Here is a 56,651-nt window from a genome sequence, read left to right on the forward strand (position 1 = left end):
GTCGCGCGGGTCGATCAGGTCATCACCCAGGAGCACCGCGAAGGGCTCGTGGCCGACGTGCGGGGCGGCGCACAGCACGGCGTGGCCCAGACCCCGGGGATCGCCCTGGCGGACGTAGTGCATGGTCGCCAGGTCACTGGACTCCCGCACCTTCGCGAGCCGTTCGGCGTCGCCCTTCTTCTCGAGCGCCGACTCCAGCTCGTAGTTGCGGTCGAAGTGGTCCTCGAGGGGACGCTTGTTGCGCCCGGTGACCATGAGGACGTCGTCGAGCCCCGCCGAGACGGCCTCCTCGACCACGTACTGGATCGCGGGCTTGTCGACGACCGGCAGCATCTCCTTCGGAGTGGCCTTGGTCGCCGGCAGGAACCGGGTGCCGAGGCCCGCCGCGGGAATGACAGCCTTGCTGATCCTGGGGTGCGACTGAGTCATGCTCGCAACCTTATCCGGTGCCTTTGTCGGGAACCTGTGGCTCCGGTTTGTTTGCCCTTTAAGACTGCATTCAAGGAAGGGGGCGAGAACAACCCGTGGAACACGACGGAGGCACGAGCGAGCCTGACAAGCGAATGTTGCGGCGGGAGTTCCTGTCGGTGAGGAACAGGTTGACGGAAGCTGACGTCGACGAGACGGGCCGCGCGCTGGCGGAGCGCGCCCTGGAGCTGCCCGAACTGGCGCACGCGCGCACGGTGGCGGCGTACGTCTCCGTGGGGAGCGAGCCGGGCACGCGGGCCCTGCTGGACGCGCTGCGCGCGCGGGGCGTGCGGGTGCTGCTCCCCACGCTCCTGCCGGACAACGACCTCGACTGGGGCGCGTACGCCGGCCCGGGCTCCCTCACGCGGGTCCAACACGGCGGGAAAATGGCGCTTTTCGAACCCTCCGGCGCGCGTCTCGGCCCGGACGCCGTGACGGCCGCGGACGTCGTTCTCCTGCCCGGCCTCGCGGTCGACGCGCGCGGAATGCGCCTGGGGCGCGGCGGAGGGTCGTACGACCGCGTACTGGCCCGTCTGGAGCGCGCGGGCGCACGCCCCCGGCTCGTGGTGCTGCTGTACGACACGGAGGTCGTCGCACACGTCCCGGCGGAGGCGCACGACAAGCCCGTGCACGCCGTGGTGACGCCCTCCGGCGTGCGCCGCTTCCAGGGCACCTGACCCGGCATCCCCCGCTGCCGTACGACGAACGGCCCGACGACGAAACGGCCCTCCACGCGCGCGTGGAGGGCCGTTTTCCGTGCCGTCAGCCGGTCAGGGCTTCAGGACCAGTGTGTCGCTCGTGCTCGCGTCGACCGCCTTGCCCGAGTACGACCAGGGCAGCAGCTCGCCCTTGGCCCACAGGCTCGTCTGGTCCGTGTAGTGCGCGCTGAAGGCGTGCCCCGAGGCGCCGGTCAGGTTGATCCACCTGGACTTGTCGAAATCGGCGAGGTTGACGACCATCCGCATGGACGGCACCCAGACGACGTTGTAGCCGCCGGCGGCGTTCCAGCCGCTCGCGTTCACCGTGGCCTCGCCGCCGCTGAGCTTCCAGGGGCCGCGGTTGAGGACGTACTGCAGCGCCTTGGGGCCGTCGGTGCCGAGGGTCTGGTTCTTCAGGAACAGGCGGTGCAGCCGGCCCCAGCTCCAGGTGTCGATGTCCTTGCCGAGCTTGGCGGTCAGCTCCCAGCGGGCGTCGATCATGGCCCGGGCGAAGAGCTGGTCCATGTTGTTCGCCGCGGGGCGGGTGCCCGACCTGGGGGTCTTCCACCAGTCGCTGTCCGGCTTGTTCATCAGGGTGCGCACGACCTCGAACCAGCGGTCGCCGCCGTCCGGCTGCGCCTGGTCGGTGTCGCGCTCGCCGCACTCGCGCACCTTGGCGTCGTCGTCGACGGGGCCGGTGCTGTCGATCTTGTCGACCCACAGGCACTGTCCCTGAACGCGCAGTTCCTTGGGCAGCTTGTTCCCGAAGGAGAGCTTGAGGACATTGCGCCAGACCGCGTTGAAGTAGGCGGCCGCCGCGGAGTCGGACTCCTGGGTGTAGTCCCAGCCCTCCAGCAGCTTCTGCGCGTCGCGCACGTTCTTGTCGTCGAGGTTGATCTTCAGCAGCTTCGGCACCAGGAACTTGGCGATCTCGCTGCTGTTGTCCAGCTGCATCTGCCGCATGTCGTCGGTGGAGATCTTGCCGCCGTCCTTGATCTTGGACTCGATCAGGTCGGTGATGCGCTGGCTGCGGGTGCCGTATCCCCAGTCGGTGGTGAGGGTGTACGGGTACTTGTCCTTGTCGACCACGGCCTGGTTGGCGGTGACGATGTAGCCGCGCTTGGGGTTGTACTCGTAGGGGAGCTCGCCCTGCTTGATGAAGCCGGTCCAGCGGTACTTCGAGTTCCAGCCGGGCGCCGGGACGGAGCCGTCGTCGAGAGCCGACCGGGTGGGGATCTTGCCAGGCAGGGTGTAGCCGATGTTGTTGTTGGTGTCGGCGTAGACCAGGTTCTGCGAGGGCACGTCGAACAGAGCGGCGGCCTGGCGGAAGCCGCTCCAGTCCGCGGCCTTGTCGATGGCGAAGACGGCGTCCATGGAGGTGCCCGGGTCCAGCGCGGTCCACCTCAGGGCGATGCCGTAGCCGTCGCCGCGGTCGGGGGCGGCGGTGTTGACCGTGGCCCGCTTGCCGACCTGGACGAGTTCGTCGTCACGGTCGGACAGCAGTGGCATCCCGTCCTGGGTCTGGCGCACGACGATCGTCTTGGACGATCCTCCGGCGACCTTGATGGTCTCCTCGCGGGTGTTGAAGGGCCGGATCTTGCCGTCGTACTGGTAGCCGTTCGCGCTCACCTTCTCCAGGTAGAGGTCGGTGACGTCGACCCCGGAGTTCGTCATGCCCCAGGCGATGTTCGCGTTGTGGCCGATGATCACACCGGGCATGCCGGCAAAGGTGTAGCCGGTCACGTCGTACTGGCACGTGCTGGAGACGCTGCGGCAGTGCAGGCCCATCTGGTACCAGACCGACGGCAGTGACGCGGACAGGTGCGGGTCGTTGGCGAGCAGCGGCTTCTTGGTGATGGTGTACTTCCCGGACACCACCCATGAGTTGGAGCCGATGCCCTGGCCGTTCACTCCGACGGCGGTCGGAACGTTGTCCAGGACGTTGTAGAGGCCCGCCAGCTGGCTTGTGAGCGACGATCCCGACGTGGCCGAGGCGGAGGAGCCGGTCGCGCCCCTGGAGCCCGCAGAGGTGCCTGTGGCGCCGCCCGTGGTGCCGGACGTGCCCGTCGTGCCGGTGCCCTGCGAGGTTCCGGTGGCGCCGCTCTGCCGGAAGGACTTGGTCAGCGCGTTGTACTGGCCTTCCTGCACGATCGGCTTGTTACGGCTGTACGGGTACTCCGGGTACAGGTCGGCGATCTGCTGCGGACCGAGCCGGCTGCTCATCAGGGCGCGGTCGATCTCGTCCTGCATGTTGCCGCGCAGGTCCCAGGCCATCGCCTTCAGCCAGGAGACGGAGTCGACCGGGGTCCACTTCTGCGGCTTGTAGTCGTTGGTGAAGCCCAGGGCCGCGTACTCCAGGGAGATGTCCTTGCCGTCCTTGCCCTGAAGGTAGGCGTTGACGCCCGCGGCGTACGCCTGGAGGTACTTCTTCGTGGCGGCCGACAGCTTGGTGTCGTACTCCTGCTTGGCGATGCGGTCCCAGCCGAGGGTGCGCAGGAACTCGTCGTTCTTGACCTGGCTCTTGCCGAACATCTCCGACAGGCGCCCGGAGGTCATGTGCCGGCGCACGTCCATCTCCCAGAACCGGTCCTGCGCCTGGACGTAGCCCTGGGCCATGAACAGGTCCTCGTCGGAGGACGCGTAGATCTGCGGGATGCCGTTGCCGTCCCGTTTGACGTCGACCGGCCCCGACAGGCCCTGGAGCGTGATCGTGCCCTTGGTCTGCGGGAAGGAGGCGCGGACGGTGCTGATCGACCAGTACGCCCCGAAGGCGATGCCGCCGATGACGGCCAGGACCAGCACCAGCACGATCAGTCGGGCTCTGCGCCCCTTCTTCCTGCCGGGCTTGGCGGGCGCGGCACCGGTGGTGGCGGTGTCACCCGTTGTGGCGGTGGTGTTGGGGGGCATCGCTGTCCTTGCTGTCCTAACGCGAGCGGCAGGTCGGGCTGTGACTTTGAATGAGCGCTGGAGCAACCATAGGCGCAGGGCCCTGTGCCGCTTGACGCGGAGTCGGGAACCAGCGCGTACGAGCGTTCGATCTTCTCCCGGCAAGCGTCAAGAAAGCGTCAAGAGTTAGGTAAGGTAACGAAGTACTTGGGTGCGGTGCGCCGCAGCCTCGGATCTTGTGTACGCGAGCTCGCGCCCCCGGCGTGAGCCAAGGAAGGGAACCGCCGCTGACTGTTCACCACCTCAACCAGCTCCTGCTCGTCTGCTCCGTGGTCCTGCTCGTCGCCGTCGCGGCCGTCCGGATCTCCTCCCGCAGCGGGCTCCCCAGCCTGCTCGTCTACCTGGGGATCGGCGTCCTCATGGGCCAGGACGGCATCGGCGAAATCCACTTCAACAGCGCCGCGGTGACCCAGGTCATGGGGTACGCCGCACTGGTCGTGATCCTCGCCGAGGGCGGCCTCGGCACGAAGTGGAAGGAGATCAGGCCGGTCCTGTCCTCCGCCTCGGTCCTGGCCACCTTCGGCGTCGCCGTCAGCGTGGGCGTCACCGCGGCGGGCGCGCACTTTCTGGTCGGGCTGGAGTGGCGGCAGGCGCTCATCATCGGCGCGGTGGTGTCCTCCACGGACGCGGCGGCGGTCTTCTCGGTGCTGCGCAGAGTTCCCCTCCCCGCGCGCGTGACGGGCACGCTGGAGGCGGAGTCCGGCTTCAACGACGCCCCGGTGGTCATCCTGGTCGTCGCCTTCTGCACGGCCGGGCCGGTCGAGCACTGGTACGTGCTGCTGGGCGAGATAGCCCTGGAACTGGCCATCGGCGCGGCCATAGGGCTGGCGGTGGGCTGGTTCGGCTCCTGGGGACTCAAGCACGTGGCCCTGCCGGCCTCCGGCCTCTACCCGATCGCCGTCATGGCGATCGCCGTGACGGCGTACGCCGCCGGCGCCCTGGCGCACGGCAGCGGCTTCCTGGCCGTCTACCTGGCCGCGATGATGCTCGGCAACGCCAAGCTCCCCCACTGGCCGGCCACGCGGGGGTTCGCCGAGGGGCTCGGCTGGATCGCCCAGATCGGCATGTTCGTCGTACTCGGCCTGCTGGTCACTCCGCACGAGCTCGGGGACGACGTCGCACCGGCTCTGCTCATCGGGCTGGTCCTCACCATGGTGGCCCGCCCGCTGAGCGTGGTGCTCAGCCTGGCACCGTTCCGTGTGCCCTGGCAGGAGCAGACGCTGATGTCGTGGGCGGGACTGCGCGGCGCCGTGCCCATCATCCTGGCGACCATCCCCATGGTGAACGGCGTCACCGGCAGCCGCCGCATCTTCAACATCGTCTTCGTACTGGTCGTCGTCTACACCCTCGTCCAGGGGCCGACGCTGCCCTGGCTGGCGCGCACGCTGCGGCTCGGCGAGCAGGGCGAGGCCTCCGACCTCGGCATCGAGTCGGCGCCCCTGGAGCGGCTGCGCGGACACCTGCTGTCGATCTCGATCCCCGAGGGCTCCCGGATGCACGGCGTGGAGGTCAGCGAGCTGCGCCTGCCTCCCGGGGCTGCCGTCACCCTCGTCGTCCGCGAAGAAAAATCGTTCGTTCCGCTGCCCTCGACGGTGTTGCGCCGGGGGGACGAACTGCTCGTCGTCGCCACCGACCCGGTCCGCGACGCGGCGGAGCGACGTCTGCGCGCGGTCGCCCACGGCGGCAAGCTGGCGGGCTGGCTCGGCATGAACGGGGCGACCAGCTCGCGTTGAGGGCGCGTTCCGTGCGGTTCACGCCCCATTTCCGTGAAATCCCAGGTGTCCACATCCGTGGTGCTCGTTTTCACAGCTGCGGGACGCGCTGGTCCTTGTACCATGAGGGCGCACCCTGATCGAACCAACTCTGCCTGACGCAGAGCTGGCGCGACCGTATGGCGGCCGTTCGCCCCCCACCCCCCGTGGGCGCCGGTATCTACCGCAGTCCGCGCAAGAGGACAGCTCTCGGCCCCGGGCCCCACCAGGCCCGCGCTACCAGGCGGCAGAAAGGCACGGCCGTGGGATCCACGGTCACCACCACCGAACCGGAGAAGACCTCGCCGGCCCCGACCCGCCCGGGATACGGACAGCTGCTGCGCACCCGCGGCGCCTGGACCTTCCTGCTCCCCGGTTTCGCGGCGCGCCAGCCGTTCGCGATGCTCACCATCTCCATCGTGCTGCTCGTGCAGCACACCACCGGCTCGTACGGCGCCGCGGGCGCCGCCGCGGCCGCCACCGGTGTCTCCATGGCGCTGTTCGCGCCGTACAGCGGGCGCCTCGCCGACCGCTACGGCCAGCGCGCCGTGCTGGTCCCCGGTGTTGTGGTGCACACGCTGTCCGGCCTGTCGCTGACGGCGCTCGCGCTGGCGCACGCGCCCCTGTGGGCGCTGTTCCTGGCGGCCGTCCCCACCGGCGCCTCGGTGCCGCAGATCGGCCCCATGGTGCGTGCACGCTGGGGCGTGAAGCTGCAGGGTTCGCCGCTGATGGCCACCGCGGCGGCGTTCGAGTCGGTCACGGACGAGCTGACATTCGTCTTCGGACCGCTGCTGGCGACCGCGCTGTGCACCGCAGTGACACCGGCGGCCGGCCTGCTCACGGAGGGCGCGCTGACCCTCGTCGGCGGTCTGCTGTTCGCCGCGCAGAAGGGCACGCAGCCGCCGGTGACCGGCGAGAGCGGGCACGCACGCGTGCAACACGCCTCCGCGCTGCGCGTGCCGGGCGTGCGCGTGCTGGTCGTGACCTTCCTGGGCATCGGGTCCGTCTTCGGGGGCATGCAGGTGGCGCTGGCGGCGTTCACCGAGTCGATCGGCGAGCCCGGCCTGAACGGTGTCCTGTACGGCGTGTTCGCCGCGGGCAACATGCTGTCCGGCATCGTCTGCGGCGCGATCGCCTGGAAGACAGCCCCCCAGCGCCGCCTGGTCGTCGGCTACACGGCGCTCGCGATCGTCGCGTCCGCCCTGTGGACGGCGCACTCGGTGCTGCTGCTCGCCGGGCTCGGCCTGCTGGTGGGCATGTGCATCGCGCCGGCGCTGATCACCGGCTACACGCTGGTCGAGAGCCTGGTCCCGGCCGGCGCGCGCACGGAGGCCTTCACCTGGCTGACCGGCGCGGTCGCGCTCGGGCAGGCGGCCGCCGTCACGGTCGCCGGACAGCTGGAGGACCGGCTGTGGGACGGTGCGGGATTCCTGGTGCCGATGGCCGGCACCGTACTCGCGCTGGCGACCCTGCTGGCGCTGCGGTCGCGGCTGGTCGCGCGGCCGCAGAACCGTACCGTCGCACGTGGCGTCGGTCACCGCGTGCCGGTGACGGTGGACTGAATCCACGGAATAGGTCACTATGGATCGTCGTTAGCACTCATCGAGTGAGAGTGCCAGGAGGAAGACAGTGCCGACCTACCAGTACCAGTGCACCGAGTGCGGCGACGGCCTTGAGGCGGTGCAGAAGTTCACCGACGACGCCCTGACCGAGTGCCCCAGCTGCGGTGGCCGCCTGAAGAAGGTGTTCTCCGCGGTCGGCATCGTCTTCAAGGGTTCCGGCTTCTACCGCAACGACTCCCGCGGCTCCACGTCGAGCAGCAGCCCGGCGTCGAAGTCGTCGAGCACGTCGTCGTCCGGCACGTCCTCGTCCGACGCGAAGTCGTCCTCGTCTTCGTCCTCGTCCTCGTCGAGCTCCGCCGGCAGCTCCGCGGCCTGACGCCTTTCCCCGGACCCTGCCGTCGTACGACGGCAGGGCCTTCGGCGCCTCCCGGCGCCGCTCCCCCACGGTTTCACCGCCCGCTAGGGTGCTGGTCATGGCGAACGCAGAGATCGGCGTAATCGGTGGCTCGGGCTTCTACTCGTTCCTCGACGACGTGACCGAGGTCCAGGTGGACACCCCCTACGGGCCGCCCAGCGACTCCCTCTTCCTCGGTGAGATCGCCGGCCGGCGGGTGGCCTTCCTGCCCCGGCACGGCCGCGGCCACCACCTGCCGCCGCATCGCATCAACTACCGCGCCAACCTGTGGGCGCTGCGCTCGGTCGGCGTCCGGCAGGTGCTCGGCCCCTGCGCGGTGGGCGGCCTGCAGCCCGAGTACGGCCCCGGCACCCTGCTCGTGCCGGACCAGTTCGTGGACCGTACGAAGTCCCGGATGCAGTCGTACTTCGACGGGTTGCCGCTGCCCGACGGCACCGTGCCGAACGTCGTGCACGTCTCCATGGCCGACCCCTACTGCCCCACCGGGCGGGCTGCCGCGCTGAAGGCCGCCCGGGGACGGGACTGGGAGCCGGTGGACAGCGGAACGCTGGTCGTGGTCGAGGGGCCGCGCTTCTCGACGCGTGCCGAATCGTTGTGGCACCGGGCGCAGGGCTGGTCGGTCGTGGGCATGACCGGTCACCCCGAAGCGGCGCTCGCCCGGGAACTGGAGCTGTGCTACACGTCGCTGACCCTGGTCACCGACCTCGACGCCGGCGCCGAGACCGGTGAGGGCGTCTCGCACGAGGAGGTGCTGCAGGTGTTCGCGGCCAATGTGGACCGCCTGCGCGGAGTGCTGTTCGACGCGGTGGCGGCACTGCCGGAGACCGGGTCACGGGACTGCCTGTGCGTGAACGCGCTCGGCGGAATGGATCCTGGCTTCCGGCTGCCGTAGCGCCTTCGCAAGAAGAGCGGAATTCCCCGTTCGGGTGGGCGAGTTATCCACAACCCGTCCGTGATCCACCGGCTCCGGCGGGATTCGGCGCAAGGCCTCATCGTGGCATCGCAAGCCGAATTCCTCGTCGCAGGCGGTGATTTCCGTGCCTCGTTCCTCGTCCTTGAATCCGTCTCCGCATACGTCTCCCCTTCCGTCCCCGCCCTCTCCGCCCTCTCCGCCCTCTCCGCCTCCGCTCCGGCTTCCGCGCCCGCTGGGCACGGACGCCCCGGCGATCTGTGAGGTGCCGCAGTTCCCGCCGGTGCGGGTGCGCGGCGGGCGGTATCAGCTGCAGCGGCTCGTACGGCACCGCAGGCGGGCCATCGCGGCCGGCCTCGCGGTGACCGCGGCCGCGCTGGTCGCCGCGGGGCCGCGCACGGAGGCCAGGCCGCATCGCGTGGAACAGGCCCGGAAGCACCCGGTCACGGTGCCCGTACGCCGGCATGCGGCCGTGGACCTGGTGGCGGCACCCGTGCGGATCGCCGACGCGGCCACCGTCCGGCTCCTACGGCCCGGCGACCGCGTCGACGTCATCGCCGCCGGGGATCCGACGGCCGGGGGCGCCGCACAGGTGCTCGCGCGCGGCGTGCGGGTGACCGAGGTGCCCGAGCCGCTGGAGGACGGGGCCGAGAGCGGGGCACTGGTCGTGCTGTCGGTGCCGCGTGGCACGGCGGCGCGGCTCGTCGGCGCCGGCGCCACGGCCCGCCTGGCGGTGACGCTGTGCTGAAGCGCCTGGGACGCTTTCTCGGCGGATTGCTGTCAGGTCTCTCGATCCAACGACGGGACTGGACAGCATGGGCTCACCGTGCCGTAGGTTGCGGAGCGTTTCGTTCCACACCCTGCGCATGCGAGGAGAGTCCCCGAGGTGAGCGAGAAGAAGGAACCGAGCGTCTGGCAGGGCTTCAAGGCCTTTCTGATGCGCGGCAACGTCGTCGATCTGGCAGTCGCGGTGGTCATCGGCGCGGCCTTCACGAACATCGTGAACTCGGTGGTCAAGGGGGTGATCAGCCCACTGGTGGGAGCGATCGGCACGCAGAATCTGGATCACTACAGCTTCTGCCTGAAGGACCCGTGCGTGGTGGGCCCGGACGGCACGGTCAAGAGCGGTGTACCGATCCTGTGGGGCTCCGTCCTCGGCGCCACGCTGACGTTCGTGATCACGGCAGCGGTCGTGTACTTCCTGATGATCCTGCCGATGTCCAGGTACCTGGCGCGGCAGGCGGCCCGCAAGGCTGCGAGGGAGGGCGCCAAGGAGGTCGTCGAGGTGACCGAGCTGGAGGTGCTCAAGGAGATCCGCGACGCGCTGGTCGCGCAGCGTGGATCGGGACGCGACGAGCGCTAGCGGCGCTGTCGCGGACGGCTCAGAGGTGGTGGGGCGGCTTCTCGTCGAGGAAGCGCTTCAGGTCGGCGGCGCTGTCGCCGTCCGAGCGCTCGCCCCACCCGCGGTCGGTGTCGTCCGAGGACTGCTGGTCCAGCGGGTCGTCGAAAACCAGTGCGGGCTTCGGGTCGCGGGGCTCGGATGCGGGGGTGGTGCTCATGCCACAAGGGTACGGCCCCGGTCCACGCGCCCGCGCGCGTCCCGCGCCCCCGGCGGACGGCGCCGCTTGTGAATGCGTTCATTGTCTGCTGATGCCTTCACAAGGCCCTCTGGACGCTTTTCTGCTGTGCTGAGAGGCATGACCTCGAGTTCCGCTCCGGCACCCGCCTCCTCGGGCGCACCCCCGTCCTCCGGACCGCTGCGACGCCTCGTCGCGCGCGGGCGCGACGAGGCGCACCGGGTCTCCTCGCCGCTAGAGCTCTTCTTCGACCTGTGCTTCGTCGTGGCGATCGCGCAGGCCGGCGCGCAACTGGTGCACGCCGTCGCCCAGGGACACGCGGGCGACGGAATCCTCGACTACGCCATGCAGTTCTTCGCCATCTGGTGGGCCTGGATGAACTTCACCTGGTTCGCCTCGGCGTACGACAACGACGACGCGCTCTACCGGGTCGTCACCCTGGTGCAGATCGCCGGCGTCCTGGTGCTGGCCGCCGGCATCTCCCGGGCCTTCCAGCATCACGACTACCTGGTGGTCTGGCTCGGCTACGTGATCATGCGGCTGGCGATGGCCACGCAGTGGCTGAGAGCGGCGAGATCGGCCGAGGGCGCCGAGAGAACCGTCGCGCTGCGGTACGCGTGCGGCGTGCTCCTGTGCCAGGTGCGGGCCTGGAGGTGGCCGTGGAACACGCGGTCGGCAAGACCGACATCTCCGCGCTGTCCGCGGCGGCGGCCGTGACACTGCCCACGGCGCTGTATCTGCTCACCGTCTGGGCGCTCCACTCTCGGCACTTCAAGGTCGGCATCGCCCAGCAACTGGTGCTGCCGGCCGCGGCGCTGCTGGTGATCTGCTGCACTTTCCTGGGCGGCTGGGCGGTACTCGCGGCGGGGCTGGTGTGCTCGGCCGCGGTCGCGACCGGAGTGGCGCTGACGGCGCGCATGGTCCCCGGGCAGCACGCGGCGAGCGCCACCGCTCCGGCAGGCTGACTCCTCGCGGGCACTTCGGTGGGCGAGACTGGCCTCCATGACAGTTGACGCAATCACGGACGTCGCCGGGGTGCGGGTGGGGCACGCCACCCGCAGCGGGGGCGGCTGGCTCACCGGCACCACGGTCGTGCTCGCTCCGGAGGGCGGCGCGGTCGTCGCCGTGGACGTGCGCGGCGGCGGCCCCGGCACCAAGGAGACCGACGCGCTCGACCCGCGCAACGTGGTCCAGCGGGTCGACGCGGTCGTGCTCACCGGTGGCAGCGCGTACGGGCTCGACGCGGCGTCCGGGGTGATGGCCTGGCTGGAGGAGCAGCGGCGCGGAGTGCGGGTGGGGCCGGACCCGGCGCACATCGTGCCGGTCGTGCCGGCCGCGTGCGTCTTCGACCTGGGGCGCGGAGGGAACTTCGGCGCGCGCCCGGACGCGGCGACGGGGCGTGCGGCGGTGGAAGCCGCGGCGGCGAGTACGCCGGGCGCCCGGGTGGCGGAGGGGTGCGTCGGGGCCGGTACGGGCGCCGTTGCGGGGCGCGTCAAGGGTGGCGTGGGCACCGCGAGCACGGTGCTCGACTCCGGGATCACCGTGGCCGCACTGGTGGTGGTGAACGCCGCGGGGTCGGTGATCGAGCCCGAAACGGGGGCGTTGTACGGGGAGTTGTGTCAGGGGCGGGTGGAGTATCCCGAGGAGCGCGTGCACGTGGCCGCGCGCCGGCGCCTCGACGAATGCGCCGCCAAGAACGCACCGCCTCCGCTCAACACGACGCTGGCGGTCGTCGCGACCGACGCGAGCCTCTCCAAGGCGCAGGCGCACAAGCTGGCAGGCACGGCGCACGACGGGATCGCGCGCGCCGTACGGCCGGTGCACCTCATGAACGACGGCGACACGGTGTTCGCGCTGGCGACCGGCGCACGCTCTCTTTCCGAGCACCCGCTGGAGCTCAACGGCATCCTCGCTGCCGGTGCGGATGCGGTGACACGGGCGATCGTGCGGGGTGTGCGCGCCGCCGAGTCGGCCGAAGGGCCCGGTGGAGTGTGGCCGTCGTACGGGGAGTTGTACGGGGCGAGGTAGGGGTGGTGCGGGCTCGGGGGTGCGGCGTGCTGCGGCGGGCTGTGGCCGGGATGGAGCGACCGTCGGGCTTGAATTGTCGCGGTTCTGTCACGTGATGGCGTTCACGTGGATCTGGAGGGAACCTTCCCGGGCGCCGGTTCCCTCTTTCCTCACGCATGGGAGCGGATCACGCACATCACACGAACCTGGAGCAGCCTGTGACAACGCCGGACATTGCAGCGCGGCGCGTACTGGGGGCCTGTGCCGCCCTGGTGGTCGGCAGCCTCACTCTGACCGCCTGCGGTGGCAGCGCCAACGCCACCGGCGACGGCAAGAACTCTCCCAAGACGTCCACGGCGAAGATCGCGATCTCGGCCAAGGACGGTTCGACCGACGCGTCCATCAACGCGACCGGCGTGAAGGTCAGCGGCGGCAAGCTGACCGACGTGAAGATGACCGTGTCGGGGACGGGGCAGACCGTGGCCGGGACGATATCCGCGGACGGCGGCAGCTGGAAGCCGAAGCAGCAGCTGGAGCGCGGGACGAAGTACGAGATCGACGCGACCGCGAAGGACGCCGACGGGCGTACCGCGGCGGCCAACTCCATCTTCACCACCGTGACGACGGCGAACAGCTTCATCGGCACCTATACGCCCGACAACGGCAGCACGGTCGGGGTGGGCATGCCGGTGTCGTTCACCTTCGACAAGTCGATCTCCGACAAGAAGGCCGTGCAGTCGCACATCACGGTCAACTCCAGCAGTGGCCAGCAGGTGGTCGGGCACTGGTTCGGGGACCGGCGGCTGGACTTCCGGCCGCAGGACTACTGGAAGGCCGGCTCCAGGGTCACGATGCAGATCGATCTGGACGGGGTCCAGGGCGCGAAGGGCGTCTACGGGGTGCAGAAGAAGACCGTCTCCTTCACCATCGGGCGGTCGCAGGTCTCCACGGTCGACGCCAACACCCAGACCATGACCGTGGTACGGGACGGCAAGACGGTCAAGACCATTCCGATCTCCACCGGAAGCCCGCAGCACACCACCTACAACGGGCAGATGGTGATCTCCGAGAAGTTCACACAGACCCGCATGGACAGCCGGACGGTCGGCCTCGGCGGTGAGTACAACATCCCGGACGTGCCGCACGCGATGCGCCTGACGGACTCCGGCACCTTCATCCACGGCAACTACTGGTACAACCAGGGCAACCCGCCCTTCGGCCGCGAGGGCACCAGCCACGGCTGCGTCGGCTTGGCCGACGTGCAGGGCGCGCAGGGCGCCACGCCCGCCAAGTGGTTCTACGACAACACACTCATCGGGGACGTCGTCATCGTGAAGAACTCCCCGGACACGACGGTGGCCCCGGACAACGGGCTCAACGGCTGGAACATGTCGTGGAGTGCCTGGACCGCCGGAAGTGCCGCCTGAACGGCTGGTTTTGACACCATGTCGGGCCGCGCGGGAACTTTTCGCGCGGCCCGCGCGTTTTCCCGGCATACGTTTTCTCGGTTCCCGGACATGATGTCCGACCGAGGGGCTACGGTATGCACCCACAAGGTGACATGCAGCAACGCCGGGAGATGCCTTGAGCGTTCCGTACGAGACGGCAGCGTACGAACCAGCCGAGTCGCCCGAGTCTCCTGAGGAGCATCTCGAGCGACTCCTCGGCCGTGCCCTGAACTCCTTCGAGCTGCCCGACGAGGTCATACGGCAGCTCGACTGCGCGCTGGCGCACGACAGTTCGCTGCACTCCGCGTACCACAGCGCGGGACGGCACCGGGAGACGTACCGGCACACCTGGCTGCTCGCCGACGGCTCCGCGGTCACGCTGTGGGAGCTCGTGCACAACCCCACGCCGGGCGGCGCCCCGGAGAGCGAGGTGTACGTCGACGAGGAGGAGCTGCAGACGGCCACGGCTCGGCTCGGGATGCCGCCGGAGACGCCCGAGTTCGAGGTGCCCGCGCTGATGCGGCTGTGGGCGATTCCGGAGCCCCGCCACATGTTCGCCTCCGACGACTCGGCGGACCACGCGCGCCGGCTTCTGCGTCGCGCGGAGAATCCGGACCGGCCCGGTGCGGAGACGGCGGCGCTGCTGGCGACTGCGACGGCGCACGAGATCACGCAGGCGTTCGGGCGCCCGGGGCGCGCCGGGCGCGCGGGTCTGAGCTACGCGCTGTACCAGCACGCGTTCCTGCTGCCGGACGGCGGTGAGCTGTCCCTGTGGGAGGTCGAGCACACGGCGACGCCGGACGGGCGGCACATGTGCGAGGTGTACATGTCGGAGGACGCGGCGCGGGACGCCATGGAGCGGCGCGCGGCGCGGCAGGCATAGCACGCGCCGAGGGCGCGGGGGTGACGGCGCCTGTCCGGTCAGTGATCGCCGAGACGCCGTATCAGCCCGGCGAAGGCGTCCTGTTCCGCGGGGGTCAGCTCCACCTTCTCCAGCGCAGGTCCGGCCTGCCGTTGGGACGGCAGGAGCGGGAGACGAGCAGCCCGGAGCTCTCGCAGGGCCTCTGCACGGAAGCGGCGCAGCAGGCGTATGACGCCGATCGCCCACGCCGTGCCGGCCAGGGCGAGGACGGCCGCGCCGGCCAACTGGAGGGTCGAGACATGCTCTGGCATACGTCCCAGTACACACCACGGTCCGGGACTTTGGTCCCGGACCGTGACGTATCTCGCAGGTGCCGTGAACAACTCACAGCGCGCTAAAGGGACAAGGTGTGGCGGAGGGGGTGTGATGCTCAGGCTGCCACGGGCTGCTTGGTCTCCTTCGCCGTGGTGGCCGCGTTCGTGGCGGGGTCGGTGGCCGTGGTCTCCGGGGTCTGCTTGCGCATGCCCTTGAGGAGGACGACCAGGGCCGTGGTGGCGCAGACACCGGCCGCGATGGCGATGAGGTACAGGAACGGGTTGCCGATCAGCGGGACGACGAAGATACCGCCGTGCGGGGCGCGCAGGGTGGCGCCGAAGGCCATCGACAGGGCGCCGGTGAGCGCACCGCCGACCATCGACGCGGGGATCACGCGCAAGGGGTCGGCCGCCGCGAACGGGATCGCGCCCTCGGAGATGAAGGAGGCGCCCAGGACCCAGGCGGCCTTGCCGTTCTCGCGCTCGGTCTGCGTGAACAGCCTGCCGCGCACGGTGGTGGCGAGGGCCATCGCCAGCGGCGGGACCATGCCGGCCGCCATCACCGCGGCCATGATCTTCATCGCGGAGTCGCCGGGGTTGGACACCGCGATGCCGGCGGTGGCGAAGGTGTAGGCGACCTTGTTGACGGGGCCGCCCAGGTCGAAGCACATCATCAGGCCGAGGAGGGCGCCCAGCAGGATGGCGTTGGTGCCGGTGAGGCTGTTCAGCCAGCTGGTGAGGCCCTTCTGGGCGCCGGCGATGGGCTTGCCGACCACGACGAACATCAGGAATCCGACGATCGCCGAGGAGATCAGCGGGATCACCACCACCGGCATGATGCCGCGCAACGCAGGGGGGATCCGCACCTTCTGGATGGCCATCACCACGCCACCGGCGATCAGACCGGCCGCGAGGCCGCCGAGGAAGCCCGCGTTGATGGTCAGTGAGATCGCGCCGCCGACGAAGCCGGGGACCAGGCCCGGCCGGTCGGCCATGCCGTAGGCGATGTAACCGGCCAGGACCGGGACGAGGAAGCCGAAGGCCACCGCGCCGATCTGGAACAGCAGGGCGCCCCAGCTGTCGGCCTGGGTCCACACGAAGTGGTCCATCACCGACGGCGCCTTGTTGATCTTGTAGCCGCCGATCGCGAAGCCCACGGCGATGAGGAGACCGCCCGCGGCGACGAACGGAACCATGTAGCTCACGCCGCTCATCAGCCACTTGCGCAGCCTGGTGCCGTAGCCCTCGGTGGAGTCGCCGGCGCGCTCGACCGGCGTGCCGCCCGACGCCGGCGCCGGCGCACTCGTCTCGCCGCGCGCGGCCTTCGCACGCACCTCCGTGATGAGTTCCGCCGGGCGGTTGATGCCCGCCTTCACTCCGACGTCGACGGTCGGCTTGCCGGCGAAGCGGTCCTTGTCGCGTACGGGGACGTCGTGCGCGAAGATCACGGCGTCCGCCGCCGCGATCACCGCCGGATCCAGCCGGGTGAAGCCGGCCGAGCCCTGTGTCTCGACGACGAGTTCGACGCCCGCCTGGCGTCCCGCGTTCTCGAGGGACTCAGCCGCCATGTAGGTGTGCGCGATGCCGGTCGGGCAGGAGGTGACGGCGACGACACGGAAGGGGCGTCCGCCGGAGTCCGTGGCGGAGCCGGCGCCCGCGGGAGACGCCTGCGCCGGGGCTGATGTGCCCGGCGCCTGCGCCGTGGTGCCCGCCGCGGCGTCGGCGGAGGCCGCCACCGACGCCGCAGCGGTGTCTTCGGATGCGCCCGCGGCACTCGCAGCGCCCGCGGCGCTCTGAGCGGCGCCTGCAGCAGCGCTCGCGCCCGCGCTCGCCTCCGCACCCCCGGCGTCCGCCACACTGCCCGCGTCCTCGCTCGCGCCGGCACCCGCCTCGGAAGGCGTCGGCGCCTGCGCCGTGCTGGGCGTCTCGTCCCCGCGGATCAGCGCCGCGGCCGTCTGCACATCGGCCACCCCGCGCAGCGCCGAGGTGAAGTCGGTGTTCATCAGCTGGCGGGCCAGTGAGGAGAGGATCGTGAGGTGGGCGTCGTCGGCGCCGGCCGGGGCCGCGATCAGGAAGATCAGGTCGGCCGGGCCGTCCGCGGCGCCGAAGTCGATGCCCGCGCCGCTGCGGCCGAAGGCGAGGGTCGGCTCGGTGACGTGGGAGCTGCGGCAGTGCGGGATGCCGATGCCGCCGTCGAGGCCGGTCGGCATCTGCGCCTCGCGCGCGGCCACGTCGGCGAGGAAGCCCTCCAGGTCGGTCACCCGGCCCTGGGCCACCATGCGCTCGGCGAGGGCACGCGCCGCCGCTTCCTTGGTGTCGGCGGACAGGTCGAGATCGACCAGGTCCGCGGTGATCATGTTGCTCATCGCGGGCTCCTATGCACGCGTATCGCCCGGGGAGAGGGGTGGGCGGAGGTGGGGACGGGGGTGCGGTGGGGGGATGAGGCGGGCCGGGTGGGCGCCTCCTGGGGTGCGGACGCGATGCAGGCGCCCAGCCGCCGGGTGCCGGTGTGGGGGCCGCGGAGCGCGTGGGCGTTCATGACGCTGGCTCCGTCAGTTCGCGGTCGAGCGGGATCTCCGCCGTGACGGTCACCGCCGACGGGTCCAGGTCGGCGGGGGTCGGCATGACGCTGCCGGGGAGCTGGACGGCGGCGGCGCCGTGGGCGACGGCGGAGGCGAGGGCCGCGGGGCCGCTGCCTCCGGCGATCAGGAAACCGGCGAGGGAGGAGTCGCCGGCGCCGACGTTGCTGCGGAGGGTGTCCACGGGCGCGGTGGCGAACCAGGCGCCCGCGTCCTCCACGAGGAGCTGCCCGTCGGCGCCCAGGCTCGCGAGCACGGCGCGCGCGCCCATGCCGCGCACCTCCTCGGCCGCCTTCAGCGCGTCGCCCACGGTCGCCAGGGGGCGCCCGACGGCTTCCGCGAGCTCCTCGGCGTTCGGCTTCACCACGTCGGGCCGCGCGCGCAGCGCCTCCAGCAGCGCACGCCCCGAGGTGTCCAGCGCGATGCGCGCGCCCCCGGCGTGCGCCCGCGTGACGACATCGGCGTACCACGAGGGCGCGAGCCCCCGGGACAGGCTGCCGCAGCACGCGATCCAGTCGGCGTCGCGGGACTGCGCGCGCACGGTGTCCAGGAGGAGCTCCTGTTCGGCCCCCGACAGCTCCGGACCCGGCGCGTTGATCTTCGTGAGGGCCCCGTCGGACTCCGCGAGCGCGATGTTCGAGCGGGTGGCTCCGGCGATCGGCACCGGCGCGACCTCGATGCCCTGCGCGTCGAGCAGGTCGGCGATGAGCGCCCCCGGCGCACCGCCCAGGGGCAGAACGGCGACCGTGCGCCGGCCGGCGGCCGCGACGGCGCGCGAGACGTTCACGCCCTTGCCGCCGGGGTCCATGCGCTCCGTCTCGGCACGGATGACCTCGCCGCGCTTCAGGGCCTGGACCTCGTAGGTGCGGTCGAGGGACGGGTTGGGGGTGACGGTGAGGATCATGCGCGCACTACTTCCGTGCCGCCGCGCTCGATGGCGGTGGCGTCTTCCAGGCTCAGGCCGTTGTCGGTGATCAGCAGGTCCACGTCGCTCAGGTCACCGAAGCGGGCGAAGTGCTCCTGGCCGTGCTTGGCGGAGTCGGCCAGCAGCACCACGCGCCGGGCGGCGGCGACCGCGGCCCGCTTGACCGCGGCCTCGGCGAGGTCCGGGGTGGTCAGGCCGTGCTCGGCGGAGAAGCCGTTCGCCGCCACGAACAGCACGTCGGCGCGGATCTCGCTGTACGCGCGGAGCGCCCAGGCGTCCACGGCGGCGCGCGTGCGGTGTCGCACGCGCCCCCCGACCAGGTGGAGCTGGATGCCCGGGTGGTCGGCGAGGCGGGCGGCGATGGGCAGGCTGTGCGTGACGACGGTCAGGGTGGCCTCGAGCGGGATCGCGGCGGCGACCCGGGCGACCGTCGTACCGGCGTCGAGGATCATGGTGCCCTCGGTCGGCAGTTCGGCGAGGGCGGCCTTGGCGATGCGGTCCTTCTCGTCGGCGGCGGTGGACTCGCGCTCGGTGAGGTCCGGTTCGAAGTCGAGGCGGCCGACCGGGATGGCACCACCGTGCACGCGGCGGACAAGGCCGGCGCGGTCGAGGGCCTTCAGATCGCGGCGAATCGTTTCCGCGGTGACCTGGAACTCCTCGGCGAGCGACAGCACGTCCACCCGGCCGCCGTCACGTGCGAGCCGGAGGATCTCCTGCTGCCGTTCCGGTGCGTACATGTCGTTGGCCTCCGTCTGGGTGTCCGTTCACTTCCGAGTGATGCCCGAACGTGTGGTTTCGACCTGAGACTACGCCCGGATTTCCGGAAAGTAAACAAGTTCGGACTCCGATCGGGCGTGATCGGACTTCTCTGGGTGTCCGAACAACAGACGGGCCCGGCACCCTGCCGGTGCCGGGCCGCTGTCGTGCCTGCTCAGGGCACCAGTTCCGGTTCCCGTTCGAGCGCGGGCAGGTCCGGTTCGGCCGCTTCCTCGTGAGGGGCCGGCCGCTTCGGGAGGGCGGACATCAGCAGGAAGATCGCGCCCATGATCCCGGCGACCCACCACAGCGCGTGCTGGAAGGCGTGCACGAAGGCCGGGCCGACCTGGGCCGGGGCGAGCCGGTCGCCGATCTCGCCGAAGAACACCACCGACACGAGCCCCAGGCCGAGCGCGTTGCCCATCTGCTGCACCGTGTTGATCAGCCCGGATGCGGACCCGGCGTGCTCGCGCGGCACCTCCGACAGCACCGCGTCGGTCAGCGGGGCGACGATCAGCCCCATCCCGGCGCCCATCACCACCAGCGGCAGGGCCATCTGCCAGGAGGCGATGGCGAGGCCGTACCGGTGGGCCTCCCACAGGTAGAGCAGTACGCCGGCGGCCATGACCAGCGCGCCCGCCTGGAGCACCTTCCGCCCGAACCTCGGGACCAGCTTCTGCACCGACATTCCGGCCGCCGTCGACACCGCGAGCGAGAACGGCACACCGGTCAGCCCGGCCCGCAGCGGGCTCCAGCCCAGGCCGATCTGCATGTACAGCGTCCAGACCAGGAAGAAGATGCCGAGCGCGACCCCGAAAACGGTCTGTACGGCGATGCCCGCGGCGAAGCTCTTCACCCGGAAGAGGGACAGTTCGACGAGCGGGGAACCGTCCCTGGCCGCCTTCCGTTTTTCGTACGACACCAGCGCCGCGAAGACGACGAACGCGCCGGCCATGCAGAGGTACCCCCACAGCGGCCAGCCCAGCTCGCGGCCGCGGGTGAGCGGATACAGCAGCATCAGCAGGCCCAGCGAGACCAGGGCGACACCGACGAGGTCCAGCTTCAGCGCCTTGGGGGCCTTCGATTCGGTGATGAAGCGGCGGCCCAGGATCCAGGCCAGGACGCCGACAGGGAGGTTGATGAGGAAGATGGGCCGCCATTCGAGCCCGAAGAGGTTCCACTCCGTCAGGAGCGCGCCGAGCAGCGGTCCGGAGACCGCGCCCAGGCCGACAACTGCGCCGAACAGGCCGAACACCTTGCCGCGTTCGTGGGCCGGGAAGGTGGCGTGCACGATCGACAGCACCTGCGGCACCATCATCGCCGCCATACCGCCCTGCAGGATGCGGGAGGCGACCAGCATCTCCGGGTTCGCGGCGAAGCCGCACAGGGCGGAGGCGAGGGTGAAGCCGCCGACACCGATCAGGAACAGCCGTTTGCGGCCGTGGATGTCGCCCAGACGTCCGCCGGTGATGAGAGCTGCGGCGAAGGCCAGGGCGTAGCCGGCCGTTATCCACTGGATCTGGCTGACCGACGCGTGGGCGCTCCGCTGGATGGACGGGATGGCGATGTTGACGATCGTCACGTCGACCAGGTCCATGAAGGCCGCGGTCATGACGATGGCCAGGGCCAGCCAGCGGGCTCGGTCGGGTGACGGCTCGGGGAGCACCGTGGGAGTTGCTGTCGTGGTCGTCGTCCTGGGCTGGTCGCGCAGTTCCCCGCGCCGCTTGCCGGTGTTGCTGTCGTTCGGGGTCATGAGGGGAACGTAGAGCAGCAATAGGTCAGATCCAGTCCTAGTTGTGCGGCATTCTCGTCGGCATGACTACCGACACACCCGCCCGGCTGCTGCAGCTCCTCTCCCTGCTCCAGACCCCCCGCGAGTGGCCCGGCGGTGAGCTGGCCGAGCGGCTCAGGGTGTCGCGGCGTACCGTGCGGCGGGACATCGACCGGTTGCGCGAGCTGGGCTATCCCGTGCAGGCCAGCAAAGGGGCCGACGGCGGATATCGGCTGGTCGCCGGCAAGGCGCTGCCGCCGCTGGTGCTGGACGACGAGGAGGCGGTGGCGATCGCGGTGGGACTGCGGGCCGGTGCCGGGCATGCGGTGGAGGGCGTGGACGAGGCGTCCGTACGGGCCCTGGCCAAGCTGGAGCAGGTACTGCCGGCCCGGCTGCGCCACCGGGTGTCCACGCTCCAGGCCGCGACGACACCGCTGACCAGCGGGGACGGCCCGACCATCGCACCGGAGACGCTGACCGTGATGGCCTCGGCGGTGGCGGGGCACGAGCGGCTGCGGTTCGCCTACCGCGACAAGGACGGCAGCGAGTCACGGCGGCTGACCGAACCGCACCGGCTGGTGTCGACCGGGCGCCGGTGGTACCTCGTCGCCTACGACCTCGACCGCGCCGACTGGCGGACCTTCCGGGTGGACCGGGTGAGCGAGCCGTTCGCGACGGGAGTCCGCTTCGCACCGCGGGAGTTGCCGACCGGAAGCGCGGCGGAGTACCTGCGGCAGTCCATCCACCGGCGGCAGGAGACGTACGAGTTCGCGGTGCGGTTCGCCGCGCCGGCGGAGCAGGTCTCCGCGCGCCTGCCGGCATGGCTCGGGGTGCCGGAGGAGGACGGCGAGGGGGGTTGTGTGCTGCGGGGCACCTGCGGTGATCCGCTGGAGTGGCTGGCGGTGCGGCTGGCGATGGCGGGGTACGAGTTCACGGTAGGAGGGCCGAGTGAACTGATGGAGTGCATACGGGAGTTGGGTGGTCGGCTGAGTCGGGCCGGGGGCGGGTGAACTCGGGGAGGGTCGCCGAGGCCGGGCCCTTCGGGGACGGCCTAGCCCTCCCGGTCGCCCCACCCGAAGTCCCGCAGGGACGCGAGGTTGCGCAGCGCCAGGACCGCGGGGCCTTCCGGGCCGGTGGGCGGGGAGGAGGTGGCGGCCCAGGACTCCACGGCCACGCGGACGGCGGCGCCGGCGACGGCCGCGGCGAAGCGGAGGTCGGGGGTGACCGGTGCGGGGGATACGGGTCCCGGGGCAACACTGTCGCGCCCATCGCGGTGCCTCTCTCGCCCCTCGCGGCGCCCGTCCCGCCCCTCTCGCCCCTCTCGGCGCCCCTCTCGCCCCTCTCGCTCATTGCTCTCAACTGCAGTTGATGCGATCCGGTTCGCGAGGATCTCGGCCAGGGTCTGCTCCGACGCCTGGCAGACCTCTGCCCAGACCTTGCGCAGGGCGGGACTGGCGTCGGCCAGGCGGATCAGGGTGCGGACCCACTCCCAGGACGCAGCAGAGACACCGACGCCCGGGGTGAGGGTGTGCTGTACGGCGTGCTCCAGGGCCTCGGGAACGCCGAGGTGGGCCGGGGCCGAGCGGACCGCTTCCGTCCAGCGCTGGGCGCCCGTCGCGTAGAGGGGGGCGACCGCTTCCTCCTTGGTGGCGAAGTAACGGTAGAAGGTGCGCGGTGCGATGCCGGCGGCCTGTGCGATGTCCTCGGCGCGGGTCGCCCGCAGGCCCTGGCGGACGAACAGGGCGGCCGCCGCCCGGGCGATCTCCGTCCGGGTCTCGGCCTTCCGGCGTTCGGTCAGCGAGACCGGCGCGGAGCTGGAAAGCGGCTGGTGGGGGCTGGTGCCGGGAGGGGTACCGCGGGTGGTGCCGGGGGTGGTGCCAGGGGTGGTGCTCACCCCGGCAGGCTATGCCCATGTGGCAGAATCTGCCATCCGACGGTCCACCCCGGGGTTCAGGTACGGGGTGGGCCGTCGTCCCAGGATGTCCGCCCCCCACCGGCCCGCCGCCCTTGCGGACTTGAGTCTCCCGCGAGGGGAGACCGGAAGGTGGGCTCATGCACGGCGGCATCTCGTACTCGATCGGTGAGCTGGCCCGGCGTACCGGGCTGTCGGTCAAGACCATCCGCTTCTATTCGGATCAGGGTCTCGTGGTGCCGGCGAGCCGTACCCCGGCCGGTTACCGCCGCTACGGCCCCGAGGCGGTCCCCCGGCTGGCGCTCGTACGGACGCTGCGCGAACTCGGCCTCGGCCTGGAGGTGATCCGGCGGATCGTGGACCGGCCGCTCTCCCTCGGCCGGGTCGCGGCGGAGCAGGCTGCCGCGCTGGACGTGCAGATCAGTGTGCTGCGCCTGCGCCGGGCGGTGCTGTCCGCCGTAGCGGCCAGGCGTGACCCGACCTTCGAGGAGATGGAGCTCATGCACCGGTTGGCGACCCTGTCCGAAGCGGAACGGCGACGCCTGGTCGACGGTTTCCTCGACGCCGTCTTCGAGGCACCCCGGCCCGCCTCGCCCGACGCACTCCAGTCCGCCCGCGCCGACGCACCCCGCCCCTCCCCGGCCGACGCACCCCAGCCCTCCCCGGCCGAGGCCGGGCTTCGGCGTTCTCTCACCCCCGAGTTGCCCGACAACCCGACCGAGGAGCAGGTGGCGGCGTGGGTGGAGCTGGCCGAGCTGTCGCTCGACGACGGGTTCCGTGGAGCCGTACGACGCCTGGTCCAGGAGCAGGCCAGGAACGGGCGCGGGGCCGGGGGTGGCGTCGGCATGCCGCCCGCGCCGGATGTCGTCGCTGTGGCCCGGGATGTCGTGGACACGGCCCTGGCGTCCGGCATCAGGCCCGAAGCGCCGGAAGCGGATCCCGTGGTCGCGGCCCTCGTCACCCGGTGCGCCCGCGCCTGCGGGCACGTCGGCCACGCCGCGCCGCACGAATGGCTGCTCCAACGCCTCGAAGCCGCGCGCGAACCCCGTAGGGACAACTATCTCCGCCTGCTGGCCCTCGTCAACGGCTGGCCGGCTCCCCAGCCGGTGACTCCGGTGATCGACTGGGCGGCCGCGGCGCTGCGCGCTCGAGCGGTGGCCTGATGTCAACGTCCGGACAGGAATGGTCCGTTGAGGAGCACGGCCCGACGGGCTCTCAGCTCGCTTGAGAACAGGCGGATACGGACGCAGGCACACCCGGACACAGAGGAAGCCGGGCCCCGGCACCCGGGGGGGATAGGTGCCGAAGCCCGGCTGGGAAGGTCCCGGCGCCGGGGGGGATGTGCGTCGGGACCTGGCTGTGTGGCTCGGGTCGTGCGGGTGGGCGCGTGGGGTCGGCCCGTCCGTGCGGTGCGTGGGGAGTGCGGTTCCGGGGCCTGGCTGCTGTGGGGCCCGGAAGGGTTGTTCCCGCGGGCCCGGGAGTTGAAGCGATGGGACCGCGCCATGTTTGCGCCGTCCTCCGCCACCGGCGTGCGCTCCCCCCAGGCACCATACGCCCACAGGAACCACAGGTTTCCGACCGCCGCGCCGCGGCACCTCGCCCCCGCGTCACCCGACAGGCACCGCCTCACAGCACCCACGGCACCGGCACCGGGCCGCGCGGGGACCGGCACCGGCACCGGCGTGCCGTAACTCCCTTACGCCGCCGCGTCGAAGCCGGTCTGGCGGGCCAGCTTCTTCAGTTCGAGCAGTGCGTGCTTCTCGATCTGGCGGATGCGTTCGCGCGTCAGACCGTGCTCCTTGCCGACCTCGGTCAGGGTGCGCTCGCGGCCGTCCTCGATGCCGTACCGCATCTTGATGATGGAGGCGGTGCGCTGGTCCAGGCGGCCGATCAGGTCGTCCAGTTCCTCGCTGCGGAGCAGGGTGAGGACCGACTGCTCGGGCGAGATCGCGGACGTGTCCTCCAGCAGGTCGCCGAACTGGGTCTCGCCCTCGTCGTCCACCGACATGTTCAGCGAGACCGGGTCGCGGGCCCAGTCGAGGACGTCGATGACGCGCTCCGGGCTGGCGCCCAGCTCCGCTGCGATCTCCGCGGGCTCCGGGTCGCGGCCGTGCTCACGGTTGAACTCGCGCTGCACGCGGCGGATACGGCCCAGCTCCTCAACCAGGTGGACGGGGAGCCGGATGGTGCGGGACTGGTCGGCGATGGACCGGGTGATGGCCTGTCGGATCCACCAGGTGGCGTACGTCGAGAACTTGAAGCCCTTGCGGTAGTCGAACTTCTCGACCGCGCGCACCAGGCCGGCGTTGCCCTCCTGGATCAGGTCGAGCAGGGGCAGGCCGCTGCGCGGGTAGCGCCGGGCCACCGCCACGACCAGGCGGAGGTTGGAACGGATGAAGATGTCCTTCGCCCGCTCACCGGCGGCCACCAGCGCTTCCAGTTCCTCGCGGGAGGCGTCCGCGGCGGACTCCTCCTCACCGTCGAGGATCTGCTGCGCGAAGACACCCGCCTCGATGGTCTGGGACAGCTCGACCTCCTTGGCGGCGTCGAGCAGCGGCGTACGCGCGATCTCGTCGAGGTACATGCCGACCAGGTCGCGGTCCGCGATCTCGCCGCCATGGGCGCGAACACTGCTTGCCGAGTCGACCGTCTCGCCGGTGGCGGACTGACGACGGGCGACGGCACGGGTTGCCATGCGTGCTCCCTTGCGATGGTGGGCTGGCGGGTGGTCCTGCTGAACGCTCGGCATCGGGGGGAGTGTCTCTGGCGACTCTCTCCGAGTGCCCTGCATCCGTGGGAAACAACGACTGGAATCCGGACAGAATTCCCAACCCGCCCCCCAATTTTTCTGATCATGCAGTACCCTGTCCGCCACGCGGGGAGGCGGGATGCCGACGGAACGTACAGAAGTGCAGGTCAGGCCGGGAGTCGAGGGGGATCTGGATTCCCTCACGGCGATCTACAACCACTACGTACGTGAGACGGCCATCACTTTCGATACCGCGATCTTCACTCCGGAGGAGCGCCGCCCTTGGCTGCTCTCCCACCCGGAAGACGGCCCGTACCGCCTGTTGGTTGCCACGGACGCGGAGTCACAGGAGATTCTGGGGTACGCCACATCCAGCCCTTACCGGCCGAAGGCCGCGTACGTCACATCCGTGGAGGTCTCGGTCTACGTCTCCCCGGACGCCGGCCGTCGCGGAATCGGGTCGCTTCTCTACGACGCCCTGTTCAAGGCCCTGGCCGACGAGGACGTGCACCGCGCCTACGCCGGGATCGCCCAGCCCAACGAGGCTTCCGAGCGGCTGCACGCCCGCTTCGGCTTCCGGTATGTCGGCACGTACCGCGAGGTCGGCCGCAAGTTCGGCCGCTACTGGGACGTGGCCTGGTACGAGAAGGAGCTGTAGCCCGGCGAAAGAGCTGCGGCCCGGCCCCCGCGAAAGGGGCCGTCGCTCACCCGAACTGCACGGACCGCTTCGCCATTCCCATCCAGAACCCGTCGATCACCGACTTCTGCGCGTCCAGTTCGCCCCCGGCCTCCGCCGCGCCCATGGTGACGAAGAGCGGGGCGAAGTGTTCGGTGCGCGGGTGGGCGTAGCGGCCGGCCGGGGCCTTGTCCAGGAAGTCCAGCAGGGCGTCCCAGTCGCGGGCCTGGAGGGCGCGGCGGCCCCAGTCGTCGAACTCGGAGGACCAGCTGGGCACGCCGTGGCCCGCGTACCGCAGGGCGGCGAGGTTGTGGGTGAAGAAGCCGGAGCCGACGATCAGCACACCTTCGTCGCGCAGCGGCGCGAGCCTGCGGCCGATGTCCATCAGGCGCACCGGGTCCAGCGTGGGCATGGATATCTGCAGGACGGGGATGTCGGCGGCGGGGAACATCTCGACGAGGGGGACGTAGGCGCCGTGGTCGAGGCCGCGGTCGGGGATGTCCTGGACGGGGGTGCCGGGGGCGCGCAGCAGCTTGCGGACGGACTCGGCGAGCCCGGGGGCGCCGGGGGCGGCGTACCGGACCCGGTAGTAGTGCTCGGGGAAGCCCCAGAAGTCGTGGACGAGCGGGACGGTCTCGACCGCACCCAGCGCGAGCGGGGCCTCCTCCCAGTGGGCGGAGACCATCAGGATCGCCTGCGGCCGGGGCAGGTCCGCGGACCAGGCGGCGAGCTGGCCGGGCCAGACGGGGTCGTCGGCGAGCGGCGGGGCGCCATGACTGAGGTACAGGGCGGGCATGCGCTCCGGGCTACTGGTGGACATGGCGGCGGCTCCGATGGACTGCTTTGCTTTAACTCTCAAGTTCTATGGCCACCGTACGCCCGACTTGTTCAAGTTTCAAGGAGCTGCCTCGTACAGTGGGACACATGAACACGGCATCCGACTCCGCCGCACAGCCCCGCTGGCTCACCGACGAGGAACAGCGCGTCTGGCGGGCCTACCTGCACGCCACCACCCTGCTGGAGGACCACCTCGACCGGCAGCTGCAGCGCGACGCGGGCATGCCGCACATCTACTACGGCCTGCTCGTCGGCCTCGCGGAGGCCCCGCGCCGCCGGCTGCGGATGACCGAGCTGGCGATGCAGGCGAAGATCACGCGCTCCCGGCTGTCGCACGCGATCGCACGGCTGGAGAAGAACGGCTGGGTCCGCCGCGAGGACTGCCCCTCCGACAAGCGCGGCCAGTTCGCGGTGCTCACCGACGAGGGCGCCGAGGTGCTGGCGCGCACCGCGCCCGGCCATGTGGCGGCGGTACGGCAGGCGCTGTTCGAGCGGCTCAGCCCTGAACAGCAGAAGACCCTCGGCGCGATCATGGAGATCGTCGCCGAGGGCCTCCAGCCCGATGAAGCGGGTGCGGACCTGCCCTGGCTCCGCTAGATCAGCGCACGGCCACGCGCCGTACGGCCGGTCAGTGGGCCACCACCGGCACCGGCACCTCGTCCTCGACACCCTCGCCGGAGATCACCTCGGTGGTACCGGGGCGGCCGGCGTTGACGAAGGTGAAAGCGATCAGGGCGGCGAGTCCGAGGATGCCGACGGCGAACCAGATCGCCGAGGTGTAGCCGTGCACCATGCCCTGGAGCCCGACCAGCTGCTGCTGCGGCTTGGTGGCCGCACCGGCGATGTGGTCCTTGATGTACGACGTCTTCGCCGACGCGGCGATGGTGTTCAGCAGGGCGGTGCCGATCGCGCCGCCCACCTGCTGCGAGGTGTTGACCATCGCGGAGGCCACACCGGCGTCCCGGGGCTCGACGCCCTGGGTGGCCAGGGACATCGCCGGCATGAACGCCGTACCCATGCCGAGGCCCAGCAGCAGCATCGCGGGCAGCAGCAGCATGCCGTACGAGGAGTCGATCTTCAGCTGGGTCAGCAGCAGCATGCCGACGCCGGCGACCAGGAAGCCGGGGCCCATCAGCAGCCGGGGCGCGATCCGGGTCATCAGGCGGGTGCCGATCTGGGTGGACCCCGTGATCATGCCCGCGATCATCGGCAGGAAGGCGAAGCCGGTCTTGACCGGCGAGTAGCCCTTCACGACCTGCAGGTAGTAGGTCAGGAAGAGGAACAGGCCGAACATGCCGATGATGGCGAGACCGAGGGAGAGGTAGATGCCGCCCCGGTTGCGGTTGCTGACCACGCGCAGCGGCAGCAGCGGCGCCTTGACCCGGGACTCGACGGCCACGAACGCGAGCAGCAGCACCGCGGCCGCGATGAACATGGACACGGTCACCGCGTCGCCCCAGCCGTCGGACTCGGCACGGGTGAAGCCGTACACGAGCGCGACCAGGCCGAGCGTGGACAGCAGGACGCCCGGGATGTCGAGCGGGTTGCGGTTGCGGCCGCCCTCGGGCTCACGGATGACGAAGTAGGCGCCGGCCGCGGCGACGATGGCGAACGGGATGTTCACGAAGAAGGTCCAGCGCCAGTTCAGGTACTCGGTGAGGAAACCGCCGAGGATCAGGCCCACGGCACCGCCGCCGCCCGCGATGGCGCCGTAGATGCCGAACGCCTTGGCGCGTTCCCTGGCGTCGGTGAACATCACGGCGAGAAGCGACAGCGCGGCCGGGGCGAGCAGGGCGCCGAAGACACCCTGGAGGGCGCGGGCGCCGAACATCATCGCGCCGGAGGTGGCGGCACCGCCGAGCGCGGACGCGGCGGCGAAGCCGGCCAGACCGGTGACGAAGGCGCGCTTGCGGCCCCACAGGTCGGCGATCCGGCCGCCGAAGAGCAGCAGACCGCCGAAGGCGAGCGCGTAGGCCGTGACGACCCACTGCCGGTTGCCATCGGATATGCCGAGGTCACTCTGGGCGGAGGGCAGGGCGATGTTCACGATGGTGGCGTCGAGGACGACCATCAGCTGGGCGAGCGCGATGAAGACGAGCGCCTTCCAGCGGTTGGCGTCGCCGGCACGTGCGGCGAAGCCGGTCGGCGCGGTGGCGCCGGGAGCCTTGCGGGCTGTTTCGGACATGGGGGTACCCACTTCGGGACTTCGTGACGGAAAACTGGCGGAGGTGACGGAAAAGTGACGAAAAACTGGCGTAAAGGCGACGGAGAAGGTGGCGGAGAAGACGACGGAGAAGGTGGCGGAGAAGATGACGGACAAGTGCAGGAGAACGGCTGTGCCGTACGCAGCCGCAGGAATGGACCGGGATCGGGAGCCGAACTAATCGGTCAGCACTCGCGCAGCTCCTTCATGGTCATGGCCGTGCCCGGCAGGGCGGAGCGGGCGGGCGCCCGCAGGCCGTCGAGGAACACCTGAAGGTGGCGGTGGACGAAACGGTCGCCGCGCAGGCAGTCCGTGCCGGCCGGAGGCCGGCTCAGCTGGGCCACGACGATCATCAGGTCGCCGACGCCGACGTCGGGCCGGAGCTGTCCGGCCGCCTTGGCCCGGCCCATGACCTCCTCGATGAGCTGCTCGACGCGCTCACGGGAGGCCACCAGGTCGCGGTGGTGCTGGTCGAACGTGCTGGAGATCATCGGGCACAGCGCGCTGATCCGCTCGTCGGCGGCGGCGTGCACGAAGTGCTCCAGCGCGGCGAAGGCGTCCCCGGTCTCTGCAAGGGCCACCTCGGCCGCCTCGGCCGTACGGTCCATGACGGAGCAGACGACCTCGCGGACGAGGGCCTCGCGGTCGGGGAAGTTGCGGTACACCGTGGCGTTGCCGACGCCGGCCCGGCGGGCGATCTCGTCGAGCGGCACGTCCGGGCCGTGCTCGACGAACATCTCGCGGGCGGCGGTGACGATCCGCTCCCGGTTGCGCAGGGCGTCGGCACGGGGCCGGGGCACCTTGCGCGCTACGGGGGTGGTCGCGGTCGGCACGGTGGACTCCTCGGGGTGTTCGGGTCGGGGCCGTTCGACTCGGGGCCGTTCGGCTCGGGGCCGTTCGGGGGCGATCCGGGGAAGCAGTCCCCGTTTCGCTCGGACACAGGACTAAACGGGGAGAGGTTCCCCGGTTATTTCCCGACCGCGAAAAGAACCTCTGTGACCTGAGACACACTCATCTCCCGCCGGGATTCACCCTTGTGCGGACCGGCATTCCCACGATCGGTCTCCCCCAGCGCGCGCCCCGCACCCCACCGGCACAGGGTGAGCGCAAGGGTGCAGCCGGAGACTGGCGGCTGCCGTGGAGCGAAGGGTCCATGCATGCAGCCGCAGCCGCCCCGCCGCATACCCCTTCCCCAGGAACACCCCGCAACGGAAGCACCTCCCCGCGGACGCCACGCCACCGGAGCGCTCCAGGGGCGCTCCGCCCGCGCAGACCGACCGCGCGCGCGCCGGTCGCGCGCAGGCCGTTCGAGCGCCGGCCGGTCCCGCGTACGCCGTCGCATACGCCCGCGCCGGGCGGCCGCTCTCGCCGCGGTGACCGCGCTGACCCTGGCGGTCGGCACCTCGGCCGGGACCGGACGCCTGTCGGCGCCCACCACCGCCGGGCCCGTCGGCACGGCCCGCTCCGCCCTCGTCCCCTGCGCGGTCCAGGGCAGTGTCGAGGTCCAGATGACCGAGGGCATCCCCACCCCGCACGGCTACGCCCGCTCCACGGGCACGCTCCACGCCCTGACCCTGATGGTCGACTTCTCCGACGCCCCCGGGCAGGGCAGCGCCATGGACCGCTTCCACGAGTTCTTCCCGCAGACCCAGGACTGGTTCCGCACCGCGTCGTACGGCCGCCTCGACTACCGGCCGGAGACTCCGATCACCACGTGGCTGCGGATGCCCAAGCCCTTCAAGGAGTACGGCATAGAACGCGGCGCGCCCTTCGACCCCGGCTACCGGCGGCTGGTGCAGGACATCGCGGCCGCCGCCGACCCGGTGGTGGACTTCCGCGCGTACGACATCCTCAACGTCCTGATCACCCCCAACGCCGGCCCCTCCGCCCTGGACACGGTCCTGTCCGTGACCTTCGCCGGCAACGGTGACGCCCCGGTCGCCGACGGCGTCCCCATCGCCAACGCCTCCTTCATCTACTCCCGGCAGGACGACGGCTCCGGCTCCCTCGCCCACACCGGCTACCGGGTGCTGCCGCACGAGAACGGCCACACCTTCGGCCTGCCCGACCTGTACACGCAGGAGGGCGGGGGCGCGGTGGGGCACTGGGACATCATGAGCGAGGACTGGGGGGCCAACAACGATCTGCTCGGCTGGCACAAGTGGAAACTGGGCTGGCTGGACGGCTCACAGGTGGGCTGCGTGGCGGCGCGGGGCAGCGTGGAGTACGACCTGACACCGCTGTACAAGCCGGGCGGCGGGAAGCTGGTCCTGGTCCCCGTCGACGCGCGCAGCTCGTACGTCCTGGAGGTGCGGGCGCAGGGCGGCAACGACGAGGTGGTGTGCCGGCCGGGTGTGCTGATCTACAAGGTGGACGGCGCGATCGACACCGGACGCGGACCGGTCACGGTCTACGACAGCCACCGGGGCAGCGGCGGCTGCACCCGCAGCCCCAACGTCCACGCGGAACTCTCCGACGCCCCCTTCTCCCCCGGCGAGACCTTCAAGGACCCCGGCCACGGCATCACGGTCCGGGTGGTCGGCAGGGACGAGAACGGGAACTGCCGGGTGCGGGTGACACGGAAGTAGGGGTGTCGGGCGGCTCCCCGGGCACTGTTCGGGAAACGGGCGCCGGGCGGCGGTCTACCGTAGGCGTGCCCGTATGCCGTACCGGAGAGCCGATGCCCGCGCCGATGCCCGCGAAGACCGCACTGGAAGCCGACGCCGCCCGTGGCGAAGCGGGGCCGCCGGACGAGGCGGTCGGTCCGTTGGTGCGCGGGGTCGGGGTGCTGCGGCGGCTGACCGAGGCGGGCGGCACGCTGAGCCCGAGCGCGCTGGAGCGGGCCACCGGTCTCGCCCGCGCCACGGTCGACCGCATCACCGCGACCCTTTCCCTCATGGACTACGTCCGCCTGGACGGCCGGGACGTCGTGCTGGCTCCCCGCGTGATGGAACTGGGCAACGCCTACCTGGCCGCCCTGCGGCTGCCCGCGCTGCTCGGCGCCCACGCCGACGCCCTGGCCGACGAGCTGGACGAGTCGGTGTCACTCGCGGTCGCCGACCTCGACGGCATCCGCTTCATCCACCAGGCCACCCGCCGCCGCGCGATGTCCGTCAGCTTCCGCATCGGCGACCTGCTCCCGGCCGAACGCACCGCGCCCGGCCCGCTGTTCGCGGCCGAGTGGACCGAGCCGGACTGGACCCGCTGGCGCGCCCGCCGCGCGGCGGACCCGACGGACACGACGTTCCCCGCCGTACCACCCCTCCACCCGCCCGCGGACGCCTCCGCTTTCCCGGCACGGGTGGAGCGGGCGCGCCGGGACGGCTGGGCGGTGGACGACCAGCTGATCGAACCGGGCCTGGTCGCGGTCTCCGTGCCGGTACGGCACCCGGACACCGGCCGCGTGGCCTGCGTGGCGAGCGTGGTCAGCCACACCAGCCGCCACTCGGCGACCGACCTGCGCACCACTCTCCTCCCCCGCCTTCGTACGGCGGTGACGGCGATGGAGTCCGCCCTGCGCACGGCACCGCCGCCCGAGCCGGGACCACCCCCCGCGGGCCTCGCGACCTGGACGACGGCGTCCAAGCACCAGCTGGGCCGGGACTTCGTGGAGTCCCTGGCGCGCGGCCTGAGCGTGCCGGCCGCCTTCGGCGAGGGCCGCTCGGCGCTGTCCCTGAGCGAGGTGGCACGCGCAACCGGCCTGGCCCGGGCCACGGCCCGCCGCGCGCTGCTCACCCACGAACACCTGGGCCTGGTGCGTGCGCACCCCGACCGCACCTTCGCCCTCACCCCCCGCGTCCTCGACCTCGGCTTCCCGCCCCTGTCCCGCACCACACTCCCCCGCCTGGCCGAACCTCACCTCCGCCGGCTCGCGGACCGGTTGCACGAGCCGACGGCGCTGGCGGTGCTGACGCCCGGCGGCACGGAGATCCAGTACACGGCCGGGGCGAGCGCGAGCCGCGTCCTCACGGTCCACATCACGGTCGGGGCTCGCCTGCCCGCCGCCGAGACCTCCCTCGGCCGCGTCCTCCTGGCGGACACCACGGCCCCCCTCCCCCCGGCCCTCGCCGAGGTCCGCGCCCAGGGGCACGCCCTGGTCGACGAGGAACTGGAGTCGGGCCTGCGATCCATCGCCGTACCGGTACGGGACCGGACCGGCCGTGCGGTGGCCGCCGTCGACGTCGCCACCCACGCGGCCCGCCGCACCCTCGAGGCCTGCGTCCACGAGGTCCTCCCCGCCCTGCGCACCACCGCCGACCACATCGAGTCAGACCTCCACACAGCCTCCCGCTTCACCCACATCCCCACGTCCTGACCCCCCCCACCTCCCCAGCCCGCCGTACGGCACCGCCCCACCCGCTACACTGTCGGCGGTGGCTCCGTCACCACCGATCGCAATGCCTTCGTAGCTCAGGGGATAGAGCACCGCTCTCCTAAAGCGGGTGTCGCAGGTTCGAATCCTGCCGGGGGCACAAGGGAAACGGCCCGGACCGATCATGGTCCGGGCCGTTGTAGCGGGAGCATTGGACGGCAGCCGCCTCTCAGGCGGCAGGCAGACGGGGTGTGAGCAGCCGGTCCAGGTGGCTGATCGCCTCCCGCTGGGTGTCGTGCACGACGTGCTGAGCGCATGACGTCACAGGGGGCAGATGCCGCATAGGCCGCCGAGCGGGCTGTGGGTCAGGCAGAGCCGGATCTTCGAAGCCGCCGTGCGGTCAGCAGGCACGGTTTGAGGCGGCGGGGACGGGAAGCGGAGCGGCAGCCACGCGCCAGCCCCTGCTCAGGCCCGACCTCGACGTCGCCGGAGGGAAGTTCGCCCGAGGCGGCAAGATTTCTGCTTCTCCGGGTGGGACGTAATCCTGCAGCCACAGCATCTTCAGAGTGTGGACGATGAACAGGATCTCGGATGAAGCGCCGGTACGAAGAGGAGTTCATGGCATTCGCCGCTGCGCGATCCGCACCTCTGTTCCGCTCTGCGTGCATGCTCACCAGCGGTGATGTGCACCTCGCGGAGGACCTGGTGCAGGACACGCTGGGCCGCATGTATGCCAACTGGCGCAAGATCGGGCAGATAGACGACCCGGCGGCCTACACCCACACCGTCCTCGTACGGACCTACCTGTCCTACCGCCGCCGGCGCAGCAGCTCTGAGCAGCCCACCGGCACCCTGCCGGACTCCGGTGCCGCCACCGAGCACGACGCCACGCTGCGGGTCACGTTGCTCGACGCTCTCGCCCGGCTCTCCGCCCGGGACCGGGCCGTGCTGCTCCTGCGCTACTGGGAGGACCGCAGCGTCGAGCAGACCGCCGCGATCCTTCAGGTCCGGCCGGGCGCGGTACGCAACCAGAGCATGCGCGCGCTCGCCCGGATCCGGGACCTTCTGGGCCACGACCTGTCCGAGCTCGTCAGCCCCTGACCCCGGTGCCGCGGCACCTACCTCACCCTCTTCACCGACCCCGAAACACGGTGACCAGCCATGCCCATCGAAGAAGACTTCACCGAAGCCCTGCGCACCACCCTCCTGACCTTCGAGCCGCCCAACACCCCGTCGCTTCTGCAGGCCGGTGTCCGCAACGGCCGGCGCAGGAGCCGCCGTCGCGCCACGGCCGTCGGCGTGAGCGGAGCAGCCGTACTCGCGCTCGTCGGGCTCGGCGCGGCGGTCGTCCCCGGAATGCTGTCCGACGGCCGAACAGCCGGCCACACGCTCGCCGGTCCGGCGGCCTCGGCCACAACCGGCTCGCCCACGGCATCCGCCGCCCCGAAGCCGACCTTCACCGGCACACTGCCCGCCGACCGCGCCCTTGCCACCCTGACCGCGCTGCTGCCGGCCGGCCTGAGCCATTCGAGCCCGCCCGGCGGCCGGCAGTCCGGGCAGCTGTGGGTGGACGACGGCCACGGCACGTCGCTGCTCGAGGTGCACGTCTCCCGGCAGACCTCCACCACCGCGATCCGCAGCCACGTCTTCGCCGGGACGAAACCCCTGGCCGACGGCACGCTGATCGAGTCCCGGCAGGCACCACCCGGAGCGGGCCCCGGGCACCAGGCGGTGAACGTACTGCATCCTGACGGGCTCTACGTCACCCTCATGGAGTGGCAGGCACCGAGCCAGAACGCCCCCTCGACCCGTACCGCGCCGATCCTGACACCGGCCCAGCTGCGGGCCATCGCCACCAGCTCGCAGTGGCAGTGACGCCCGCAGCGTCCGTGCGGCGGGCCGGCACGATCACGGCCGAACCTGGCACCTTGCCCCGGTTGGCACATGGCCGGAAGGGGCTGTCCACTGTCGGCGCCCGACGCAGCCGGCCAGGGACGTCTTGTAGCCGAAACCCGCGGCGCTCCCCTCCACGCTCCTGGGCGTGCGCCCGCGCTCGTCAGATCCCTGGCCGCAGGCGGCCTCGCGGCTTGGCGCGCTTTGATCGCCGTAGTATCGCCGTAGTGCGGAGCAGGCAGCCGGGTCAAGGCCGACCGAAAACACCACGGGCCGGTGAGAACTACAGAACGTAGTTTTCACAGCCGCTCCGTCACGCCCCGAGCCCGGAGACGAAGGTGTCGCGCAGCAGGGCCGCCGCGAAGTCAGGATCGGCTGCTGCTGCGGTAGAACAGAGCGTGCGGCCTGGGCCGGTCGACTGTGACCAGATTCCTTCAACCCGCAGGACCTGGACCGCCCCGGTGACGTCCGCATGTGGAACACCGTACGTCGTGGCCACATTTTCGGCGACGCTCTTGACGAGAGTCCATGAGAACGCCGAACGGCCGGGCGGCCTTCCTGATGGATTCCGACGCCTCATTTCCCCGGCCCACAGCAGGGACTCGCGAAAATTCTTCCGAACCAGGGCCTGGAGCTGTGGCGTGGCGCGGAGCGAGTCGAAGTCGGGAGGATCGAAGACAGCCTCCCGTCGCTGCAGGATCCGTTCTACGGGCAATGCAGTGTCGTCGCTGTCCTCACCCTGGCTTCGATGGTGTTCGCTCATCTCGCACCTGACCAGCTCGCCCCACCACTCCAGCCACTGGGCGGCCAGCCCTTCCCGATCCAGGGACTCCGAGGCATCCACGGCCACTGGCGGGTGGCCGAGAAGTGGCGGCACCGGCTCGTCCGCCGGAACCGGCAGAGCAGCGGCGTCGCGAATGAACAGCGCGGCGTGAAGCATCTGGGAGCTGCCCTCGGAGAACCGCCACGAGGACGAGTGGGCGTAATGCACTGGGTGTACCTCCCCGGATCACGGTAGTGCTACGCGCTCTGCGCCACCAGGCAGCGAACGAGCCACGCCGGCAAGGGACTTCGGGTATGAATCGGTGGCACGCATGCGGCGCATATGAGGCCGGAAGAGGCCGTGACCACGCGCGAACCACGGCAGCTCTCGGCGCACAGCAGCCGAGGCAGGGGTCGGTCCGGCGGGTGCAGGCAGGACCAGGTGTCTTGACGGATTCGGCCCGAACGGATTCGGCCCGAACGGATTCGGCCCGAACGGATTCGGCCCGAGAGTCACGCCAGCAGCCCGCTGCCAGGGCCTCCGATGCCCCGTGCAACACTCATGACTGTGATCCCAACTCCCTTACCGCATACCGGGTTTCCAAGCAGCGGCACATGTGACGGTGCGCGGCGGTGTGCCCGCTGGTCCGGAGATTCGAGCCGTGCCGTCGAAGGGGTCGCAACGTCGTTCCCCGCTCCCTTGAGCTGGAAGGAGTAGACGGTGGTCCTCGCTGCTGCGGCGGTCGACATCAACTTGGCCAACATCTCGAACTACCTCATCTACTCGGCGATCGCCGTGTATCTGCTGGCGATGTTCGCCTATTGCGCCGAGTGGGCCTTCGGCAGCCGGGGCACGGTTGCTCGCCTCTCCGCTGCGTACGCCTCGCCCGCCGGAGCGGGGTCCAGGAAGACGGCGCCGCAGGGGCAGCACGTCGGGGGGACCGACGGTGCCGTGTCCACGCTCGTCCGCACAGCGCCTGTCGTCGTCACCAACGGCGGCCGTGGTGGCCACGACCGTGCGCCGGCGGACGGCCCCGGGGCCGCGGGGACGGACGAACAGGCGGACCTCCTGGGGAGGATCGCGGTCTCGCTGACCGCCCTGGGCTTCCTCCTGCACGCCGGGGGTGTGCTCACCCGAGGATTGTCGGTGATGCGGTTGCCCTGGGGGAACATGTACGAGTTCTCCTGTGTCTTCGCCCTGACCGTGGTGGGGGCCCACCTCGCCCTGCTGGCTGCCGGCAAGAACGTGCGCTGGCTCGGACTGCCGATCCTCATCGCGGCGCTGCTGATCCTCGGCCTGGCCGTCACGGTGCTGTACACCGCCTCCGAGCAGCTCGTTCCGGCCCTTCACTCGTACTGGCTGGGCATCCACGTCTCCGCCATGATCATCTGTGCGGGTGTCTTCTGTGCCGGCTTCGCGGTCACCGTCTCCTATCTGGCGCAGGAGTCCCGGGAACGCCGTCTTGCCGCAGGAGAAGAGCGGGGAAGCCGTCTCGACGGCATCCTGGAACGGCTGCCCGCCGCCGCCAACCTCGACAGGCTCTCCTACCGCCTCAACGCCCTGGTCTTCCCGCTGTGGACGTTCGCCGTCATCGCGGGCTCCATATGGGCCGAAAAGGCCTGGGGGCGCTACTGGAACTGGGACCCCAAGGAGACCTGGTCCTTCATCACCTGGATCGCCTACGCCGGCTACCTGCACGCCCGGTCCACTGCCGGCTGGAAGGGACGCAAGGCGGCGTACCTTGCCCTGGTGGGCTTCGCCTGCGTCCTCTTCAATTTCTACGGCGTGAACATCTTCGTGACCGGCAAGCACTCCTACGCGGGTGTCTGACACCCCGAATACAGGACTCGCCCCTGGTCGCGCGGCAGGCCGCCGCCAGGTCGGTGGTGTTCACGCGGGTGGTGTGCATCCCTGTCGGCTTCCCTGACCGGGCGGCTGCCGTAGGTACGACGCGAACCTGGCCAGGACCGGGTTCGGGTCGTCCGCGCGGTGGACGAAGGAGACGGCGTAGCGGGGCGAGCCCCCGGACTCGTCCTCGGCGAAGCGGCGGACGGCCACCTCCGGCGGGCAGAGTTTGCGGGCGCGTCCCAGGTCCATCACGGAGACGCCCGCACCCTCGGCGACCGAGGCGACGACCTGCTCGAAGTCGGGTTCCTCGGCGACGAGTTGGGGCGGGCCGTCCCGCCAGACGTCGGCGACCAGTTCCTCGTACAGCGTGGGTCCCGCCTCGCGTGGCCACAGGACGACCGGCAGGCCGCGCAGGTCGCGGCGGGTGAGGCGGTCACGGGCGGCAAGGGGGTGGTCGGCGGGGAGGATCACCGCGGCCTCCTCCTCGGCCACGACGGCGGCAGCGATGCCCGGTTCGCGGATCACCCCGCGCACGAAGGCGGCGTCCAGGCCGCCGTCCTGCAGCAGGCGCAGGCACCAGGACGACATGCCGGTGGTCACCGACACCTGGACGTCCTCGTGGTCCTTGCGGAAGCGGCGGATCACATCGGTGATGCGGTCGTCGGCGCCCGAGCGGGAGTAGGCGAGGCGCAGCCTGCCGTACGTGCCCTCGGCCACCGCCCGTACCCGCTCGCCCAGTTCGCCGGCCGCCGTCAGCAGCGGCTCGGCGCCCTCCAGCAGCGCCCGGCCGGCCGGGGTGAGGGTGACGCCCTGCGGGCCCCGGTCGAGCAGGGACACCTTCAGCTCCTGCTCCAGCACCTTGATCTGCTGGCTCAGGCCGGGCTGCGCGATGCTCAGCTCCGCGGCGGCCCGCCCGAAGTGCCGGTGTCGGGCGAGCACCACGAAGTACTTCAGACGGCGCAGTTCCATACGGGCATCGTAGGCAGCCCCGGCCGACGGCCCGGCCCGGCTCGTGGACACTTCATGTCTCGTACACACACCGGCGGTCCCGCACCCGATAAACGATCCTGATGGGCGGCAAGAAAACCTGTATTGGACCCGCGCCGCGGCGACCCGCAGGCTGGAACGACATGAGTGATCGGGGGAAGGACCGGCAGGTGCATGCCATGACAGGGGCCGAGCGCCAGGCGTTTCTGGCCGAGCCGCACATCGCCGTCGTCAGCGTCGCGTCGGACAACGGCCGGGGGCCCCTGTCCGTACCGCTCTGGTACGCCTACACGCCGGGCGGCGACATCACACTGATCACCGCACTGGACAGCCGCAAGGCCGCGCTGGTGCGCCGGCACGGCCGGGTCTCCCTGTGTGTGCAGCGGACCGAACCGCCGCGCACCTACGTCAGCGTCGAGGGCCCGGTGGTGGAGTTCCGCGCCCCGGCCACGCTCGACGAGCGGCGGGCGCTGGCCCACCGCTATCTGGGGGCCGCGGCGGGTGACGCCTTCGTGGAGGCCACTGCCGAGCGGACTGCCGGGTCGGTGCTGATCCGGGTCCGGCCCGAGCACTGGCTCTCCCGCGGTGCGTCCTGAAGCCCCCTCTCCCCGGCCACTCCCCAACACCCGTCACAACCCCACCCAGAGGGGAACCACCGGTGGCCCACCTCGTCTTTGTCGAGATCACCGCGCTGGGCGTCCAGTCCATCGCGCACGCCAAGCGGCTCGGTCACGAAGTGACCCTGCTGCGTTCACCGCTGTACGACTTCGTCACCCCGCCCGCCGAGCGCGCCCGTGCCGAGGAGCTCGCCGACCGGACGCTGCGCTCGGACGACCTCCAGGACGTCGGCCTGCTGATCGGCCTGCTGCGCGAGCACGGCATCCGGCCCGGGGACGTGGACGCCGTTCTGTCCACGCTGTCCCTGTGCGTGCTGAGCGCCGCACGGCTCGCCGAGCGGTTCGGCGCGCGCGGCACTCCGTACGAGGCCGTGGCCGCCGCCCGCGACAAGGGCCGATGCCGGGAGATCCTGCGGGAGACGGGGGTGCCGAGCCTGGGGTTCGCGGTGGTGACCACGCTGCCACAGGCCCTTCGGGCCGCGGCGGACATCGGCTACCCCGTGGTGATCAAGCCGGTGTCGGGCGTCGGCAAGGCCGTCACCAGCATCGTCGAGAACCCGGAGGGGCTGCGCGCCCATTTCGCCGCCGCCGCCGAGGAGTTGCGGTCGATGCAGCCGGGGCTGGCGGCCGAGCTGGACGAACGGTACATCGTCGAGGAGCTGGCGGTCGGCGAGCTGTACTCGGTCGAAGTGGCCGCCGACGGAGAGCGGTTCACCCCGCTGGTGGCGGTCGGCCGCAAGATGGGCCGCGACAACCCGGTGCTGGAGCTGGGGTGCACGGTGCCGTCGGGGCTGCCCGCGGCCGACGAGGCGGAACTCGGCGCCTACGCCGTCCGAGTCTGCCGGGTCCTCGGACTCGACCTCGGCATCTTCCACGTCGAAGTCATGCGTACGGCGAAGGGGTTCCGGCTCGTGGAGGCCAACCCGCGCATCTCCGGTGGCTCGTTGCCGGACTCGGTGCGGATGGCCACGGACCACAACGTCTTCGAGATCCTGGTCGACCTGTTCCTCGGCGTGCCCGCGCCCGCGCACCCGCTGCCGTGGCGCCGGGCGGCCAGCCACACCTTCCTGGCCGCCGCGCAGGACTCGGTCGTTCCACAGGACCTGCCGGCCGACTGGTTCGAGGAGTTCCGGCCGCGCCTGCACTCGGGCTGGAGCCGCGCCGAGCCGGGGGACCGACTCCGGGCGATGAACGGCAACTTCGACACTTTCGGCATGATCCGGGTCGTCGGCGACGACGCCGACCGGGCCGCCGAGGAGGTCGCGGTGGTGCGGCGGGACATCGAGAAACGGCTCGGGTTCGCGCTGACGGCGGTGGCGGAGTCACGGGGCGGCGGCTGACATGGGCGACTCTCGCGACGGCACCGGCTCCCCTCGTACGACGCCCACGTCCGTCACTTCCGTACGTTCCCCCCGTACGGCCGACACCCTCGTCCGCTACCTCCTCACCGCCTCCCTCGTCCGCACCGCGAGCGGCGGCGCGGCCGTCGGCCTGTTCACCCTGACCGTCCGTACGGGCGGCCCCGGTGGCGCGGCTCCCGGCGGGCTGCTCGCCGCGCTGCTGACCGCGCCGTACGTGGCAGGCCCCTGGCTGGCCGGCGTGCTCGACCGGGCCCGCGACGGCCGCCGGGTCCTGGCCGTGTCCTTCCTCGTGTTCGGCGTCGCGCTCGCCGCGGCCGCGCTGCTGCTCGGGCGCGTCCCGTTCCTCGTGGTGGCCGGGCTCGTCACGGTCGCCGGGCTGTGCGGGCCGCTGGTGACGGGCGGACTGAGCAGCCGGCTCGCCACCGTGGACGGCTGGGACGAACGCGGTCGGCGCCGGGCGGAGGGCTGGGACTCGGCCACGTACGGCATCGGCAACACGTTCGGGCCCGCGGTCGTGGGCGCGGTGGGTGCCGTGCTGGGTGCGCGCACCGGGGTGCTGTGTCTCGGCACGGCGGCGGCCGTGGCCGCGCTCACCGTACGGACGCTGCCCGCCGGGGCGCCGCCCGCGAAGGGCCCGGCAGGCCCTCTCCGGGTCCGGCAGACCTTCCGGATCATCGCGACCGTCGGCCAACTGCGCCGCGTGATGCTGGCGATGGCGCTGACCGCGCTGGTCGCCGGCGGCATCACGGTCGTGGCGACCACGCTCGGCCGGCAGCTCACCGGCAGTCCCGAGGCGGGCGCCGCGCTGGCCGCCGTCTACGGCTTCGGTTATCTCGCGGGATCGGTCGTGGCCGGCATCGTTCCGCTGCGGGGCGAGCCCGAGCGGACGTCGACCGTGCTGGTCGCGGTGAGCGCGGCGGCGGTGGCCTGCTGTGCCGTGGCGCCCGGATACGCCGTGGCCGTGGTGACGTTCGCCGCCACCGGGGCGGCCAGTGCCCTGCTGTTCACGGCGACGCTCGCGGTGCGCGCCGTGTACGCGCCGCCGGAGGCCCGCGCCCAGGTGTACGTGTCCATGGGCGCCCTGAAGATGGCCGTCTCCTCGGCCGGCACCGCCCTAGCGGGCACGCTGATGGGCCTGGGCCCGCGGACGCTGCTGGGCGCCGGATGTGCCGTGACGCTTTTCGCCCTGACGGGTGTGCTGGGTGACCGGCGCATCAGCAGGAAGTGGAATTCCGCTGCAGAATCCCAGCAGAATTCATCGGCGCGCAACAATAGCGGCACATTGCACCCAGAAATTTCTTGACGGACAGCAGTGAAATCGCAAATAATCATGTCCATGCGCAACTCCTGTCGCACTTCTCGCTGATCCTGCCGCGCCGGCGCACTCTTGCGCCCACCCCGCCTGCGGCAGTTGACAGGCACCTTCACCACCAGCTTCATCACCGGCTTCCCCACCAGGCGAAACCGGTATTCCCTGCTGCACCTGCACACGTGAATCCCGACCAGAGGACAAACATGGCAGCCTTGGCCGCACCCGCAGTGAATCCGGCCATCTCTTCCCCCACGCCTTGCCCGTGCCACGCGTTCGGCATCCACACCCAGCACGCCCTGCACAGCCTGCGAAAAGTATTGGAAAATCCCGGGGACACCGTCCGGAATGTATTCGAGGACATTCTCGACCAGTGCGCGGACACGGAGTTCGGCCGCGCCCACGCCCTGCACCGCGTCCGCACCGTCGCCGAGTGGCGACGGGCGGTGCCGATCCAGCAGTACGAGGACGTCGAGCCGTACATCCGCCGCGCCCGTCAGGGCCTGCCCGCGGTCCTGACCCGCAGCCGGCCGTACGCCTTCCTGAAGACCTCCGGCTCCAGCGGTACGCCCAAGCACATCCCCACCACCCGGCACTGGCGCGACCACTACCGCGGGCCCGCCCTGTACGCGCAGTGGGGCCTGTACTTCGAGGCGCTCGCGGAGGCGGACGCGCCCTCGGCGCCCGCCACGCACATCCCGCAGGTCCTCGACCTGTCCTGGGAGCGCACCCCGGCCCGCCCCGGACCGGGCGGCGAGCGGCCCGTCTACAGCATCTCCAACCGCCCCGCGGCGGTCAGTTCCCGCGACTGGCTGCCGCCCTGGTACGACGAGCCGTGGCTGCTCGCCGAACCGGGCGAGGGCTGGGAGGCGGCCCTGTACCGCAAGGTGCGCCTGCTCGCGGGCAGCGACGTACGGGCCGTGGTGGCCCTCAACCCGTCGAAGATCATCAGCCTGGCCGAGACCCTGGCCGCGTCCGGCGAACGCCTGGTCACGGACCTGCGCGACGGCACCCTCGACGGCCGCCGCCACCCCGCCGTGACCCCGGACCGGGAGACCGCCGACCGCCTGGCCGCCGTCCTCGACGCGACCGGCGGCGCCCCCGCCCTGACGGACCTGTGGCCGCGCCTGGATCTCGCGGTCGCCTGGAACTCCGCGTCCGCCGCCCTGTACCGAGACTGGCTGGCGGAGGCCCTGCCCGGTGTACGGCGCCTGCCCTTCAGTACGACCGGCACCGAGGGCATCGTCACCCTCCCCGTGGACGGCCACGCCTCCGCCGGCCCGCTCGCCGTCGGCCAAGGCGTCTACGAGTTCGTCCCCGTCGACGGCCCCTGGGCAGCCGACGGCCGTGACTCGCTCGCCCCGGACGCGCCGACCGTGCTCTTCGACGAGCTGGAGACCGGCCGGGAGTACCGCCTGGTGATGAGCCAGGCCAACGGCCTGCTCCGCTACGACGTCGGCGACGTCTACCGCGTCGTCGGCCGCTACGGCGCGACCCCGCGCCTGGAATTCACCGGCCGGGCCGGCTTCCGCGCCTCCTTCACCGGCGAGAAGCTCACCGAGACACAGGTGCACGAGGCCGTCGTGGCCTCCCTTCCGGAAGGCCTGGGCGGGCGCCCGCTGTTCACCTGCGTGCCCGTGTGGGGCGCACCGCCGCGCTACCACGTGGTCGTCGAGGGTGCCGCCGACCTGGGCTCGGCCGCCCTGGAATCCTTCGCCCGGGACGTCGACGCCGCGCTGCGCCGCATCAACATCGAGTACGGCGAGAAACGCGCTTCCCGCCGCCTGGGCCGGATCGAGATCACCGCCGCCGAGTGGGGCGCCTTCGCCCGCGCCTCGGAGCAACGACTGCGCGCCCGCGGCACCTCCTCGAACCAGGTCAAGCACCACTGGCTGCAACGTGACCGGAAGGTGCTGGACGACCTGGCCGAGGGGGGCCTGCTCAGGACCACCACGGAACCAGGGCTCCAGCTCACCCCCGCGTCCGCAGAGGCCGGTGCCGCCCGATGAGCGCGCTGACGGCACGTTCCCAGGACCGTACGACGCTCTCGCTCACCGCCTCCGACGGCACCGAACTCGCCCTGCACCACTGGGCTCCCGACCGCCCGCCCACCGCCGCCGTGTTCTACGTCCACGGCATCCAGAGCCACGCGGGCTGGCTCTTCGAGACCGGCCCGGCACTCGCCACGCGCGGCCTCTCCGTCCACGCCCTGGACCGGCGCGGCAGCGGCACCAGCGGCGGCCCGCGCGGCCACCTCCCCTCGGCCGCACAGGTCCTCGACGACTACGCGAACGCCCTGACGGCGGTGCGCACGCAGGCGCCGGACGTGCCGCTGACGCTCGTCGGCCAGAGCTTCGGCGGCAGCATCCTCGCGGCCCTGGTCACCGAGGGGCACACCGCCGGCGCCCGCCTCGTCTTCTGCGCCCCCGCACTGGGCCAGCAGCGCGCCCGCCACGGCGGCGGCGAGGCCCTGGCGGCCCTGCGCTCGGCGGGCGGTCTGAGCACCGCGCCGCTGGCCCTGGCCGACGCGGACTACACGGACGTCACGGCCTACCTGGACTTCATGGCCAACGACATCCTGATGATCCGGCAGGTCACCGCGTCCACCCGGTCGGTGATGGTGCAGCTGGAGGACGTGTACATGCGCGGGGGCACCTGGGACGCGGCGCTGTCCGGGCACCCCGTACGCCTCGCGCACCCCGTGCACTTCGTGCGCCCGGGGCAGGACGCGATCATCGACCTGGACACCTCCTGGCAGGTCCTCACCGGCCTGACCCGGCGCGCGAGCGCCGTCGACTTCCCGGACTCGGGTCACTACGTCGAGTTCTCGGCGGCCCGCCACCGCTACTGGGACTGGCTGGCCGCGACGGCCACCGGGAGTACGCGATGAACGGTCTGCCGTTGCCGGTGGAGGTCTTCACCTCCGAGGTCCCCATGGCCCGGCCCTTCACGCATGCCGCGCACTCCCGCCGTACGTCCCGTTCGGTCCTGGTCCGCTGCACACTCGCGGGCGCGACCGGCTGGGGCGAGGGGGCACCGCGGACGTACGTCACCGGGGAGAGCCTGGACTCGGCAGTGCGTGCCCTCACGCGAGCGCACCCTTCGCTGCTGGAAGGGGTGTTCACGGGTTCCTTTCACTCCGGTGTCCGCGCCCTCGCCGCCCTCGACCTGCCCACCGCCCTCGGCACCCGCGAACACCCGGCCCCGGCTGCCGCCGCCGCCCTGGAGACGGCCCTGCTGGACGCCTGGTGCCGTGCCCACGACCGGGACGCGGCGGACGCCCTGGCCGTCGTGGGCGGGGAGGTGCTGCGTCCCGAGCCGCGGGTCCCCGCCTCCGCACTGGTCGTCGACGCCAGCCGCACGCCCGGGGAGCTGCTCGGCGCCCTGTCGGCCGAGGCGCGTTCCCGCCTGACCCACGTCAAGGTCAAGGGCCTGCCCGACCCGCGGGCGACGCGCGACCTCGTGCTGGCCGCACGGGAGTTCACCGACCCGGCGCGCACCACGGTGTCCGTCGACGCCAACGGCGCCTGGTCGCCCGCGCAGGCCCTGCGAGCGGCCGCCCTCCTCGCGGACACGGTCGACTGGCTGGAGGAACCCACCCGCCCCCGCGACTGGGCCACCCTGCACCGCATCCAGCGGGAGGCCGGCTGTCCCGTGATGCTGGACGAGTCGGCGGTCGTCCCCGCCGACCTCGACGACGCGATCAGGCACGCCGCGGCGACCTACGTCAACGTCCGCGTGTCCAAGTGCGGCGGCCCGCTGGCAAGTCTGCGGATGCTGCGCCGCGCCCGCACCCTCGGCCTGCGCGCCCAGCTCGGCGTCCAGGTGGCCGAGGTGGGCCCGCTGTGGGCGGCGGGCCGGCTGCTCGCGGCCCATGTCGACGGGCTGGTCGCCGTCGAGTCCGGCCGCCAGGACGAGTGGTTCGCCCCCGGCCTGACCGTGCCGCCGTACACCATCGACCGCATCCGTCACCGAGCCGAACCACTCCCCGGACCGGGCTTCGGCCTGGTCCCCTCACCCCGCCTCCTGCACAGCCACACCCGCAGGGCGGGCCGTACCGTACGCACTCACGGCAAGGACCCCGGCATGACCACTGCGCTCACCACCCCCGCCCCCGACACCCTGATCTCCTCCCGCATCTCCGCGCTCTCCCTCTCCTCCCCCTACGCCGTCCCCGCCCGCAGGCCGGGCCTCGACTTCGTGAACCTCGTCAGCGGCGCACCCGCCGTCGAGGCGCTGCCGCTGGCCGAGATCAGGGAGGTGACGAACGACCTGCTGGCCGGGCCGGACACCGGTGGGCCCGCGCTCGCGTACGGCCCCAACGCGGGTGATCCGGCCTTGCGTTCGCTCATTGCCGCCCGGGAGGGCGTGGACCCCTCCCGCGTGCTGATCACCAACGGCGGACTGCACGGCACCGCGCTCGCGCTGCAGGCCGTGGCCGAGCCGGGTGACGTGATCGTCGTGGACGACCCCGTCTTCCCCGACACGATCCGCATCATCGAGAACACCGGCGCCGACATCCGCCCCGTCCCGGTGGGCCCGCACGGCCTCGACGTCGACGTCCTCGCCGAGCGGCTGCGCGGCGGGCTGCGCCCCAAGGCCGTCTACACGGTGCCGGACTTCCACAACCCGGCCGGCGGCCTGCTGCCGTACCAGAAGCGTCTGCAGCTGGTCGAACTGGCCGAGCGGTACGGATTCTTCGTGCTGTCCGACAACCCGTACCGCCACTTCTCGCCCGACGGCCGGGGCGAGCCCGACTTCCCGCTGGGCAGCGACCGGGTGGTGGTCGTGCAGACCTTCGCCAAGACGCTCGGCCCGGGCCTGCGCCTGGGCTGGCTGATCGCCCCCGAGTGGCTGGCCCCGCACGTCATCAACCTGCGGCGCCGCTACGACTTCCAGAGCTCGACCCTCTCCCAGGCCATCGCCCGCACCCTGCTCGCCCGCGACGGCTGGTTCGAGCAACTCCTCGCGCGGGGCAGGGACATCTACCGCGAGCGCGCCGAACTCACCGTGCGCAGCCTGCGCGAGGCGGGCGACCGGCTGGAGTTCGACGACCCCGCGGGCGGCTTCTTCGTCTGGGCGAAGGTGAGCGGCGGCCCGACCAGCGCCGAGTCGCTCGCCGAACGGGCGCGGGAGGCCGGGATCGTCTACTCCGTCGGCACCTTCTACGACCCGCTCCAGCAGGGTCGTTACGCCGACCACGTGCGGATCGCGTACTCGGCCGCCCGGCACGACCACCTGGTGGCCGGCCTGGACCGCCTGACGGCCGTCCTGAAGTCCCTGTGACCGCGTCCGCGTTCCTGCGCGTCGCGCTCGGCCAGATCAGCAGCACCGCGGACCCGGGGGCGAACCTCCTCCTCGTCGAGCAGGAGGTCGCCCGGGCCGCGGCCGCGCGGGCGAAGCTCCTGGTGCTGCCCGAGGCGACGATGTGCCGCTTCGGAGTACCGCTGCGAGCGGTCGCCGAGCCGTTGGACGGCCCGTGGGCCACCCGGGTGCGGGAGCTCGCGGCCGCCGCCGGACTCACCGTCGTGGCCGGGATGTTCACCCCTGCCGCCGACGGCCGTGTCCACAACACGGTGATCGTGGCCGGCCCCGGCGGGCTCCTCGGGCGCTACGACAAGATCCATCTGTACGACGCCTTCGGGCACCGGGAGTCCGACACGGTCGCGCCCGGCACCGAGCCGCTGACCGTGGACGTCGGCGGCGTCCGGATCGGCGTCGCCACCTGCTACGACATCCGCTTTCCCGGCCTGTTCACCGAACTCGCCACACGTGGCGCCCTGGTGACGGTCGTGCCCGCCTCGTGGGGCGCGGGCCCGGGCAAGCTCGACCAGTGGACGCTGCTGGCCCGCGCCCGGGCGCTGGATTCGACGAGTTTCGTCGTCGCCTGCGGCCAGGCCGATCCGGGCGGGACCGACGGCGTCGGCGCCGCGTCCGGTGCGGCACCCACGGGGGTCGGCGGCAGCCTGGTCGTCTCGCCGCTCGGCGAGGTCCGCGCAACGCTGGGCCCGGCTGCGGACTTCACGTCCGTGGACCTCGACCTGCGGGAGGTGAGCCGGGCCAGGGAGACGGTGCCGGTACTGGTGGACTGACGCCCGGTCTCCGGGCCGTTCACGGCGGGCGGCCCTCGGGCCGGTGCTGTCAGTGGACCTCCACCGCGCCGGTACGGCGGTTCACTCACTCATCGCGGCAGCCTCACAAGACCTGCATCGGCACGGCCTTGACCAGCGTAAGAGGGCGACCGCATGGTGAACCAACCGGCCCGCAGCTGACCTCACAGCCTTCTGTCAATGCTGCTTTTCGCCAGGTCCGGCCCTTTCGAACCGCCTGAAACCGCCTCAAACCGCACGGAGGCTTGATGCACCGACGCGAGATACCCTCCGGATCCCTGGTGATCCACCACCACCGACCGGGACGGCGGGTGCGGCGGATGGCAGCTGCCCTCACCGCCGTGCTCACCTTCGCCGTCACCGCCCTCACCATCGGCCTGGCCACCGGTGCCCAGGCCGCCGCCGTCTCATCCGCCCCGCGCGCGTCCGCCTCCGCGGGGACGACGGGCTTCGGCTGCTTCCATCCCTCGCAAGCGGGACAGGTCCGCTGTTTCGGCGTCATGAAGGCCCACCGCACCGCCTCGGGCCGCATGTCGCCGTTCGTCACCGGATCCCCGACCTCGGTGGGGTATACGCCGTCCGATCTGCGTTCCGCCTACAAACTGGGCGGTACCTCGGGATCCGGTCGAACGGTGGCCATCGTCGACGCCATGGACGACCCGAACGCCGAGTCCGACCTGGCCGCCTACCGCAGCGCCTACGGTCTGCCGTCGTGCACCACCGCCAACGGCTGCTTCCGCAAGGTGAATCAGCGGGGCCAGGCATCGCCGCTGCCCTCGGGTGACCACGGATGGGCCGAGGAGATCAGCCTCGACCTCGACATGGTCTCGGCGGCCTGCCCCGGCTGCCACATCCTCCTGGTCGAGGCGAACTCGGCGAACGTCGCGGATCTCATGACGGCCGAGGACACCGCCGCCACCACTTCGGGCGTCGTCTCGCTCTCCAACAGCTGGGGCGGGTCCGAGGACAACACCATCACCTCCTTCGACTCGCACTTCAACCACCCCGGCGTCGCGATCACAGCGAGTTCGGGTGACTCCGGTTACGGCGTCTCCTGGCCGGCCTCCTCCCCGCACGTCACCGCCGTGGGCGGCACCTCGCTGAGCAAGGCGTCCAACTCGCGTGGCTGGACCGAGACCGCCTGGAGCGGCGCGGGCTCGGGCTGCTCGGCGTACGAGGCCAAGCCGTCCTGGCAGCATGACTCCGGATGCTCCAGGCGTGCCGTCGCCGATGTGGCCGCGGTCGCCGATCCCTCCACCGGGGTGGCGGTCTACGACACGTACAACAGCTGCGGCGGCGCGTTGCTGTGCGACACCGAGCTTCAACTCGGTCTCGCGCAGGGGGCCGACGGATGGGTCGAGGTCGGTGGCACCAGTGTCGCGTCGCCGATCATCGCGAGCGTCTACGCCCTGGCCGGAAACACCTCTCAGGTCGTTGACGGCTCGTATCCGTACAGCCACAGGTCGGCGCTCAACGACGTCACCTCGGGCAGCAACGGCTCCTGCGGCGGCGGTTACCTGTGCACCGGGGGTCCGGGATACGACGGGCCGACCGGTCTCGGCACACCCGACGGCACCGGCGCCTTCTGACGGCGTCGCCCTCCGACCGGCAAGGGCTGGGCTCGCGTCGCACCACTGCGGCGCGGGCCCAGCCCTTTTCTTGACGGCCGCCTGCGGTATCGCTCATCTCCGCGTGTCCTCCGTATGGGTGAAGGGGATCCCCCGTTTGCCGCCGGGGGGAACACCAACGCGCCGCAGCCCTCGGCGAGTTGACGCTCGGGTGATTTGACAGCACCCGGCCGCCCCTTCAGCCTATGCTTATGACATCCATTTTCAATAGAGGGGGTGGCTAGCCATGCGCGTTGCCTTCGTCGGCAAGGGCGGCAGCGGCAAGACGACCCTGTCGGCCCTCTTCTCCCGTCACCTGGCGCACTCGGGCGCGCCGGTCGTCGCGATCGACGGCGACATCAACCAGCACCTGGCCTACGCGCTCGGTCTCGGCGAGGACGAGGTCTTCGCCGCGCCGCCGCTCAGCGCGCGCACGAACGAGATCAAGGAGTACCTGCGGGGCAGCAACCCGCGGATCCCGTCTCTCGAGGCCATGGCCAAGACGACCCCGCCCGGACGCGGCTCCCGGCTGCTGCGGCTGCTCGGCGACGACGAGATCCACGGGCACCACGTCCAGGAGGTCGGCGCCGTACCGCTCATGGTCACCGGCGCCTTCGCGGAGAGCGACCTGGGAGTGGCCTGTTACCACTCCAAGCTCGGTGCGGTCGAGCTGTACCTCAACCACCTCGTGGACGGCCCCGGCGAGTACGTCGTCGTCGACATGACCGCCGGCGCCGACGCCTTCGCCTCCGGCCTGTTCACCCGCTTCGACATGACCTTCCTGGTCGTCGAGCCGACCCGCAAGAGCCTCTCCGTGTACCGCCAGTACCGCGACCACGCGGCCGAGTTCGGCATCCCGGTCGCCGTGGTCGGCAACAAGGTCACCGGCGAGGACGACCTGCTCTTCCTCGAGGAGCACGTCGGCGGGGACCTGCTCGCCCACTGCGAGCTGTCCTCCCATGTCCGCGCCCAGGAACAGGGCCGCGGCCACGGCGGGCTGGAGCCGCACAACATCCGCACCCTGGACCTGCTGCGCGCGGCCGTGGACAGCCGTCACAAGGACTGGGCGGCCTTCCAGAAGCACGCCGTGGAGTTCCACCTGCGCAACGCCGCCGCCTGGGCCAACAAGGCGACCGGCACGGACCTCGCCACCCAGGTCGACCCTGACTTCCAGCACGGCCCGGCGGCCCTCGGCGCCCTCGCCTGACCCCCCACCGCCTCAAGAACAGAACCACAGAACAGGACAGCCCTTCATGTCACTCGACGTCTCCCCGCAGCTGCTCGCCGAGGCCGAGAACGGCGAGGTGCGGGAGCAGGACTTCGTGGAAACGGTCCGCACCTCCCTGCCGTACGCCTACGACCTCATCGCCCGCCTGGCGGACGAACTGCACTCCGGCACCACCGAGTTCGCCGACAACCAGACCCCGCCGCCCTCCGAGAAGGAGCGCGGACAGCTCCTGCGCGCCCTGTCCAGCGACGCCATCCGCGGCAGCCTGGAACGGCACTTCGGCATCGCTCTCGCCTTCCAGAACTGCCACCGCGTCGCCGCCTTCCGCCCCGAGGCGCGCGGCCGCGAGACCCACACCCGCTTCACCTCCCTGCGCGCGCAGATCCTCAACCAGTCGCCGGAGTTCCGCGACTGCTGAACGCGCCTTCCGCCACTCTGAACGGCGTGTCCCGCACGCGGACGGCTTCCGCGTGCGGGACCCGGGGCCGTGCCGGAAGGTCAGCCGGTCGTCAGGGCGGTGTCGTCCACGACGAAGCTGGTCTGCAGCGAGGAGTCCTCCACGCCGTTGAACTTCAGGGTGACCGTCTGGCCCGCCAGCGAGGACAGGTCGAAGGTCTTCTGCGCGTACCCGGAGTTGTGGTTGAGGTTCGAGTACGTCGCCAGGGTGGTCGAACCGGCGGTCACCGTCAGCTTGTCGTACGCGGTGCTGGTGGTGGTCTCCGAGGTGTCGATGTGCAGGTAGAAGGTGAGCGTGGCCTTGCAGCCGGCCGGGATCGTCACCGACTGGGACAGGGTGTCGGTGTGGCTGGAGCCGTAGCCGTCGAGCCAGGCGTAGTAGGAGCCGCCGTGGGCCGCCTCACCGGTGTCGTTGGTGATGACGCCGCTGGTGGCGGTCCAGCCGGTGTTGCCGGACTCGAAGCCGGGGTTGGCCAGCAGCTGGGAGGAGGTGCAGCCGCCACCGCCGGAGCCGACGGTCCAGGTGAAGGAGGTCGAGCCGGAGGCGCCGGTGGAGTCCTTGGCGGTGACCGTGACCTGGTAGGTGCCCGCGGTGGACGCCGTACCGGAGATCAGGCCGGTGGAGCTGTTGATGGACAGCCCGGTCGGCAGTCCGGAGGCGCTGTAGGTGAGGGAGGCGCCGCCGCTGTCGGTGGCCTTGATCTGCAGGCTGACCGAGCTTCCGGTGGTGGTGGACTGGCTGCCGGGGTTGGTGACGGTCACCGTGTTGCCACCGGTGGAGCCGGCGGTGAAGGCGGTGGTGCCGTTCGGGGTGCCCCAGCCGGTCGGGCCGTCGTAGCCGGTGCCCGCGGTGCAGAAGTACGACGGGGAGCAGCTGCCGTTGTTGCCGCTGGTGACGTCGTACAGGTTGCCGGTGTGCTGGTAGGGGTACTTCGCCGGGTAGTCGCTCGCGCCCGGGGTGCCCGCGAGGGCGTAGACGGAGGCGATGATCGGCGAGCTGGCGCTGGTGCCGCCGTAGACCGCCCAGCCGGAGCCGCCGTAGGTGTCGTAGACCGCCACGCCGGTGGCCGGGTCGGCGACCGCGGAGACGTCGGCCTCGCTCGTCGGCACTGGACGTCGCCGCAATGAGCACCAGGACCGCGCACGCTGTCTAAAGCGAGGCGTTTGCCCACCCGGCAGCCACGAGGTGTCGCGGTCCGCACTCGAACATCCCGAGATCCAACCGCTCCTTCGGAACGCCCTTGGCAACGGATTAGGGCCTCTTGGTAGCTCGGAGGTTGTTGAAGCCACGAGCAGCCCCAGGAGGCCCTACTGTTGCAGTGTTTCGCGTTCGCGGCCACGGAGTCCACCTCGTGTCGACGACGCGTGAGGCCTGACCCTGTGACGGCGGATATCAGCTCGTCAGCTGTGAGACGCCGATGATCTGGTCCTTCGGCGGAGCCTGGACGGTGACGGGGTCGTCGTAGCGGGAAAAGAGCACCGTGCCGGCGTCCTTGCCCGTAGGCCTTGCGATCTTCAGCGGATACGGCGTGCCGGTCGCTGCCACGTAGAGGTACATCAGCGAGCCGTCGGTGTCACGGCCCTTCAGTACCACCGTTGGCACTCCGCCCATCGTCGCGGTGCCGGACTTGGCGATGTCGGTTTCGTTGTCGTCCGTCGCTACCTCCTTGAGGAAGGCGTTCAGGTCGCAGAACTTCGCCAGGTCCTTCATGTCCGCCGAGGATGTGAGGTCGAGCCACTTCCCCGCGAGCCGCTTCCTCGCGGCGGCGGGGACGCCCATTGCTGTGATCATGGCCTGGTCGGGCTGCATCAGGACCTGCCCGTCCGACTTGGTCATGTGGAAGCTTCCCTGGGCGCCCATGCTCAGCCGGTTGTCGCAGTGGCCCACCCGGTCCATCCTCATGGTGCCGCTCGTTTTGCCGTTTCCCTTCGATTCGAGGGTTATGGTCAGCGACGAGGCATGCTTCAGTGCATTCTCCGCCTTGTCGGAGATCTGCTGGGCGGTGAGACCGGTGAGCTGCGAGGTCGGCGCGGTTGAGGGCGCCGCGGGGGTACCACCCACTGTGGCGGAGGCCGCGGTATGGGACCCGCACCCCGTCGCGAGTGCGGTGAGTGCGGTGCAGGCAAGGGTGGCGGTGAGGAACCGCAACGGGCGCATTCTGCCTCTTTCTGGATCAAGTCTGTGACCAGCCTGAGAAGGCGGCACGAGAAGGTAACACGGCTGTCTGGGGTGCCCATTGCCCTGGTTATCGGGCGCTGATCCGCCGACAAGGAAGCGCTCATCCCGGTCCCGCCACCTGCGTCAGCACCGTAGGCACCTACGTCCAGCACATGCCGATCGCGGAGAGCTGTTGTCGTTCCGATCTTGAGGGGTGCGCGTCGAACGGGAGTCTCGGTCGAGGGATTGCTGCTGGCCGCGGGCATGAGAACAGGGCCTCTTGGTAGCTGGGGGTTGCGAAGCCAACCGAGATCCGGGAGACCCTGTTGCGGCAGTTGTACGTGCTCGCGCAGGTGGAGCTCAACTCGGCTGCACCGACGTGTGATTGTGTCGCTCACCGGTCGGGCCTGCCGCCGGTCATCCGGAACGTGTTCGGCGGTATCCCTCGGACATGACGGACGCGGAGTGGTCCGTGGTCCGGCCGCTGCTGCCGGTGCCGGGCTGGCTGCGTGGCCGGGGCGGCCGGCCGGAGGCGTACTGCCACCGGGCCATGCTCGATGCGATCCGGTATTTCGTGGACAACGGGATCAAGCGGCGGGCGATGCCCTGGGACTTTCCGCCGTGGGACCGGGTCCATGCATTCTTCCGCCGCTGGCGTGACCATGGCCTGGTCAGGGAGTTCCACGACCGGCTGCGCGGACAGGTCCGCGAGAAGGTGGGCCGGGATCCGGAACCGACGGCTGCGATGATCGACTCACAGTCGGTCAAGGCTGATGCCTTCGTCGGATCGGACAGTCGCGGCTTCGACGGCGGCAAGCTGGTCAACGGGCGCTAGCGGCACGTCGTGGTCGACACCCTTGGCCTGCTGCTGGGCGTGATGGTCACCGCCGCGGACCTCGGCGACCGAACCGCCGCCCGGGTGCTGCTTGAGCAAGTGGCAGGCGCGCACCACCGGTTGGCCTCGTCTGGGCGGACGGCGGCTACACCGGCAGCCTCGTCGAGCACTGCCTGGCCGCGTTCTCCCTGGCCCTGGCGATCGTCAAACGCAGCGACGACATGCGTGGCTTCGTGGTGCTGCCCAAGCGGTGGATCGTCGAGCGCCACTTCGCCCAGCTGATGCGCCCCCCGCCGCCTGGTACGCGACTACGAACGCCACACCACCAGCGCCGAAGGGATTCAAGCGGGTGAGCAGCTCGAGTCCCGGTTCGTGGGTGATCGGGTCGACGATGTCGCGGGTGCGGGCTGTGTCCAGTCGGCAACCCTCAGCGCGGTGTACGCCAGCATCGAGGCTTCGCCGACCGTGAGTTTCACCATGGCGTCGTTGGTGGCGGCGGCGATCAGTCGGTGCGGATCGTCCGGGCGTTCTCCCAGCCGCGCCAGACTCCTTCCTGGCGGTCTGCATCGCTGCCGCGCCTGACGTTCTGGGTGAGCGGTGGGGAGGCCAGTACCAGCTCGGCGGCCGCGCGCCAGTGGCTGGCCCGCCCCCGCACGCGGGCCTCCGCGACGATCCGGGACCGCAGCATGCCCGCATGCTGCCATTTCTGGGACTGCGCATGGCGTTCCAGGGCTGCGCAGTCCGGGCACAGCGGCGGCCCGTACCGGGTCGGTGGCTTCCACGAGCGGCTTGTGCGCAGCAGTTCCGTGTCACAGCCGGCCCAGAAGATCCCGGAGGGCGACGGGCCACGGCTCCGGTCTGGGTACCCAACGCTGGGTCGTGGAGCGCGCATTCGCCCACCTGCACTGGTTCCGCCGCCTGCGGATCCGCTGGGAGATCCGCGACGACATCCACGAAGCCTTCCTCGCCCTGGGATGTGCACTCATCTGCCGGCGACGTCTGCGCTCACACTGTTGACCCGCCTAGCAAGTTGGACGAGGTGACCGCGGATCAGGAGTGCATGCTGCTTCCTGGGCGGCCATAACCTCATCGCCGTATTCGAAGGCCCAGGCGCCGACGGCGTCGATGGGCGCCAGCAAGGTCCGGCCCAGAGCGGTGAGCTGGTACTCAACCCGTGATGGTGCGTCGGGGTCTGCCAGCCGGTCGACCAGTCCGTTGAACTGCAGCCGGCGCAGAGTCTCGGTGAGGACCTTGGAGCTGATGCCCCCGATCCGCTCCCGTAGTTCGACGGGGCGCCTGGGGCCGTCGCGCAGCGCCCAGAGCACCACGGCGTTCCAGGTGTTGGAGAGCAGGTCGAAGGCGAGGCGGGCACGGCAGTCGGCGAGGAAGGCGTCGGTCGTCACGTACCAAATGGTGCCCGAACCACCTTCTAGCGTCGGTGTGAACGGCGAAGCAGGCACAGAGAGGGAACGTGTGATGAGAATCGGCGTACTGGGAACTGGCAACATGGCCGACGCGCTCGCCACCCACTGGGTGCGGGCCGGGCACGAGGTGACCATCGGGGGACGGGACGCACACAAGGCGGAGCGGCTCGCGACGCGCGTCGGAGGCAGCGTGAAGCCTGGCAGTCTGCGCGGGGCGGCCGAGTTCGGTGAGGCGGTGTTGGCCGCGCTGCCCTTCGGGGCGGGAGCAGACGTGGCTCGGGACCTGCACGCGGCTCTGGAGGGCAAGGTGCTGATCGACTGCTCCAACCCGGTCGGGCCGGGCTTCCGGCTGCTGACGGAAGGAGGCTCCTCAGCCG

The 56,651-nt window shown here is 71.2% G+C and carries 49 protein-coding genes, 1 tRNA gene and 3 pseudogenes (1 of these 53 running past the window's edge); 34 read left to right on the top strand and 19 right to left on the bottom strand.

What is annotated here, in order from left to right:
• The coding region (locus ACWDEN_RS32975) for a UTP--glucose-1-phosphate uridylyltransferase (RefSeq protein ID WP_450861493.1) at window positions 1–429 on the bottom strand (429 nt) is incomplete at its 3' end.
• A gap of 134 nt (window positions 430–563) precedes the next feature.
• Between ACWDEN_RS32975 and ACWDEN_RS32980 the strand changes: the two genes are divergently transcribed.
• Window positions 564–1,145 carry a 5-formyltetrahydrofolate cyclo-ligase gene (locus ACWDEN_RS32980; protein ID WP_351621575.1) on the top strand — a complete coding sequence of 194 codons (582 nt, stop codon included), beginning with the start codon at window positions 564–566 and terminating at the stop codon, window positions 1,143–1,145.
• 93 nt (window positions 1,146–1,238) lie between these two features.
• On the opposite strand, the gene ACWDEN_RS32985 is transcribed toward ACWDEN_RS32980, so the two are convergent.
• Window positions 1,239–4,073: a penicillin acylase family protein gene (locus ACWDEN_RS32985; RefSeq protein WP_351621541.1), complete on the bottom strand. Its 2,835-nt coding sequence runs from the start codon at window positions 4,071–4,073 to the stop codon at window positions 1,239–1,241.
• 212 nt (window positions 4,074–4,285) lie between these two features.
• Here ACWDEN_RS32985 and ACWDEN_RS32990 point away from each other — a divergent pair, with 212 nt between their 5' ends.
• The 6 genes from ACWDEN_RS32990 to mscL all read left to right on the top strand — a co-directional run bounded on the left by ACWDEN_RS32990 (window position 4,286) and on the right by mscL (window position 10,113).
• A complete protein-coding gene (locus ACWDEN_RS32990) occupies window positions 4,286–5,845 on the top strand; it encodes a potassium/proton antiporter (protein WP_450861592.1) in 1,560 nt (519 codons plus the stop codon).
• 281 nt (window positions 5,846–6,126) lie between these two features.
• The gene (locus ACWDEN_RS32995; protein ID WP_351621546.1) at window positions 6,127–7,425 is read left to right on the top strand and encodes an MFS transporter; all 1,299 of its coding nucleotides are present in this window, start codon (window positions 6,127–6,129) and stop codon (window positions 7,423–7,425) included.
• Between the two features lie 67 nt (window positions 7,426–7,492).
• Window positions 7,493–7,801: an FmdB family zinc ribbon protein gene (locus ACWDEN_RS33000; RefSeq protein ID WP_351621549.1), complete on the top strand. Its 309-nt coding sequence runs from the start codon at window positions 7,493–7,495 to the stop codon at window positions 7,799–7,801.
• Between the two features lie 97 nt (window positions 7,802–7,898).
• Window positions 7,899–8,732, top strand: coding sequence for an S-methyl-5'-thioadenosine phosphorylase (locus ACWDEN_RS33005; protein WP_450861496.1), 834 nt, complete (start codon window positions 7,899–7,901; stop codon window positions 8,730–8,732).
• 274 nt (window positions 8,733–9,006) lie between these two features.
• Window positions 9,007–9,498 (top strand): hypothetical protein, encoded by a 492-nt coding sequence (locus ACWDEN_RS33010; RefSeq protein WP_450861594.1) that lies wholly within the window; start codon window positions 9,007–9,009, stop codon window positions 9,496–9,498.
• A 138-nt stretch (window positions 9,499–9,636) separates the two neighbouring features.
• On the top strand, window positions 9,637–10,113 hold the full coding sequence (gene mscL, locus ACWDEN_RS33015) for a large conductance mechanosensitive channel protein MscL (protein WP_351621554.1): 477 nt from the start codon (window positions 9,637–9,639) through the stop codon (window positions 10,111–10,113).
• Window positions 10,114–10,132: 19 nt separating this feature from the next.
• Here mscL and ACWDEN_RS33020 read toward each other — a convergent pair whose 3' ends face one another.
• Complete coding sequence (locus ACWDEN_RS33020) at window positions 10,133–10,309, bottom strand: hypothetical protein (protein ID WP_351621557.1); 177 nt, start codon at window positions 10,307–10,309, stop codon at window positions 10,133–10,135.
• Between the two features lie 138 nt (window positions 10,310–10,447).
• Between ACWDEN_RS33020 and ACWDEN_RS33025 the strand changes: the two are divergent.
• The 4 genes and pseudogenes from ACWDEN_RS33025 (at window position 10,448) to ACWDEN_RS33040 (ending at window position 14,665) form a co-directional block, all read left to right on the top strand.
• A pseudogene (locus ACWDEN_RS33025) lies at window positions 10,448–11,292 on the top strand (low temperature requirement protein A).
• 37 nt (window positions 11,293–11,329) lie between these two features.
• Window positions 11,330–12,355 carry a P1 family peptidase gene (locus ACWDEN_RS33030; protein WP_351621563.1) on the top strand — a complete coding sequence of 342 codons (1,026 nt, stop codon included), beginning with the start codon at window positions 11,330–11,332 and terminating at the stop codon, window positions 12,353–12,355.
• 197 nt (window positions 12,356–12,552) lie between these two features.
• Window positions 12,553–13,761, top strand: coding sequence for an Ig-like domain-containing protein (locus tag ACWDEN_RS33035; RefSeq protein WP_450861499.1), 1,209 nt, complete (start codon window positions 12,553–12,555; stop codon window positions 13,759–13,761).
• Window positions 13,762–13,918: 157 nt separating this feature from the next.
• The gene (locus ACWDEN_RS33040; protein WP_450861501.1) at window positions 13,919–14,665 is read left to right on the top strand and encodes a DUF6227 family protein; all 747 of its coding nucleotides are present in this window, start codon (window positions 13,919–13,921) and stop codon (window positions 14,663–14,665) included.
• Between the two features lie 38 nt (window positions 14,666–14,703).
• Here the strand turns inward: ACWDEN_RS33040 and ACWDEN_RS33045 are convergent, their stop codons facing one another.
• The 5 genes from ACWDEN_RS33045 to ACWDEN_RS33065 form a co-directional block, all read right to left on the bottom strand.
• Complete coding sequence (locus ACWDEN_RS33045; RefSeq protein ID WP_351621570.1) at window positions 14,704–14,955, bottom strand: hypothetical protein; 252 nt, start codon at window positions 14,953–14,955, stop codon at window positions 14,704–14,706.
• A gap of 119 nt (window positions 14,956–15,074) precedes the next feature.
• Window positions 15,075–17,324, bottom strand: coding sequence for a PTS fructose transporter subunit IIABC (locus tag ACWDEN_RS33050; RefSeq protein WP_450861502.1), 2,250 nt, complete (start codon window positions 17,322–17,324; stop codon window positions 15,075–15,077).
• A gap of 169 nt (window positions 17,325–17,493) precedes the next feature.
• A complete protein-coding gene (gene pfkB / locus ACWDEN_RS33055; RefSeq protein WP_450861504.1) occupies window positions 17,494–18,441 on the bottom strand; it encodes a 1-phosphofructokinase in 948 nt (315 codons plus the stop codon).
• Entirely contained in the window at window positions 18,438–19,199 is a 762-nt protein-coding gene (locus tag ACWDEN_RS33060) for a DeoR/GlpR family DNA-binding transcription regulator (RefSeq protein WP_351619656.1), read from the bottom strand. Before ACWDEN_RS33060 ends, pfkB begins: the two co-directional genes overlap by 4 nt.
• 194 nt (window positions 19,200–19,393) lie before the next feature.
• A complete protein-coding gene (locus tag ACWDEN_RS33065; protein ID WP_450861596.1) occupies window positions 19,394–20,830 on the bottom strand; it encodes an MFS transporter in 1,437 nt (478 codons plus the stop codon).
• Between the two features lie 203 nt (window positions 20,831–21,033).
• On the opposite strand from ACWDEN_RS33065, the gene ACWDEN_RS33070 reads away from it, so the two are divergent.
• Entirely contained in the window at window positions 21,034–21,999 is a 966-nt protein-coding gene (locus tag ACWDEN_RS33070) for a helix-turn-helix transcriptional regulator (RefSeq protein ID WP_351619662.1), read from the top strand.
• Window positions 22,000–22,040: 41 nt separating this feature from the next.
• Here ACWDEN_RS33070 and ACWDEN_RS33075 read toward each other — a convergent pair whose 3' ends face one another.
• Window positions 22,041–22,883, bottom strand: a complete 843-nt coding sequence (locus tag ACWDEN_RS33075) for a TetR/AcrR family transcriptional regulator (RefSeq protein ID WP_450861506.1) — start codon at window positions 22,881–22,883, stop codon at window positions 22,041–22,043.
• A 158-nt stretch (window positions 22,884–23,041) separates the two neighbouring features.
• Between ACWDEN_RS33075 and ACWDEN_RS33080 the strand changes: the two genes are divergently transcribed.
• Window positions 23,042–24,064, top strand: coding sequence for a MerR family transcriptional regulator (locus ACWDEN_RS33080; protein ID WP_450861508.1), 1,023 nt, complete (start codon window positions 23,042–23,044; stop codon window positions 24,062–24,064).
• Between the two features lie 533 nt (window positions 24,065–24,597).
• On the opposite strand, the gene ACWDEN_RS33085 is transcribed toward ACWDEN_RS33080, so the two are convergent.
• Window positions 24,598–25,596, bottom strand: coding sequence for a sigma-70 family RNA polymerase sigma factor (locus ACWDEN_RS33085; protein ID WP_351619665.1), 999 nt, complete (start codon window positions 25,594–25,596; stop codon window positions 24,598–24,600).
• A 193-nt stretch (window positions 25,597–25,789) separates the two neighbouring features.
• Between ACWDEN_RS33085 and ACWDEN_RS33090 the strand changes: the two genes are divergently transcribed.
• Window positions 25,790–26,308, top strand: a complete 519-nt coding sequence (locus ACWDEN_RS33090; RefSeq protein WP_351619667.1) for a GNAT family N-acetyltransferase — start codon at window positions 25,790–25,792, stop codon at window positions 26,306–26,308.
• Window positions 26,309–26,354: 46 nt separating this feature from the next.
• On the opposite strand, the gene ACWDEN_RS33095 is transcribed toward ACWDEN_RS33090, so the two are convergent.
• Complete coding sequence (locus tag ACWDEN_RS33095) at window positions 26,355–27,146, bottom strand: dioxygenase family protein (protein WP_351619668.1); 792 nt, start codon at window positions 27,144–27,146, stop codon at window positions 26,355–26,357.
• Window positions 27,147–27,250: 104 nt separating this feature from the next.
• Here ACWDEN_RS33095 and ACWDEN_RS33100 point away from each other — a divergent pair, with 104 nt between their 5' ends.
• A complete protein-coding gene (locus ACWDEN_RS33100; protein ID WP_351619671.1) occupies window positions 27,251–27,760 on the top strand; it encodes a MarR family winged helix-turn-helix transcriptional regulator in 510 nt (169 codons plus the stop codon).
• A 31-nt stretch (window positions 27,761–27,791) separates the two neighbouring features.
• Here the strand turns inward: ACWDEN_RS33100 and ACWDEN_RS33105 are convergent, their stop codons facing one another.
• Both ACWDEN_RS33105 and ACWDEN_RS33110 read right to left on the bottom strand, forming a co-directional pair.
• Window positions 27,792–29,348 carry an MFS transporter gene (locus ACWDEN_RS33105; RefSeq protein WP_450861510.1) on the bottom strand — a complete coding sequence of 519 codons (1,557 nt, stop codon included), beginning with the start codon at window positions 29,346–29,348 and terminating at the stop codon, window positions 27,792–27,794.
• A 203-nt stretch (window positions 29,349–29,551) separates the two neighbouring features.
• A complete protein-coding gene (locus ACWDEN_RS33110; protein WP_351619677.1) occupies window positions 29,552–30,199 on the bottom strand; it encodes a TetR/AcrR family transcriptional regulator in 648 nt (215 codons plus the stop codon).
• Window positions 30,200–30,739: 540 nt separating this feature from the next.
• Between ACWDEN_RS33110 and ACWDEN_RS33115 the strand changes: the two genes are divergently transcribed.
• From ACWDEN_RS33115 to ACWDEN_RS33135, 5 genes are all read left to right on the top strand, one after another.
• The gene (locus ACWDEN_RS33115; RefSeq protein ID WP_450861513.1) at window positions 30,740–31,954 is read left to right on the top strand and encodes a M6 family metalloprotease domain-containing protein; all 1,215 of its coding nucleotides are present in this window, start codon (window positions 30,740–30,742) and stop codon (window positions 31,952–31,954) included.
• 104 nt (window positions 31,955–32,058) lie between these two features.
• On the top strand, window positions 32,059–33,681 hold the full coding sequence (locus ACWDEN_RS33120) for an IclR family transcriptional regulator domain-containing protein (protein ID WP_450861598.1): 1,623 nt from the start codon (window positions 32,059–32,061) through the stop codon (window positions 33,679–33,681).
• Window positions 33,682–33,765: 84 nt separating this feature from the next.
• Window positions 33,766–33,838: transfer RNA gene (locus ACWDEN_RS33125), tRNA-Arg, on the top strand.
• A 431-nt stretch (window positions 33,839–34,269) separates the two neighbouring features.
• Window positions 34,270–34,779 (top strand): SigE family RNA polymerase sigma factor, encoded by a 510-nt coding sequence (locus tag ACWDEN_RS33130; RefSeq protein ID WP_351619828.1) that lies wholly within the window; start codon window positions 34,270–34,272, stop codon window positions 34,777–34,779.
• A gap of 60 nt (window positions 34,780–34,839) precedes the next feature.
• Window positions 34,840–35,553, top strand: a complete 714-nt coding sequence (locus ACWDEN_RS33135) for a hypothetical protein (protein ID WP_351619825.1) — start codon at window positions 34,840–34,842, stop codon at window positions 35,551–35,553.
• 331 nt (window positions 35,554–35,884) lie between these two features.
• On the opposite strand, the gene ACWDEN_RS33140 is transcribed toward ACWDEN_RS33135, so the two are convergent.
• Entirely contained in the window at window positions 35,885–36,562 is a 678-nt protein-coding gene (locus ACWDEN_RS33140; RefSeq protein ID WP_450861516.1) for a hypothetical protein, read from the bottom strand.
• Window positions 36,563–37,054: 492 nt separating this feature from the next.
• On the opposite strand from ACWDEN_RS33140, the gene ccsB reads away from it, so the two are divergent.
• The gene (gene ccsB / locus ACWDEN_RS33145; protein WP_351619819.1) at window positions 37,055–38,164 is read left to right on the top strand and encodes a c-type cytochrome biogenesis protein CcsB; all 1,110 of its coding nucleotides are present in this window, start codon (window positions 37,055–37,057) and stop codon (window positions 38,162–38,164) included.
• Window positions 38,165–38,224: 60 nt separating this feature from the next.
• Here the strand turns inward: ccsB and ACWDEN_RS33150 are convergent, their stop codons facing one another.
• Window positions 38,225–39,151, bottom strand: coding sequence for a LysR family transcriptional regulator (locus ACWDEN_RS33150; protein WP_450861519.1), 927 nt, complete (start codon window positions 39,149–39,151; stop codon window positions 38,225–38,227).
• A gap of 197 nt (window positions 39,152–39,348) precedes the next feature.
• Here ACWDEN_RS33150 and ACWDEN_RS33155 point away from each other — a divergent pair, with 197 nt between their 5' ends.
• The 10 genes from ACWDEN_RS33155 to ACWDEN_RS33200 all read left to right on the top strand — a co-directional run bounded on the left by ACWDEN_RS33155 (window position 39,349) and on the right by ACWDEN_RS33200 (window position 51,819).
• Window positions 39,349–39,765 carry a pyridoxamine 5'-phosphate oxidase family protein gene (locus ACWDEN_RS33155; protein WP_351619813.1) on the top strand — a complete coding sequence of 139 codons (417 nt, stop codon included), beginning with the start codon at window positions 39,349–39,351 and terminating at the stop codon, window positions 39,763–39,765.
• Window positions 39,766–39,827: 62 nt separating this feature from the next.
• Window positions 39,828–41,126 carry an ATP-grasp domain-containing protein gene (locus ACWDEN_RS33160; RefSeq protein WP_351619811.1) on the top strand — a complete coding sequence of 433 codons (1,299 nt, stop codon included), beginning with the start codon at window positions 39,828–39,830 and terminating at the stop codon, window positions 41,124–41,126.
• Window position 41,127: 1 nt separating this feature from the next.
• On the top strand, window positions 41,128–42,450 hold the full coding sequence (locus ACWDEN_RS33165; RefSeq protein WP_450861522.1) for an MFS transporter: 1,323 nt from the start codon (window positions 41,128–41,130) through the stop codon (window positions 42,448–42,450).
• A 212-nt stretch (window positions 42,451–42,662) separates the two neighbouring features.
• The gene (locus ACWDEN_RS33170; protein ID WP_450861524.1) at window positions 42,663–44,465 is read left to right on the top strand and encodes a GH3 auxin-responsive promoter family protein; all 1,803 of its coding nucleotides are present in this window, start codon (window positions 42,663–42,665) and stop codon (window positions 44,463–44,465) included.
• Window positions 44,462–45,346 carry an alpha/beta hydrolase gene (locus ACWDEN_RS33175; protein ID WP_450861526.1) on the top strand — a complete coding sequence of 295 codons (885 nt, stop codon included), beginning with the start codon at window positions 44,462–44,464 and terminating at the stop codon, window positions 45,344–45,346. The genes ACWDEN_RS33170 and ACWDEN_RS33175 overlap by 4 nt, the downstream gene beginning before the upstream one ends.
• Entirely contained in the window at window positions 45,343–47,742 is a 2,400-nt protein-coding gene (locus tag ACWDEN_RS33180; RefSeq protein ID WP_450861528.1) for an aminotransferase class I/II-fold pyridoxal phosphate-dependent enzyme, read from the top strand. The genes ACWDEN_RS33175 and ACWDEN_RS33180 overlap by 4 nt, the downstream gene beginning before the upstream one ends.
• 14 nt (window positions 47,743–47,756) lie before the next feature.
• On the top strand, window positions 47,757–48,548 hold the full coding sequence (locus tag ACWDEN_RS33185) for a carbon-nitrogen hydrolase family protein (protein WP_450861599.1): 792 nt from the start codon (window positions 47,757–47,759) through the stop codon (window positions 48,546–48,548).
• Between the two features lie 338 nt (window positions 48,549–48,886).
• Window positions 48,887–50,155 carry a S53 family peptidase gene (locus tag ACWDEN_RS33190; RefSeq protein WP_351619796.1) on the top strand — a complete coding sequence of 423 codons (1,269 nt, stop codon included), beginning with the start codon at window positions 48,887–48,889 and terminating at the stop codon, window positions 50,153–50,155.
• A gap of 265 nt (window positions 50,156–50,420) precedes the next feature.
• The gene (locus ACWDEN_RS33195; RefSeq protein WP_351619793.1) at window positions 50,421–51,380 is read left to right on the top strand and encodes an ATP-binding protein; all 960 of its coding nucleotides are present in this window, start codon (window positions 50,421–50,423) and stop codon (window positions 51,378–51,380) included.
• A gap of 46 nt (window positions 51,381–51,426) precedes the next feature.
• The gene (locus tag ACWDEN_RS33200) at window positions 51,427–51,819 is read left to right on the top strand and encodes an SCO5389 family protein (protein WP_450861530.1); all 393 of its coding nucleotides are present in this window, start codon (window positions 51,427–51,429) and stop codon (window positions 51,817–51,819) included.
• An 80-nt stretch (window positions 51,820–51,899) separates the two neighbouring features.
• Here the strand turns inward: ACWDEN_RS33200 and ACWDEN_RS33205 are convergent.
• Both ACWDEN_RS33205 and ACWDEN_RS33210 read right to left on the bottom strand, forming a co-directional pair.
• Window positions 51,900–53,072 (bottom strand): annotated as a pseudogene (locus ACWDEN_RS33205) (putative Ig domain-containing protein); the annotation flags it as partial.
• A gap of 178 nt (window positions 53,073–53,250) precedes the next feature.
• A complete protein-coding gene (locus ACWDEN_RS33210) occupies window positions 53,251–53,760 on the bottom strand; it encodes a hypothetical protein (RefSeq protein WP_351622941.1) in 510 nt (169 codons plus the stop codon).
• A gap of 706 nt (window positions 53,761–54,466) precedes the next feature.
• On the opposite strand from ACWDEN_RS33210, the gene ACWDEN_RS33215 reads away from it, so the two are divergent.
• Window positions 54,467–54,850, top strand: a complete 384-nt coding sequence (locus tag ACWDEN_RS33215) for a transposase (RefSeq protein WP_351622944.1) — start codon at window positions 54,467–54,469, stop codon at window positions 54,848–54,850.
• A gap of 502 nt (window positions 54,851–55,352) precedes the next feature.
• Here ACWDEN_RS33215 and ACWDEN_RS33220 read toward each other — a convergent pair.
• Window positions 55,353–55,538: a hypothetical protein gene (locus ACWDEN_RS33220; protein WP_450861533.1), complete on the bottom strand. Its 186-nt coding sequence runs from the start codon at window positions 55,536–55,538 to the stop codon at window positions 55,353–55,355.
• A gap of 146 nt (window positions 55,539–55,684) precedes the next feature.
• On the opposite strand from ACWDEN_RS33220, the pseudogene ACWDEN_RS33225 reads away from it, so the two are divergent.
• Window positions 55,685–55,867, top strand: a pseudogene (locus ACWDEN_RS33225) (transposase); the annotation flags it as partial.
• Window positions 55,868–55,872: 5 nt separating this feature from the next.
• Here the strand turns inward: ACWDEN_RS33225 and ACWDEN_RS33230 are convergent.
• The gene (locus ACWDEN_RS33230) at window positions 55,873–56,253 is read right to left on the bottom strand and encodes a winged helix-turn-helix transcriptional regulator (protein ID WP_450861535.1); all 381 of its coding nucleotides are present in this window, start codon (window positions 56,251–56,253) and stop codon (window positions 55,873–55,875) included.
• A 73-nt stretch (window positions 56,254–56,326) separates the two neighbouring features.
• On the opposite strand from ACWDEN_RS33230, the gene ACWDEN_RS33235 reads away from it, so the two are divergent.
• Window positions 56,327–56,651, top strand: partial view of an NADPH-dependent F420 reductase gene (locus ACWDEN_RS33235; protein ID WP_450861537.1) — the 5' portion only. Its footprint extends 371 nt past the window's final position; 325 of the gene's 696 nt are visible here — the first part of the coding sequence; its start codon is at window positions 56,327–56,329; the stop codon falls past the right edge of the window.

This window comes from Streptomyces sp. NPDC001153 (genome assembly GCF_053598315.1).

Excerpts from the sequence above, each read along its gene's own strand:
- ACWDEN_RS32985 (WP_351621541.1), bottom strand. The coding sequence starts at position 4,073 with ATGCCCCCCAACACCACCGCCACAACGGGTGACACCGCCACCACCGGT.
- ACWDEN_RS33180 (WP_450861528.1), top strand. The coding sequence starts at position 45,343 with ATGAACGGTCTGCCGTTGCCGGTGGAGGTCTTCACCTCCGAGGTCCCC.
- ACWDEN_RS33200 (WP_450861530.1), top strand. The coding sequence starts at position 51,427 with ATGTCACTCGACGTCTCCCCGCAGCTGCTCGCCGAGGCCGAGAACGGC.
- ACWDEN_RS33080 (WP_450861508.1), top strand. The coding sequence starts at position 23,042 with ATGCACGGCGGCATCTCGTACTCGATCGGTGAGCTGGCCCGGCGTACC.
- ACWDEN_RS33175 (WP_450861526.1), top strand. The coding sequence starts at position 44,462 with ATGAGCGCGCTGACGGCACGTTCCCAGGACCGTACGACGCTCTCGCTC.
- ACWDEN_RS33005 (WP_450861496.1), top strand. The coding sequence starts at position 7,899 with ATGGCGAACGCAGAGATCGGCGTAATCGGTGGCTCGGGCTTCTACTCG.
- ACWDEN_RS33195 (WP_351619793.1), top strand. The coding sequence starts at position 50,421 with ATGCGCGTTGCCTTCGTCGGCAAGGGCGGCAGCGGCAAGACGACCCTG.
- ACWDEN_RS33130 (WP_351619828.1), top strand. The coding sequence starts at position 34,270 with ATGAAGCGCCGGTACGAAGAGGAGTTCATGGCATTCGCCGCTGCGCGA.
- ACWDEN_RS32980 (WP_351621575.1), top strand. The coding sequence starts at position 564 with ATGTTGCGGCGGGAGTTCCTGTCGGTGAGGAACAGGTTGACGGAAGCT.
- ACWDEN_RS33060 (WP_351619656.1), bottom strand. The coding sequence starts at position 19,199 with ATGTACGCACCGGAACGGCAGCAGGAGATCCTCCGGCTCGCACGTGAC.
- ACWDEN_RS33190 (WP_351619796.1), top strand. The coding sequence starts at position 48,887 with ATGGCAGCTGCCCTCACCGCCGTGCTCACCTTCGCCGTCACCGCCCTC.
- ACWDEN_RS33220 (WP_450861533.1), bottom strand. The coding sequence starts at position 55,538 with ATGCTGCGGTCCCGGATCGTCGCGGAGGCCCGCGTGCGGGGGCGGGCC.
- pfkB (WP_450861504.1), bottom strand. The coding sequence starts at position 18,441 with ATGATCCTCACCGTCACCCCCAACCCGTCCCTCGACCGCACCTACGAG.
- ACWDEN_RS33215 (WP_351622944.1), top strand. The coding sequence starts at position 54,467 with ATGACGGACGCGGAGTGGTCCGTGGTCCGGCCGCTGCTGCCGGTGCCG.
- ACWDEN_RS33105 (WP_450861510.1), bottom strand. The coding sequence starts at position 29,348 with ATGTCCGAAACAGCCCGCAAGGCTCCCGGCGCCACCGCGCCGACCGGC.
- ACWDEN_RS33095 (WP_351619668.1), bottom strand. The coding sequence starts at position 27,146 with ATGTCCACCAGTAGCCCGGAGCGCATGCCCGCCCTGTACCTCAGTCAT.
- ACWDEN_RS33070 (WP_351619662.1), top strand. The coding sequence starts at position 21,034 with ATGACTACCGACACACCCGCCCGGCTGCTGCAGCTCCTCTCCCTGCTC.
- ACWDEN_RS33100 (WP_351619671.1), top strand. The coding sequence starts at position 27,251 with ATGAACACGGCATCCGACTCCGCCGCACAGCCCCGCTGGCTCACCGAC.
- ACWDEN_RS33050 (WP_450861502.1), bottom strand. The coding sequence starts at position 17,324 with ATGAGCAACATGATCACCGCGGACCTGGTCGATCTCGACCTGTCCGCC.
- ACWDEN_RS33020 (WP_351621557.1), bottom strand. The coding sequence starts at position 10,309 with ATGAGCACCACCCCCGCATCCGAGCCCCGCGACCCGAAGCCCGCACTG.
- ACWDEN_RS33155 (WP_351619813.1), top strand. The coding sequence starts at position 39,349 with ATGACAGGGGCCGAGCGCCAGGCGTTTCTGGCCGAGCCGCACATCGCC.
- ACWDEN_RS33135 (WP_351619825.1), top strand. The coding sequence starts at position 34,840 with ATGCCCATCGAAGAAGACTTCACCGAAGCCCTGCGCACCACCCTCCTG.
- ACWDEN_RS33165 (WP_450861522.1), top strand. The coding sequence starts at position 41,128 with ATGGGCGACTCTCGCGACGGCACCGGCTCCCCTCGTACGACGCCCACG.
- ACWDEN_RS33065 (WP_450861596.1), bottom strand. The coding sequence starts at position 20,830 with ATGACCGCGGCCTTCATGGACCTGGTCGACGTGACGATCGTCAACATC.
- ACWDEN_RS33120 (WP_450861598.1), top strand. The coding sequence starts at position 32,059 with ATGCCCGCGAAGACCGCACTGGAAGCCGACGCCGCCCGTGGCGAAGCG.
- ACWDEN_RS33030 (WP_351621563.1), top strand. The coding sequence starts at position 11,330 with ATGACAGTTGACGCAATCACGGACGTCGCCGGGGTGCGGGTGGGGCAC.
- ACWDEN_RS33150 (WP_450861519.1), bottom strand. The coding sequence starts at position 39,151 with ATGGAACTGCGCCGTCTGAAGTACTTCGTGGTGCTCGCCCGACACCGG.
- ACWDEN_RS33170 (WP_450861524.1), top strand. The coding sequence starts at position 42,663 with ATGGCAGCCTTGGCCGCACCCGCAGTGAATCCGGCCATCTCTTCCCCC.
- ACWDEN_RS33045 (WP_351621570.1), bottom strand. The coding sequence starts at position 14,955 with ATGCCAGAGCATGTCTCGACCCTCCAGTTGGCCGGCGCGGCCGTCCTC.
- ACWDEN_RS33085 (WP_351619665.1), bottom strand. The coding sequence starts at position 25,596 with ATGGCAACCCGTGCCGTCGCCCGTCGTCAGTCCGCCACCGGCGAGACG.
- ACWDEN_RS33090 (WP_351619667.1), top strand. The coding sequence starts at position 25,790 with ATGCCGACGGAACGTACAGAAGTGCAGGTCAGGCCGGGAGTCGAGGGG.
- ACWDEN_RS33210 (WP_351622941.1), bottom strand. The coding sequence starts at position 53,760 with ATGAGGATGGACCGGGTGGGCCACTGCGACAACCGGCTGAGCATGGGC.